Annotated in this window: 46 protein-coding genes and 2 pseudogenes (1 of these 48 cut by a window edge); 28 read left to right on the top strand and 20 right to left on the bottom strand. The window is 69.9% G+C overall.

The window, feature by feature from the left end; all coding sequences use genetic code 11:
* On the bottom strand, positions 1-484 hold the 5' end (the start) of the coding sequence (locus EJ913_RS27455) for a replication protein RepA (protein WP_127003945.1). 491 nt of this gene lie to the left of the window's left edge; the window shows 484 of its 975 coding nt (coding positions 1-484); its start codon is at positions 482-484; its stop codon lies off the left edge, out of view.
* Positions 485-1,532: 1,048 nt separating this feature from the next.
* Between EJ913_RS27455 and EJ913_RS27450 the strand changes: the two genes are divergently transcribed.
* Both EJ913_RS27450 and EJ913_RS27445 read left to right on the top strand, forming a co-directional pair.
* Positions 1,533-2,564, top strand: coding sequence for an AAA family ATPase (locus EJ913_RS27450; RefSeq protein ID WP_127003943.1), 1,032 nt, complete (start codon positions 1,533-1,535; stop codon positions 2,562-2,564).
* Positions 2,551-3,432 carry a ParB/RepB/Spo0J family partition protein gene (locus EJ913_RS27445; protein ID WP_127003941.1) on the top strand — a complete coding sequence of 294 codons (882 nt, stop codon included), beginning with the start codon at positions 2,551-2,553 and terminating at the stop codon, positions 3,430-3,432. Before EJ913_RS27450 ends, EJ913_RS27445 begins: the two co-directional genes overlap by 14 nt.
* 4 nt (positions 3,433-3,436) lie before the next feature.
* Here EJ913_RS27445 and EJ913_RS27440 read toward each other — a convergent pair whose 3' ends face one another.
* The 5 genes from EJ913_RS27440 to EJ913_RS27415 form a co-directional block, all read right to left on the bottom strand.
* A complete protein-coding gene (locus EJ913_RS27440; protein ID WP_127003939.1) occupies positions 3,437-4,030 on the bottom strand; it encodes a mismatch-specific DNA-glycosylase in 594 nt (197 codons plus the stop codon).
* A gap of 83 nt (positions 4,031-4,113) precedes the next feature.
* Positions 4,114-5,802 (bottom strand): FAD-dependent oxidoreductase, encoded by a 1,689-nt coding sequence (locus tag EJ913_RS27435; RefSeq protein WP_127003937.1) that lies wholly within the window; start codon positions 5,800-5,802, stop codon positions 4,114-4,116.
* A 438-nt stretch (positions 5,803-6,240) separates the two neighbouring features.
* Positions 6,241-7,911: an ABC transporter ATP-binding protein gene (locus EJ913_RS27425; protein WP_127003933.1), complete on the bottom strand. Its 1,671-nt coding sequence runs from the start codon at positions 7,909-7,911 to the stop codon at positions 6,241-6,243.
* 28 nt (positions 7,912-7,939) lie between these two features.
* Positions 7,940-9,019 (bottom strand): ABC transporter permease, encoded by a 1,080-nt coding sequence (locus EJ913_RS27420; RefSeq protein ID WP_127003931.1) that lies wholly within the window; start codon positions 9,017-9,019, stop codon positions 7,940-7,942.
* A gap of 148 nt (positions 9,020-9,167) precedes the next feature.
* The gene (locus tag EJ913_RS27415; RefSeq protein ID WP_127003929.1) at positions 9,168-10,562 is read right to left on the bottom strand and encodes a CmpA/NrtA family ABC transporter substrate-binding protein; all 1,395 of its coding nucleotides are present in this window, start codon (positions 10,560-10,562) and stop codon (positions 9,168-9,170) included.
* 791 nt (positions 10,563-11,353) lie between these two features.
* On the opposite strand from EJ913_RS27415, the gene nirB reads away from it, so the two are divergent.
* The 4 genes from nirB (at position 11,354) to cobA (ending at position 17,897) form a co-directional block, all read left to right on the top strand.
* Positions 11,354-13,861, top strand: coding sequence for a nitrite reductase large subunit NirB (gene nirB, locus EJ913_RS27410; RefSeq protein WP_127003927.1), 2,508 nt, complete (start codon positions 11,354-11,356; stop codon positions 13,859-13,861).
* 5 nt (positions 13,862-13,866) lie between these two features.
* Positions 13,867-14,232 (top strand): nitrite reductase small subunit NirD, encoded by a 366-nt coding sequence (gene nirD, locus EJ913_RS27405; protein WP_127003925.1) that lies wholly within the window; start codon positions 13,867-13,869, stop codon positions 14,230-14,232.
* Entirely contained in the window at positions 14,225-16,924 is a 2,700-nt protein-coding gene (locus EJ913_RS27400; RefSeq protein WP_127003923.1) for a nitrate reductase, read from the top strand. Before nirD ends, EJ913_RS27400 begins: the two co-directional genes overlap by 8 nt.
* 94 nt (positions 16,925-17,018) lie before the next feature.
* Positions 17,019-17,897, top strand: coding sequence for a uroporphyrinogen-III C-methyltransferase (gene cobA, locus EJ913_RS27395; RefSeq protein WP_211099051.1), 879 nt, complete (start codon positions 17,019-17,021; stop codon positions 17,895-17,897).
* Here the strand turns inward: cobA and EJ913_RS27390 are convergent.
* Positions 17,796-18,587, bottom strand: coding sequence for a C40 family peptidase (locus EJ913_RS27390; RefSeq protein ID WP_127003921.1), 792 nt, complete (start codon positions 18,585-18,587; stop codon positions 17,796-17,798). The two genes, cobA and EJ913_RS27390, sit on opposite strands and share 102 nt — an antisense overlap.
* Positions 18,588-18,803: 216 nt before the next feature.
* Here EJ913_RS27390 and EJ913_RS27385 point away from each other — a divergent pair, with 216 nt between their 5' ends.
* Entirely contained in the window at positions 18,804-19,883 is a 1,080-nt protein-coding gene (locus EJ913_RS27385) for a saccharopine dehydrogenase family protein (RefSeq protein ID WP_185909965.1), read from the top strand.
* Positions 19,884-19,885: 2 nt separating this feature from the next.
* Here EJ913_RS27385 and EJ913_RS27380 read toward each other — a convergent pair whose 3' ends face one another.
* The 3 genes from EJ913_RS27380 to EJ913_RS27370 form a co-directional block, all read right to left on the bottom strand.
* Positions 19,886-21,142, bottom strand: a complete 1,257-nt coding sequence (locus EJ913_RS27380) for a flavin monoamine oxidase family protein (RefSeq protein WP_127003919.1) — start codon at positions 21,140-21,142, stop codon at positions 19,886-19,888.
* A complete protein-coding gene (locus EJ913_RS27375; protein ID WP_127003917.1) occupies positions 21,139-21,543 on the bottom strand; it encodes a (R)-mandelonitrile lyase in 405 nt (134 codons plus the stop codon). The genes EJ913_RS27380 and EJ913_RS27375 overlap by 4 nt, the downstream gene beginning before the upstream one ends.
* Positions 21,544-21,692: 149 nt before the next feature.
* A complete protein-coding gene (locus EJ913_RS27370) occupies positions 21,693-22,448 on the bottom strand; it encodes a siderophore-interacting protein (protein WP_244939514.1) in 756 nt (251 codons plus the stop codon).
* Between the two features lie 151 nt (positions 22,449-22,599).
* Here EJ913_RS27370 and EJ913_RS27365 point away from each other — a divergent pair, with 151 nt between their 5' ends.
* From EJ913_RS27365 to EJ913_RS27340, 6 genes are all read left to right on the top strand, one after another.
* A complete protein-coding gene (locus EJ913_RS27365) occupies positions 22,600-23,484 on the top strand; it encodes a helix-turn-helix domain-containing protein (RefSeq protein WP_127003915.1) in 885 nt (294 codons plus the stop codon).
* A 179-nt stretch (positions 23,485-23,663) separates the two neighbouring features.
* A complete protein-coding gene (locus EJ913_RS27360) occupies positions 23,664-25,829 on the top strand; it encodes a TonB-dependent siderophore receptor (protein ID WP_342353715.1) in 2,166 nt (721 codons plus the stop codon).
* 184 nt (positions 25,830-26,013) lie between these two features.
* A complete protein-coding gene (locus EJ913_RS27355; RefSeq protein ID WP_127003911.1) occupies positions 26,014-26,808 on the top strand; it encodes an ATP-binding cassette domain-containing protein in 795 nt (264 codons plus the stop codon).
* Between the two features lie 14 nt (positions 26,809-26,822).
* Positions 26,823-27,698, top strand: coding sequence for an iron-siderophore ABC transporter substrate-binding protein (locus EJ913_RS27350; protein ID WP_244939513.1), 876 nt, complete (start codon positions 26,823-26,825; stop codon positions 27,696-27,698).
* Complete coding sequence (gene fhuB, locus EJ913_RS27345) at positions 27,691-29,673, top strand: Fe(3+)-hydroxamate ABC transporter permease FhuB (RefSeq protein ID WP_244939512.1); 1,983 nt, start codon at positions 27,691-27,693, stop codon at positions 29,671-29,673. The genes EJ913_RS27350 and fhuB overlap by 8 nt, the downstream gene beginning before the upstream one ends.
* 42 nt (positions 29,674-29,715) lie before the next feature.
* Positions 29,716-31,392 carry an ABC transporter ATP-binding protein gene (locus tag EJ913_RS27340; RefSeq protein WP_127003907.1) on the top strand — a complete coding sequence of 559 codons (1,677 nt, stop codon included), beginning with the start codon at positions 29,716-29,718 and terminating at the stop codon, positions 31,390-31,392.
* 21 nt (positions 31,393-31,413) lie between these two features.
* Here EJ913_RS27340 and EJ913_RS27335 read toward each other — a convergent pair whose 3' ends face one another.
* The 4 genes from EJ913_RS27335 to EJ913_RS27320 form a co-directional block, all read right to left on the bottom strand.
* Positions 31,414-32,307, bottom strand: a complete 894-nt coding sequence (locus tag EJ913_RS27335) for a LysR family transcriptional regulator (protein ID WP_127003905.1) — start codon at positions 32,305-32,307, stop codon at positions 31,414-31,416.
* Positions 32,308-32,379: 72 nt separating this feature from the next.
* Positions 32,380-33,045, bottom strand: a complete 666-nt coding sequence (locus tag EJ913_RS27330) for a response regulator transcription factor (RefSeq protein WP_127003903.1) — start codon at positions 33,043-33,045, stop codon at positions 32,380-32,382.
* A 62-nt stretch (positions 33,046-33,107) separates the two neighbouring features.
* Entirely contained in the window at positions 33,108-35,528 is a 2,421-nt protein-coding gene (locus tag EJ913_RS27325) for a sensor histidine kinase (protein WP_185909964.1), read from the bottom strand.
* A gap of 459 nt (positions 35,529-35,987) precedes the next feature.
* Positions 35,988-38,042, bottom strand: coding sequence for a YgiQ family radical SAM protein (locus EJ913_RS27320; RefSeq protein WP_127003899.1), 2,055 nt, complete (start codon positions 38,040-38,042; stop codon positions 35,988-35,990).
* 311 nt (positions 38,043-38,353) lie between these two features.
* On the opposite strand from EJ913_RS27320, the gene EJ913_RS33125 reads away from it, so the two are divergent.
* From EJ913_RS33125 to EJ913_RS27290, 6 genes are all read left to right on the top strand, one after another.
* On the top strand, positions 38,354-38,683 hold the full coding sequence (locus EJ913_RS33125) for an acyl carrier protein (RefSeq protein WP_274389710.1): 330 nt from the start codon (positions 38,354-38,356) through the stop codon (positions 38,681-38,683).
* A complete protein-coding gene (locus EJ913_RS27310) occupies positions 38,680-39,840 on the top strand; it encodes an acyl-CoA dehydrogenase family protein (protein WP_127003897.1) in 1,161 nt (386 codons plus the stop codon). Before EJ913_RS33125 ends, EJ913_RS27310 begins: the two co-directional genes overlap by 4 nt.
* Positions 39,837-40,763, top strand: coding sequence for an amino acid--[acyl-carrier-protein] ligase (locus tag EJ913_RS27305; RefSeq protein WP_127003895.1), 927 nt, complete (start codon positions 39,837-39,839; stop codon positions 40,761-40,763). Before EJ913_RS27310 ends, EJ913_RS27305 begins: the two co-directional genes overlap by 4 nt.
* 5 nt (positions 40,764-40,768) lie before the next feature.
* Entirely contained in the window at positions 40,769-41,716 is a 948-nt protein-coding gene (locus EJ913_RS27300; protein ID WP_127003893.1) for a DUF1839 family protein, read from the top strand.
* Positions 41,717-42,007: 291 nt separating this feature from the next.
* Complete coding sequence (locus tag EJ913_RS27295) at positions 42,008-44,338, top strand: glycoside hydrolase family 2 protein (protein WP_244939511.1); 2,331 nt, start codon at positions 42,008-42,010, stop codon at positions 44,336-44,338.
* On the top strand, positions 44,335-46,134 hold the full coding sequence (locus tag EJ913_RS27290; RefSeq protein WP_127003891.1) for an alpha/beta hydrolase: 1,800 nt from the start codon (positions 44,335-44,337) through the stop codon (positions 46,132-46,134). The genes EJ913_RS27295 and EJ913_RS27290 overlap by 4 nt, the downstream gene beginning before the upstream one ends.
* A gap of 49 nt (positions 46,135-46,183) precedes the next feature.
* On the opposite strand, the gene EJ913_RS27285 is transcribed toward EJ913_RS27290, so the two are convergent.
* The 3 genes from EJ913_RS27285 to EJ913_RS27275 are packed head-to-tail and all read right to left on the bottom strand — an operon-like array spanning position 46,184 to position 49,001.
* Positions 46,184-46,519, bottom strand: coding sequence for a hypothetical protein (locus EJ913_RS27285; protein WP_211099050.1), 336 nt, complete (start codon positions 46,517-46,519; stop codon positions 46,184-46,186).
* Positions 46,516-47,754 (bottom strand): M20/M25/M40 family metallo-hydrolase, encoded by a 1,239-nt coding sequence (locus EJ913_RS27280; protein ID WP_127003889.1) that lies wholly within the window; start codon positions 47,752-47,754, stop codon positions 46,516-46,518. The genes EJ913_RS27285 and EJ913_RS27280 overlap by 4 nt, the downstream gene beginning before the upstream one ends.
* A complete protein-coding gene (locus EJ913_RS27275; RefSeq protein ID WP_127003887.1) occupies positions 47,751-49,001 on the bottom strand; it encodes an allantoate amidohydrolase in 1,251 nt (416 codons plus the stop codon). The genes EJ913_RS27280 and EJ913_RS27275 overlap by 4 nt, the downstream gene beginning before the upstream one ends.
* 353 nt (positions 49,002-49,354) lie before the next feature.
* Here EJ913_RS27275 and EJ913_RS27270 point away from each other — a divergent pair, with 353 nt between their 5' ends.
* Positions 49,355-49,615 carry a hypothetical protein gene (locus tag EJ913_RS27270; RefSeq protein ID WP_238519176.1) on the top strand — a complete coding sequence of 87 codons (261 nt, stop codon included), beginning with the start codon at positions 49,355-49,357 and terminating at the stop codon, positions 49,613-49,615.
* Positions 49,616-49,649: 34 nt separating this feature from the next.
* Here the strand turns inward: EJ913_RS27270 and EJ913_RS27265 are convergent, their stop codons facing one another.
* The 3 genes from EJ913_RS27265 to EJ913_RS27255 all read right to left on the bottom strand — a co-directional run bounded on the left by EJ913_RS27265 (position 49,650) and on the right by EJ913_RS27255 (position 52,269).
* A complete protein-coding gene (locus EJ913_RS27265; RefSeq protein ID WP_127003885.1) occupies positions 49,650-49,859 on the bottom strand; it encodes a hypothetical protein in 210 nt (69 codons plus the stop codon).
* Between the two features lie 209 nt (positions 49,860-50,068).
* On the bottom strand, positions 50,069-51,913 hold the full coding sequence (gene uvrC, locus EJ913_RS27260; RefSeq protein ID WP_127003883.1) for an excinuclease ABC subunit UvrC: 1,845 nt from the start codon (positions 51,911-51,913) through the stop codon (positions 50,069-50,071).
* Positions 51,914-52,032: 119 nt separating this feature from the next.
* The gene (locus EJ913_RS27255) at positions 52,033-52,269 is read right to left on the bottom strand and encodes an IMP dehydrogenase (protein WP_244939510.1); all 237 of its coding nucleotides are present in this window, start codon (positions 52,267-52,269) and stop codon (positions 52,033-52,035) included.
* 243 nt (positions 52,270-52,512) lie between these two features.
* On the opposite strand from EJ913_RS27255, the gene EJ913_RS33300 reads away from it, so the two are divergent.
* From EJ913_RS33300 to EJ913_RS31935, 8 genes and pseudogenes are all read left to right on the top strand, one after another.
* Complete coding sequence (locus tag EJ913_RS33300; protein WP_425321128.1) at positions 52,513-52,833, top strand: Arm DNA-binding domain-containing protein; 321 nt, start codon at positions 52,513-52,515, stop codon at positions 52,831-52,833.
* A 3-nt stretch (positions 52,834-52,836) separates the two neighbouring features.
* Positions 52,837-53,616 carry a tyrosine-type recombinase/integrase gene (locus EJ913_RS27245; RefSeq protein WP_185909963.1) on the top strand — a complete coding sequence of 260 codons (780 nt, stop codon included), beginning with the start codon at positions 52,837-52,839 and terminating at the stop codon, positions 53,614-53,616.
* 124 nt (positions 53,617-53,740) lie between these two features.
* Positions 53,741-53,941, top strand: coding sequence for a helix-turn-helix transcriptional regulator (locus EJ913_RS27240; protein ID WP_127003877.1), 201 nt, complete (start codon positions 53,741-53,743; stop codon positions 53,939-53,941).
* A gap of 1 nt (position 53,942) precedes the next feature.
* A complete protein-coding gene (locus EJ913_RS27235; RefSeq protein ID WP_127003875.1) occupies positions 53,943-54,479 on the top strand; it encodes a DUF1441 family protein in 537 nt (178 codons plus the stop codon).
* A gap of 86 nt (positions 54,480-54,565) precedes the next feature.
* Positions 54,566-56,633: pseudogene (locus EJ913_RS27230) on the top strand (phage terminase large subunit family protein).
* Positions 56,634-56,697: 64 nt separating this feature from the next.
* A complete protein-coding gene (gene gpW / locus EJ913_RS27225; RefSeq protein ID WP_127003871.1) occupies positions 56,698-56,943 on the top strand; it encodes a gpW family head-tail joining protein in 246 nt (81 codons plus the stop codon).
* Positions 56,943-57,065: a hypothetical protein gene (locus EJ913_RS33120; protein ID WP_280531399.1), complete on the top strand. Its 123-nt coding sequence runs from the start codon at positions 56,943-56,945 to the stop codon at positions 57,063-57,065. The genes gpW and EJ913_RS33120 overlap by 1 nt, the downstream gene beginning before the upstream one ends.
* A 12-nt stretch (positions 57,066-57,077) precedes the next feature.
* Positions 57,078-57,305: pseudogene (locus tag EJ913_RS31935) on the top strand (phage portal protein); the annotation flags it as partial.
* Between the last annotated feature and the right edge of the window lie 152 nt (positions 57,306-57,457).

The following is a 57,457-nucleotide window of genomic DNA, read 5'->3' as shown; positions in this document are numbered from 1 at the left end:
GCGTGAACTCGCAGCGCGCGATGCGCAGGACCTGCTCGCGCACCGGCTTGTAGTTGCCGCGCTCGCCGCCGGTCGGCGCCAGCCCCAGCCGGCGCAGCCACGCGCTCATGCTCGGCCCCAGATCGACGTGCGGCGTGCGGGTCTTGCGCGCCTCGGTCTGGAGATAGATCATGATCAGCCGCGCCTTGGCGCCGTAGGGAACGCCGACATCCAGCACGGTGCCGTCGCGCAGCGGCAGGATGCCGGGGCGGACGACCAGCTGGTAGCGGCCGTTGTTGCGGACCCAGGGGGCCTGCTCGTCCTTCGGCTTGCGGTGGGGAAGCGAGGCTTGGCAGAAGCCGGCGTGGAGGTAGCCGATGGCGTCGATCTCGTTCGAGATCGCCTCGTGGGCCATGATCACACGCCGCCGCTCCTTCGGGTCCTCGGTCCGCGCCAGAACCGCGTCGAAGCCCTCCAGTGACAGTTGCTCGTGGATCTTGGCCATGGACACCCTCTGCTTTTCCTTCGCGACGCAGCCGGCTTGTGCACCACCGACCCATCCCAGAAAACACAAAATGTGGGGGCTGTGAAGCCGTGTCGATACCATGATTCGCTGAGTTTGCAACGTTCGCCCAAGATTCCGACTCAACTTCAGCGAAGCGTCGGAAGGGGTGCCACCGCCGCGTTTCAAATTCAGCGTCGGTGACTCCAGGCGCTCCCTGGGTTTGGCGGATTCCGTCCACAGCCGCCCCGCCCTTTTCCACGCTGAATTGGAATCGCGGAACGCCAAGCCCTGGAAATTCCTCGCAGAAATTGAATCGCCCGCTTCGCTGACTCTGCAACGGCCACGCCTGGATTCGCGCTGAAGTCGCAACGAAAACCGGGGTTTTCCACGCTGAAGTCGCAACCATGTCCTATATAAGACTCCCTATAAGATTCTCCGGTAGAGTCCGGTCGCGTGCGGAGTGCGCTCGCGCCAACCCTGGAAACCCAGGCTTTCCGCCGTTTTCGTCCACAATCGCGCTGAAGTCGCAACATCGGCCACCCGATTCGGCCTTTGGCTGCGCCGGAGAGCCCCGGATCCGGCCCGTTTCCTCGCTGAATTTGAATCGAGGGATGCATTCCCGACTCATCCGACCGACTCGCGAGTCGACGCTGAATTGGTAACAGAACCGGGTCAAGCCGTTGAGAAGACAGGTGTTTCGCGAATCGGGGCCACCACGCTGAATCAGTAACATTTGGCTTTTCGGACGACTCGGGAAGGATACCCTGAGTCTGAAACAACGGAATTCAAGGGAATCAAGCCCCGAATCGGCGGGGCCTTGGCGGATTCAACGCTGAATTTGAAACGGGGGCCGACGCGGCCTGCTTCGCTGAGTTTGCAACGCACCAGGGCCGTTCCCCTTCATACGACGTCGTATGGGAAAATGGTCTCATACGACGTCGTATGAAGCCCGCCGACGCCCCGGCGTGACGCAACAGAGGCGGTTCGGCTTGACCTCTTGCGTCACATCCGTGCAGTCTGCCGCTCAAACCCACCCCCCGGAGGATTCATGACCGGCGACGAACTGCGCGCCTTGCGTGAGCGGCGCGGCGAAGACCAGCTCGGGTTCGCCGGTTGGCTCAACGCCGCCCTCAACCGCCGTTACGACCGTTCCCGCATCAGCCGCTGGGAAAGCGGCGCGGAGCGAATCCCCCAACAGGTCGCCGGCTTCATCCGCGACCAGACCAAGCCCGCCGACCAGCCGGCCTTGCCGGCGGAGCTGCGGCCGGTGCGCCGCGCCGTCATCGCCGTCGCCAACCAGAAGGGTGGAGTCGGCAAGACGACCAGCGCGGTCAATCTCTCCTACGCTCTGGCGACGCTGGGGCTGTCGGTTCTGCTGATCGACAGCGACCCGCAGGCGAACGCCACCGTCCATCTCGGCATCGATCCGGGCGAGGTCGAGACCGCGCGCAAGGGTCTCTACAATGTGCTGCGCGGCGGCGGGACCTTGGACACCATCCTTCAGCCGGTCTGCGGCGGCATCTTCACCCTGGCGCCGAGCAGCATCGGTCTGGCGGCGGCGGAGACCGAGCTGGTGGCCGAGCCGGACAATTCCCTGGTTCTCAAGGAGAAGCTGGCCGAGGTGCGCGACCGCTACGACGTGGTCGTCATCGATTGCCCGCCCAACCTTGGCCTGCTGACCATCAACGCGCTGGCCGCCTCGGATCTGGTGCTGATCCCGGTGCAGACCGAGGTGTTCGCCGGGCTCGGCGTGCCGCTGCTGATGGAGACCATCGCCAAGATCCGGCGGCGCTCCAACCCGTCGCTCAACATCTTCGGGATCCTGCCGACGATGTATTCGGCGCGGCTGACCCAGGATCAGGCCAGCCTGAAGGAGATCCAGTCGCATTACGAGGGGCGGACGCGGGTGCTGGGGGTGGTGCCGCGCGCCACGCTCTTCGCCCAGGCGTCGGGCGCCGGCCGCCCGGCCATCGAGGCCGACCCGAACTCCACCAGCGTCCAAGCCTACGCCGAACTGGCGCGCGAGGTCGCCGCCCATCTGATCGCCCGCCCTGTGGAGGCCCGCCATGGCGCCGCGTAAGCTCGAACGCACCAGCAGCCGAATCCTGGACAAGGCCGCCCAGCGCGGCGGCGACGCCCTGTTCGGCCTGTCCGCCGATTTCCCCCGGCTGATCGAGCTGGACATCGACCGCGTCCACACCAACCCCGACCAGCCGCGCCGCCATTTCGACGCCGACCAGTTGCAGGAGTTGGCCGCCTCCATCGAGCGGCACGGGCTGAAGCAGCCGGTGCTGGTGCAGGACATCGGCGACGGCGACTACCGTCTGGTCGCCGGCGAGCGTCGCCTGCGCGCCTGCGGGCTGGCCGGGCGGCGCACCATCTTCGCCATCGTCACCGACGGCGACCCGGACGAACTGGCGCTGATCGAGAACATCCAGCGGGTCGATCTCGACGCGCTGGAGCTGGCCCGCGCCTTCTCCCGACTGATCGACCGCCACGAGTACACGCACGAGGCGCTGGGCCACGTCATCGGCCGCAGCCAGGCCGAGATCACCCGCACCCTGTCGCTGCTGCGCCTGCCCTCCCGCATCCTCGAGGAGTTCGAGACGCGCTACCGGGGGGTCTCGAAAAGCATCCTCAGCGAGATCGCCGCCGTGGAGGGCGCCGACGCCCAACTCCGCCTGTGGGATCTCGTGAAGGAGGGCGGCACCGTCAAGGCGCTGCGCGAGGCCAAGCGGGAGCAGACCCCCTCCCCGCGCCCCGACCGCAAGCCCCCCGCCCCGCCGGTGCTGCCGGTGGTTCGGCTGGTCGAGGCGGCGCAGAAGATCGCGCGCGACTTCTCAAGCGTCGACGTGCGGGATCTCCGCGACCATCGCGGTCATCTGAGCGACAAGGAATGGGCGGAGCTGCGACGGCTGCACGCGCTGCTCGACACGCTGCTGTCGTAACGGTTCAGGGGCGAAGGGGGCAGGGACGAAGCCGGGCGATCTCGGCCTTGACGGCCTTGTACCAGCGCAGCTTCTCCTCGAAGGGCAGGCGGGCCAGCCCGCTGGGGGAGGGGACGACGACGTCGCTCACCCCCTCGAACAGCGGCCGGGCCTGCACGCCCCAGGGCGCGTCGGCGCAGCCGGCCGCCGCCAGATAGACGCCCTTGCCGGTGTAGGCCAGCACGGCGGGGCGCACCACCGCGACGATCCGGGCGAGGCGCGGCAGCCCGCCGCGCAACTCCGCCCGGCTCAGTTCGGCGGCGGACGCGGTGGCGCGCGCCACGAGGTTGGTCGATCCCAGCCCGACGTCGGGCAGGCTGCGGTCCTCTTCCGGCCGCATCGGGCGTGGGGTGAGGCCAGCGGCCGCCAGAAGCCGCCAGAACTGGTTGCCACGCCCGGCGTAGTGGTGGCCGAGCGCGCCGGAGCGCAGGCCGGGGTTGAAGCCGACGAACAGGCAATCCAGACCGGGCGCCACGATGTCGGGCAGCGGGCCTTCCGGATCGGGCAGGGTGGGGTCGGCCGGATCCGGGTCGAGCGCGAAGAAGAGGTCACGGGTCATGGGACGATTTCACCGGTTCCCTGGCGCGGCGGCAAGCGTGACGGAAAGGACAACCCGTCTGACGCAGAATCGGCAACGCGGCCTCAGCCCGACGCGGCGACGGCCGAGACCGATGACGACGGCTGCCGGTCACGCAGCAGCCGGACGATGCGGTCGGACAGCCGCAGGGCCAGCGCGACGATGGTCATGGTCGGGTGGTCGGAGCCCATGGTGGGAAACACCGAGCTGCCGCCGACGTAGAGATTGCCGACCCCGTGCAGCCGCCCGTCGGCATCGACCACCCCGTGGCGCGGCGACTCGTGCATTCGCGTCGTGCCCATGTGGTGCCAGCACCAGCCGATGCCGGCCGGCGCCTCGACAACCTCCGGCGTCGGCAGAATCAATCCGCGCCGCAGCAACTCGGCGCGCAGCAGCGCCTGGGTCTCCAGCGCGGCGTCCTGGTCCCGCCCGGTCAGGCGCCAATCGACCAGGGGCAGGTTGCGGCCGAAGGGGTCGCGGGCGTGGTCGAGCGTCACCCGGCTGTCGGGGTTGGGGATCGGCTCCATCACCGTTTCCAGGGCGAAGCCGCGCCGCCACCAGCCGGGGTGGACGGCGCTGTCGAACAGCGCGTGGGCCAATTGCGGCGCCCGGCGCAGCACGCGGGTGGCGGCGTCATGCAGCAGGGCGGCGGGGCTGGCCACCGGCAGGCTGGCGCGCGGCAGGCCGGGCCCCGGCCGCGAACGCGGCAGCAGCAGGCGCATCTCGTTGATCGCCTTGAAGGCGTCCAGCGCCTCGCTGTGGTAGGAGGCGACCAGATAGGTGCGGGAGTTGGGAAGCCCGTGCCGCTCCTGCATCGCCGCCGTCGGTGCCATGGCGAGCGCGATGGCCGGGTGGGACAGCTTCAGCCGCCGCCGGGCCAGACACAGGCTGACGTCGTAGAGGGTGCGGTGGCGGCCCTGGTGGGTCAGCTTCACCGCGCTGCTCTTGAAACGCGGGTGGTCGGCGAAGCAGCGGCCGACCAGATCCTGGCCGTTGCCCAGCCCCGCCGCCTGCACCCGGTTGGACAGCAGCAGCAGCCGGGCGTTTTCGATCCCACCGCAGCACAGCACGACGATCCGCGCGCCCACGGTGAAGGACGGGCCGGCGAGGGTGGAGACGTGGACCCGCTCGACCGCGCTGGCGCTGGCGTTGGTTTCCAACTCGGTGACGTTGGCGTTGAGGAAGCCGGTGATGTTGGCGGCGCGGCCGAGGTCGGCGCGGTAGGCCTCGCCCATGCGGATCGGCGGGCTGAGCTGGGCGACGCGGTTCTCGAAGCCGTCCTCCTCCTCCCCGCCGAGCGGCAGCAGATCCGCCCGCGCCGAGCCGACGCGGGCGCGCCAATAGGCGTTGCCGTACTGGTAGGGGCCGAGGCCCAGCACGCTCTGGGCGCGCTCGTAGAAGGGGGTCAGGCTGTCGCGCGCGATCGGCCAGCCGCTGTGGGGAATCCAGGGTCGGACCGCGAAATCGTTCGGCTCCAGCGGGCGGGAGAAACCGCCCCAGCAGTTGGTGCTGCCGCCGAGGTAGCGGCTGCGCGCCGTGGTCAGCCGCTCATAGGGCAGGCCGACGCTGCGCCCGGCGTAGAGCGCCTGGGAAATCCCGTCGGCCTCCAGCCCGCCGCCTTCCAGAAGGACCACGCTGTGCGCGGTTCCCGCCAACTCCCGCACGATGGTCAGGCCGGCCGCGCCGCCGCCGATGATGCAGACGTCGCAGTCGATGTGGGTGCCGTGCAGGACATGGCGGGCGTCGCGGATCAATGCGCTCTCCGTATCGGGTCATGGGGATCCCACATGACACGAGACGGGCGGCCGGAACCGAGCGCGCATTCGGCTGAAGCCTGGGGCACCGGTGGTAGGGGCGGGGTTTTCAGGGAAAGGAGAGGAGAAATGATACGGAAGGAGGAGTTGGCTTCCGGGAGGGTGGGGTGGACGTGGGAGAGCTTTTGCCCTGCTCCGGTCTTCCCATGCTGGATGGGAAAGTTGATGGGAGTGTCGCACCTGCGGGGGTGAACGGCAAGGGTGGGTTCCGGGCGTATCGCAGCACGACCACTTAAAGCCCCTCTCCCCTTGCGGGAGAGGGGTTGGGGTGAGGGGGCGCAAACCTTTCCGCCTTCGGCGGAACACCCCTCATCCCAACCCTTCTCCCGCAAGGGGAGAAGGGCTTTTTTCACGACACTTTTCCGATTCAGCGTCGGCTCAGGCCGCCTTCTGCGGAGCGCTGTGGTGACCGCCTTCCAGGAAGTTCAGCAGCTCCTCGCGGTATTCGTAATAGCGCGGGTGCTCCAGCAGGGTCTGGCGGGTGCGCGGGCGCGGGAGGTCGACCTCCAGGATGTGGCCGATGCGGGCGTTCGGGCCGTTGGTCATCATCACCACCCGGTCGGCCAGCAGCAGCGCCTCGTCGACGTCGTGGGTCACGCAGACCGCCGTCACGCGGGTGCGCGCCCAGACCTCCATCAGCACCTCCTGCAACTCCCAGCGGGTCAGGCTGTCGAGCATGCCGAAGGGTTCGTCGAGCAGCAGCAGCTTGGGCGACAGGGCGAAGGCGCGGGCGATGCCGACGCGCTGCTTCATGCCGTTCGACAGCTCCGACGCCTTGCGGTCCATGCTGTCGGACAGGCCGACGCGCGACAGGTAGTAGCGCGCGATGTCGGCGCGCTCGGCCTTCTTCGCGTGCGGATAGACGCGCTCGACGCCCAGCATGACGTTCTCGTAGGCGGTCAGCCAGGGGAACAGGCTGGGGGCCTGGAACACCACCGCGCGGTCGGGGCCGGCGCCGTCGATCTCGCGGCCGTCCAGCACGATGCCGCCGCTGGTCACGTCGGCCAACCCGGCGACCATCGACAGCACCGTGGACTTGCCGCAGCCGGAATGCCCGATCAGCGACACGAACTCGCCCTTGCGCATCTTCAGGTCGAAGCCGTCGACGATGGTCAGCGGCCCCTTCGGTGTCGCGAAGGTCTTGGTCAGCCGGGTGAACTCCAGATAGCGGTCATCGGAGAGGCCGGGGCCTTGGGCGGCGAGGTAGGCCTTGGGCGGCGGGGCGGCGGTGATCGGCTGCACGTCGGGCAGGGCGGGGCCGTCGGCGGTTCCGCTCTGGGCGGCGCGGGCGACACCGGCCTCCATCAGCCACGCCGTCACCGTGGCGCGCAGCCGCTTGAAGTCGGGGTCGTGGTTGACCGCCGCGCGGTCGCGCGGGCGCGGCAGATCCACCGTGAAGGCCGGACCCAGCGTGGCGCCCGGCCCCGGCGTCAGCGGGACGATGCGGTCGGCCAGCAGGATCGCCTCGTCCACGTCGTTGGTGATGAGGATGACGGTCTTGCGGTCCTTGCGCCAGATCGCCTCGATCTCGTCCTGGAGCTTGGCGCGGGTCAGCGCGTCGAGCGCCGACAGCGGCTCGTCCAGCAGCAGCATCTCCGGGCTCATGGCGAGCGCGCGGGCAAAGCCGACGCGCTGGCGCATGCCGCCCGACAGTTCCTTCGGCCGCCGGTCGGCGGCGTGGCCGAGGCCGACCGTCTCCACCGCGCGCCGGGTCAGCACGCCGCGCGCGGCGGAATCCTGCTCCTTGTGGACGGAGTCCACGGCCAGCGCCACGTTCTCCTTCACGCTGAGCCAGGGCATCAGGGAATAGCTCTGGAAGACCAGACCGCGCTCCGGGCCGGGGCCGCGCACCGGCTGGCCGCGCATCAGCACCGCGCCGGTGTCGGGTTCGGCCAAGCCGGCGATCAGGTTGATCAGCGTCGTCTTGCCCGAACCGGAGAAGCCGACGATGGCGACGAACTCGCCCTCCGCGATGGACAGGTCGATGTCGCGCAGGACGGGGGTCGCGCCGTAGGACTTGGAAACGCCCTTCAGTTCCAGGATCGCCATGGTCGATGTCTCCGTTGGGGGCGTGTGGTCAGCGGGCGCCGGTGTGGGTGACGGCGGCTTGCAGCGCCATCATCACGCGGTCGAGCAGGAAGCCGATCAGGCCGATGGTGAAGACCGCCACCATGATGCGGGCCAGCGAGTTGGAGGAGCCGTTCTGGAACTCGTCCCAGACGAATTTGCCGAGGCCGGGGTTCTGCGCCAGCATCTCGGCGGCGATCAGCACCATCCAGCCCACGCCCAGCGACAGGCGGAGCCCGGTGAAGATGAAGGGCAGGGCGGACGGCAGCACGAGGCGGCGGACCATCGTCGGCCCCGACAGCCGCAGCACCTTGCCGACGTTCATCAGGTCCTTGTCGATGGAGGACACGCCGACGGCGGTGTTGATCAGCGTCGGCCACAGCGAGCACAGCGTCACCGTGATGGCCGAGGTCAGGAAGGATTTTTCGAAGAGCGGGTTGTCGCTCGACACCGTGGCGCTGACCACCATGGTGACCAGCGGCAGCCAGGCCAGCGGGGAGACCGGCTTGAACAGCTGGATCAGCGGATTCATCGCGGCGTTGACGGTGGATGAGAGGCCGCAGGCCACCCCCAGCGGCACCGCCACCAGCGCGCCGATCAGGAAGCCGGTGAACACCGTCTTCAGGCTGGTCAGGATCTGGTCGAGGTAGGTCGGCTTGCCGGCGTAGGTCCGGGTCTTGACCTCGGCCGCCGGGTCCTTGGCGCGGAGTTCGGCGTTGCGCTTGTCCTGGCGCTCGTAGAAGGCGGCTTCCTTGGCGCGCTCGGCCTTGTGGTCGGCGTAGAGGTTGGTCGCCTGCGTCCACACCTGGGCCGGGCCGGGGATGGCGCCGAGGCTGGTGTTGACCTGCGGGGCGGCCCAGGCCCAGGCGGCCAGGAACAGCAGGATGGCGGTCAGCGGGATGCCCATCTGGCGCCACAGCTCGACGCCCTGCTGGCGCGGGTTCTCCCCGGCGGCCAGACGCAGCAGCGGGGCGAGCCAGCCGAGGCCGACGGCGCCGAGCGTGGTGGCGATGCGGTTGAGGGCGTGGGTGCGCCGCGCCCGGCGCTGGGCGCGGGCAAGCTCGGCGGAGGTGTCGGTCAGGCTGGTCATGGGATGTCTTTCCGTTGGAGCGCCTTGCCCCCTCCCCGACCCTCCCCCGCTTCGCGGGAGAGGGGGCCTTACGGGAGGGCGGCGGCAGTCTCCTCCACCGCCAACGGCGGGGGAGGGTTAGGGAGGGGGCCCGGAAGCGTCGAGTCCCTCAGCCCCCCACCAACTGCCCGCCCTCGACCTTCTGGGGGCCTTTCAGGCCGATGGGCTGCTTGGCCAGATAGTCGTTGGGCTTGCGGCCGTCGTAGGCGATGCCGTCGATGAAACCGTTGTCGACCGGCTTGTAGCCGTCGCTGGCCCAGGGGAAATCCGCCTCCTTGGACTTGCCCTCCTCGACCAGCAGCTTGGCGGCCTTGAGGTAGATCTCCGGCTTGTAGACCTTGCGGGCGGTCTCGTCGTACCAGGCGTCCGGCTTGGCGTCGGCGATCTGGCCCCAGCGGCGCATCTGGGTCAGGTACCACACCGCATCCGAATAGAAGGGGTAGGTCGCGTTGTAGCGGAAGAAAACGTTGAAGTCGGGAACCGACCGCTTGTCGCCCTTCTCGTACTCGAAGGTGCCGGTCATCGAGTTGGCGATGACGGCGGCGTCGGCGCCGACATACTCCGACTTGGCGAGGATCTTCACCGCCTCGGCCCGGTTGGCGTTGTCGTTCTCGTCGAGCCACTGGGCGGCGCGGATCAGCGCCTTGACGATGGCGAGGTGGGTGTTCGGGTTCTTGGCCGCCCAGCCCTCGGTGACGCCGAAGACCTTCTCGGGGTTGTTCCTCCAGATCTCGGTGTCGGTGACCACCGGCACGCCGATGCCCTTGGCGACCGCCTGCTGGTTCCACGGCTCGCCCACCGAATAGCCGAAGATGGTCCCGGCCTCCAGCGTCGCCGGCATCTGCGGCGGCGGGGTGACCGACAGCAGCGCGTCGGCCTGGATCTGGCCGGACACGTCGCTCGGCGCGTAGTAGCCGGGGTTGATGCCGCCGGCCGCCAGCCAGTAGCGCAGCTCGTAATTGTGGGGAGAGACCGGGAAGACCATGCCCATGGTGAAGGGCTTGCCGGCCGCCTTGTACTCGGCGATCACCGGCTTCAGGGCGTCGGCCTTGATCGGGTGCAGCGGCTTGCCGTCGGCGCCCATGGGCACGTTGGCCTTCATCTTCTTCCACACCTCGTTCGACAGCGTGATGCCGTTGCCGTTGAGGTCCATGGAGAAGGCCGTCACCACGTTGGCCTGGGTGCCGAAGCCGATGGTGGCGCCCAGCGGCTGTCCGGCCAGCATGTGGGCGCCGTCCAGCTCGCCCGAGATCACGCGGTCGAGCAGCACCTTCCAGTTGGCCTGCGGCTCCAGCGTGACGGACAGCCCCTCGTCCTCGAAGAAGCCCTTCTCGGCGGCGACCGCCAGCGGGGCCATGTCGGTCAGCTTGATGAAGCCGAGCTTCACCTGCTCCTTTTCGACGTTCAGCGGGGCGGCGAAGGCCGGAGCGCTGAAGGCGGGGATGCTCAGGGAAAGGGCAAGCGCCGCGGCGGCTTTGGCCGGAAGGCTGCGGTATGAGGTCACGTCGGCTGCTCCATCTCAGAAAATCCGGGCCAGCGGCGGTGGATCGCACGGCACGGGCATCGCGGCGGGGGACCGGCCGGGGAGTGGCTGTTTCGTGGGCAGCGGGCCGAAGATGCCGCGGACCTCGAACGCGTCCCCTTGGGTCGCACCTCCGGGCCTTGGAAAAGGCCGGACGATGCCGGTGCCGGCGGCTCTGCCGGAATGGCCCAACGTTGGACGCTTCGAAGGCACGCGCCGTCGTTGGCGCGTTTCCCGGTCGATCCTTCGCAAGGCTCATGCCAAAGGATGGGAAATCGGCGGAAACGGGCTGTAAGGCTTGGTTTTCGGGCTTCGGGTCGGGCGGAAGGTATGGGGCGTCGTTTTGGAGATTCGGTCCAAATGCTGATTTTTGCGGCGCACACAAACCAGCCTGACTGTTTTCTGACCAATACCTATGGGTGACGCCGAAACAGGCACCTAAGTATCGTCGCCCCCATCGCCGGCAGCCCGCGCAAACGCTGGGGTTTCGCCGCGCGGCCGGTCGAACCGGGACTTTGGCATGGGGATTGCGAAGGAAACGGCGAGACATCAGCGGGCCTCGGCAACGGCGCCGGGACCCGCCACCCAGGCCGGATCCGCGCGACGCTGCGCGGGCTCCGGCCAAGGTTCGACGACGAACCGCCCGGACAACGGCGTCCGAACAGGTTGGCCCCCGCTCATCGGGCGGGCAGGCCCTCCCGTTCGGACGCCTTTCTTTTTGGCCCCGCGCCTGACGCATCGTGCAGGCCGGATCAGGAGACGAGGCAGACGCCATGGACATGCATCACCCGCTCTCGACCCCCAGCACCGGGCCGGACGCCGACAGCCGCGTCACGGGCGACCATAAGGAACGTTTGATCGTCGTCGGCAACGGCATGGCCGGGATGCGGACGGTCGAGGAGCTGCTGGCCAAGGCGCCGGGCCGCTACGACATCACCGTCTTCGGGGCCGAGCCGCACCCCAACTACAACCGCATCATGCTGTCGCCGGTGCTGGCCGGCGAGAAGACCTTCGACCAGATCGTGCTGAACAGCCGCGCCTGGTACGAGGAGAACGGCATCACCCTGCTGACCGGCGAGGCGGTGGAGAGCATCGACCGCGCCGCCCGCACCGTCACCTCGATGGGCGGGCGGGTTCTGGGCTACGACCGGCTGCTGCTCGCCACCGGGTCGATGCCCTTCATCATTCCGGTGCCGGGATCGACCCTGCCGGGGGTGGTCGGTTTCCGCGATCTGGCCGACGTGGACGCCATGCTGGCCGCCGCCGCCAAGGGGGGACGCGCCGTGGTGATCGGCGGCGGGCTGCTCGGGCTGGAGGCGGCCAACGGGCTGCGGGTGAAGGGGATGGAGGTCACCGTCATCCACCTGATGCCGACGCTGATGGAGCGCCAGCTCGACCCGTCGGCCGGCACCCTGTTGCAGCGCGAGCTGGAGCGGCGGGGGATCGAGGTGCTGACCGGTGCCGACACCGCCGAAATTCTGGGCGGCACCGGCGTCGAGGCGGTGCGGCTGAAGGACGGGCGCGAGCTTCCCGCCGACCTCGTGGTGATGGCGGTCGGCATCCGCCCCAACATGGCGCTGGGCAAGGCGGCCGGGCTGGACTGCGGGCGCGGCATCCGGGTGGACGACGCGATGCGGACGTCGGATCCGGCGGTCTTTGCGGTCGGCGAATGCGTCGAGCATCGCGGACTGACCTACGGCCTCGTCGCCCCGCTGTTCGAGATGGCCAAGGTGCTGGCCGACGCGCTGGCCGGGGGCGAGGGGGCGGGCTACGCCGGCTCCGTCACCTCGACCAAGCTGAAGGTCACCGGGGTGGACGTGTTCTCGGCCGGCGATTTCTCCGGCGGCGAGGGAACCGAGGACATCGTCTTCCGCGACGCCGCGCGCGGGGTCTACAAGCGGCTGGTCCTGAAGGACGGGCGGCTGCTGGGCGCGGTGCTCTACGGCGACACCAAGGACGGCGGCTGGTACTTCTCGCTGCTCAAGGACGGCACCGAGCTGGGCGCCGAGCGCGACACGATGATCTTCGGGCAGGGCTTCGGGGGAGCCGACGCGGGAAACCCTAAGGCCGCCGTTGCCGCCCTCCCCGACAGCGCGGAGATCTGTGGCTGCAACGGCGTCTGCAAGGGCACCATCGTCCAGGCCATCACCGGGAAGGGCCTGACCAGCCTGGACGAGGTGCGCGCCCACACCAAGGCGTCCGCCTCCTGCGGGACCTGCACCGGCACGGTGGAGACCCTGTTGGCGGTGACGCTGGGCGACGCGTTCAAGGCGGCGCCGACGGTCAAGCCGATGTGCAAATGCACCGCCCACAGCCACGACGCGGTGCGCGCCGCCATCGTCGCCCAGGATCTGCGCACGATGCCGGACGTGTTCCAGGCGCTGGAATGGACGACGCCGAACGGCTGCGCGTCGTGCCGGCCGGCGCTGAACTACTATCTGCTCTGCGCGTGGCCGGGCGAGTATGTCGACGACTACCAGTCGCGCTACATCAACGAGCGCGCCCACGCCAACATCCAGAAGGACGGGACCTATTCGGTCGTGCCGCGCATGTGGGGCGGGCTGACCAGCGCGTCGGAGTTGCGCGCCATCGCCGATGTGGTGGACAAGTTCGCCATCCCCACCGTCAAGGTCACCGGCGGCCAGCGCATCGACCTGTTCGGCGTGAAGAAGGAGGACCTGCCCGCCGTCTGGGCCGACCTGAACGCCGCCGGCATGGTGTCGGGCCACGCCTACGCCAAGGGGCTGCGCACGGTGAAGACCTGCGTCGGGTCGGAGTGGTGCCGCTTCGGCACGCAGGACTCCACCGGGCTGGGCGTGAAGCTGGAGAAGCTGACCTGGGGCACCTGGACCCCGCACAAGGTCAAGCTGGCGGTGTCGGGCTGCCCGCGCAACTGCGCCGAGGCCACCATCAAGGATCTGGGCGTCGTCTGCGTCGACAGCGGCTACGAGCTGCACGTCGGTGGCAACGGCGGCCTGCACGTCCGGGCCTGCGACTTTCTGGTCAAGGTCGCGACGGAGGAGGAGGTGTTCGAATACACCGGCGCCTTCATGCAGCTCTACCGCGAGGAGGCCCGCTATCTGGAGCGCACGGCCCCCTGGGTCGAGCGCGTCGGGCTGGACCACATCAAGGCGGCGCTGGTGGACGACCCGGAGGGACGCCGGGCGCTGAACGCGCGCTTCGTCTTCTCGCAGACCTTCTCGCAGGACGACCCGTGGGCGGAACGCGCCACCAAGGGCGTCGACCGTCATGAATTCTCGCTGCTCGCGGAAGTGGGGTAAGAACCATGGATCAGATCATCGCCTGGACCCCGGTCGGCACGCTGGACGACATCCCGGTGCTGGGATCGCGCGTGGTGCGCACGCCGAACGGCAAGGTCGCCCTGTTCCGCACGGCCGAGGACGAGGTCTTCGCCCTGGAGGACCGCTGCCCGCACAAGAACGGCCCGCTCTCGCAGGGCATCGTCCACGGCCGCCGCGTCACCTGCCCGTTGCACAACTGGGTGATCGATCTGGCGACCGGCGAGGCCGTCGCCCCCGACGAGGGCCGCGCCGGCCACATCCCGGTGCGGGTCGAGGGCCGCGCCATCGCCATCGCGCTCGACCTCGCCACCCATGCCAGCGGCGGCTGCAAGGGCGCCTGCCATGTTTGACGGGCCGGAGCCGGCCTCCGGCGGTCCCGCGCGGGAGGTTCGCACCACCTGCCCCTATTGCGGGGTCGGCTGTGGGGTGGTCGCCACGGTGACGGCGGATGGGGGCGTCTCCGTGCGCGGCGACGCGGAGCACCCGGCCAACCGGGGGCGTCTCTGTTCCAAGGGGTCGGCGCTGGCCGACACGCTGGTGCCGGGCGAGGCGGGCGGGCGGCTGCTGCATCCGGAGATCGGCGGTCGGCGGGTTTCCTGGGACACGGCCCTCGCTGAAGTCGCAACGCGGTTTTCCGACACCATCGCCAAGCACGGGCCGGACTCGGTCGCCTTCTACGTCTCCGGCCAGTTGCTGACCGAGGACTATTACGTCGCCAACAAGCTGATGAAGGGCTTCATCGGCGCGGCCAACATCGACACCAACAGCCGGCTGTGCATGGCCTCCTCGGTGGCCGGGCACAAGCGCGGGCTGGGCGCCGACGCGGTGCCGGGGACCTACGCTGATTTTGAAACGGCCAAGCTCGTGGTTCTGGTCGGCTCCAATCTGGCGTGGTGCCACCCCGTACTGAATCAGCGTCTCCTGGCCGCGAAAGCGGAGCATGGAACACGCATCGTCGTCGTCGATCCGCGCCGCACCGCCTCGGTGGACGGGGCGGACACCCATCTGGCGTTGCAGGCGGGCACGGATTCGGTGCTGTTCAACGGCTTGCTGGTGCATTTGCACGCGCAAGGCCACATGGACGCCGCCTTCGTCGCCGATCACGCTGCCGGATTGGACGAAGCGCTTGCCGCAGCCCGCGCCGACGCCCCCGACATCGCCACCGTGGCCCGGCGTTGCAAACTCAGCGAAGCGGAGGTCGCCGCCTTCTACGCTGAAGTCGCAACGACCGAGCGCGTCGTCACCGTCTACTCCCAGGGCGTCAACCAGTCCTCGCAGGGCACCGACACCGTCAACGCCATCCTGAACACCCATTTCCTGACCGGGCGGATCGGCCGTCCGGGGATGGGGCCGTTCTCCGTCACCGGCCAGCCCAACGCCATGGGCGGGCGCGAGGTCGGCGGGCTGGCGAACCAGCTGGCCGCCCATATGGGCTTTACCAGCGACGAGGTGGACCGCGTCCGCCGCTTCTGGAACGCGCCGCGCGTGGCGGACAAGCCGGGGCTGAAGGCGGTGGATCTGTTCCGCGCCATCGAGGCCGGCACCGTCAAGGCGGTGTGGATCATGGCGACCAACCCGGCCGTCAGCATGCCCGACGCCGGCCGCGTCCGCCGGGCGCTGGCGCGTTGCGAAACCGTCGTGGTGTCGGACTGCATCCACGACACCGACACCGGGCGTCTCGCCCACATCCGCCTGCCGGCGGCCGGCTGGAGTGAGAAGGACGGCACCGTCACCAACTCCGACCGTACGGTGTCGCGCCAGCGCGCCTTCCGCGCTTTCGAGGGCGAGGCCCGGCCGGATTGGTGGATCCTCACCCAGGTGGCGCGGCGGATGGGGTTCGGCGACGCCTTCGGCTATGAGAGCCCGGCCGACGTGTTCCGCGAGCACGCCGCGCTCTCCGCCTTCGAGAACGGCGGCACCCGCGCCTTCGACATCGGCGCGCTGGCGGGGATCGGCCACGCTGAATTTGAAACGCTGGCTCCCTTCCCCTGGCCGTGGCGGGCGGGCGGGCAGCCGGAAGCGCGTCTGTTCACGGAAAAGCGCTTCTTCACCGGCGACGGCCGGGCGCGTTTCGTCCCGGTGACGACGACGCCGATGCCGCGCGCGCTGGCGGACGGCGCGCTGCTGCTGAACAGCGGGCGGCTGCGCGACCAGTGGCACACCATGACCCGCACCGGGCTGGCGCCGCGCCTGTCGGCCCACGCGCCGGAACCGTGCCTGGACCTCCACCCGGCCGACGCCGCCGCGCGGGGCCTGAGCGAGGGCGGCTTGGCGCGGATCGTCACGGTGGCGGGCGAGGCGCTGGCGCGCGTCCACGTGACCGACGCCCAAGGGCTGGGCACCGCCTTCCTGCCGATGCACTGGACCGACCGCTTCACCGAAGCCTGCGTGATCGGCCGTCTGGTGGACGACGAGGCGGTGGATCCGCACTCCGGCCAGCCGGATCTGAAGCGGATGCCGGCCACCATCCACCCCTACCGGCCCGACTGGACCGCCTTCCTGCTGACCCGCCGCCCGGTGGAGCCAGCCCATGGCGGCTACTGGGCGCGGCGCGCGGTGGCGGGCGGTCACCTGATCGAGATGGCCGGCACCGGCTCGGTTCCGTGCGAGGCCGACGCCGACTGGCTGCCCGGCTTCGAGCCCGACGGCGCGGCGATCGAATTCAGCGACACGGCGCGCGGCGGCTGGCGCAAGGCGTGGCTGAGCGATGGCCGGCTGGAGGCGTGCCTGTTCGTGACCGCCGACGGCCGGCTGCCGGGGCGGAGCTGGCTGGCCGGGCTGCTGGCGGCGGACGGCTTGGAGGACGGCGCGCGCGGCGCGCTGCTCGCCGGTCGGGCGCCGGGGGCCAGGGCCGACGAGGGGCGGATCGTCTGTTCCTGTTTCAGCGTGGGCGTGAACCGTTTGATCGCTGCCATCCGCGACGGCGGTCTGACCAGCGTCGCGGAAATCGGCGCGGCGCTGAAGGCCGGGACCAACTGCGGATCCTGCGTTCCCGAACTCAAGGAGGTGCTGCGTCATGCTCATCAGCGCGAAGTGGCGTGAGGGGGTTGGGGGATTCTTGCGGGTGCTGGTGCGGGTGGGAGCGCGTGCCCCCTCCCCATCCCTCCCCCGCTTTGCGGGAGAGGGGGCCGGACCCTTGTCGGCGTTCGGCGGAGTTCCCTCTCCCGCCAAGGGCGGGGGAGGGTTAGGGAGGGGGCAAGGACGTGAGCAGCGCAACGGCTCCGTCACCCTGGTCGGCGCCGGTCCCGGCGATCCCGACCTGCTGACCGTCGCGGCGGTCAAGGCGCTGGCGGCGGCGGACGTGGTCCTCTACGACCACCTCGTCGGCGACGGCATCCTCGACCTCGCCAACCCGAGCGCCGAGCGGATCTGCGTCGGCAAGCGCTCCGGCCGCCATTCGCTGCCGCAGGAGGAGATCAACGCGCTGATCGCGGCGCAGGCGGGGGCGGGCCGGCGGGTGGTGCGGCTGAAGGGCGGCGACCCGATGGTCTTCGGCCGGGCGGGGGAGGAGATCGACCATCTCGACGGGCTCGGCATTCCCGTCCGCGTGATCCCCGGCATCACCGCCGCGCTGGGCTGCGCCGCCTCCGCCGGGCTGTCGCTGACCAAACGGGGCGTGTCGCGCGCCGTCACCTTCGTCACCGCGCATGGCCGCGACGGCGAGCGCTTCGACCCCGACTGGGCGCGGCTGGCCGATCCCAACGGCACGCTGGCGATCTACATGGGCCGCGAGCAGGCCCGCGCGGTCGGGCAGGGGCTGACCGGGGCCGGGCTGTCCCCCGGAACCCCGGTGCTGGCGGTCGAGAACGGCTGCCGCCCCGACGAGCGCCGCTGCTGGACGACGCTCGGCGCCATGGCGGAGGAAGGCGTCGCCGCCGGCAAGGGGCCGACGCTGCTGCTGGTCGGCGAGGCGCTACGAAACAGGGAGTTGGGTCAGCGGCGGGTGGGGACGGCGGACGCCGGTGATGCGCTCGGCGCGGGCGGCGACCTCGGCCAGTGGCTCGACGGTCACTGACATGGTGAAGACGGTGGCGTGCAGCAGCCGCTCGCCGTCCAGCATCAGCCCGACATGGCCGGGGAAGAAGACGACGTCGCCGCGCCGGTAGGCGACGCCCTGGCCGTCGTCGGAAATCCGGGCGCCGAGCCGTTCGTCCTCGCGCTGCTTGCCGCTGCTGTGGTGGGAGACGATCCCCGACGCCGCCATGGCGGTCAGCACCAGACCGGAGCAGTCGATGCCGAAGGCGCTGCGCCCGCCCCAGACATAGGGCGTCTCCAGGAAGCGCAGCGCGGTGGCGACCGGGTCGGGCGCCGGGGCCGCGTCGACCGGCTCGACCCACTTGCCGAACAGCCACAGCCCGTCGCCGACCCCGACCCAGCCGTTCTCCGCCCGCCCGTCCAGCGTCACCAGCGAGCCGAAGCTGAGCGGGGCCAGCGGCGGTGCCTTGTGCGTCGGGGCCGGGTGCAGGTCGGCGCGCAGCGCGCGCACCCGGTGGGTCGGCGTTGCCGCTTCGGCGTGCGGCGTGCCGGGGGGCAGCCAGCCGAGATGGCCGTCGAACTGGTTCTCCGCCCGCAGCCAGCCGTTCCAGTCCTCCAGCACGCGGAAGCGCTCGCCGAGGATCATCTCGCTGGTCTGGGGCACGCCGTCGCGCGGCTCCTCCAGCAGGACGGCGTGCGGGGCGGTGAGCTGGCGGAGCGCGTTGGTCATGGCCGGTGCCGTGGTTGCCGAACAAGTCCCGCAAACTATAGGGCCTTGGCCGGGGCGTTGCGACGGGGAATCCATGTTCCGGCGCTTCGACGGGCGTTCCGTCGTTTCAACGGAAACGGACCCCCGATCCGGCGCTTTGCCCGCTGTCCTCCGGCCGCCCCGCCGACCACCTTTTGTCCTGCGGCGCGACGCCGCCAAGCAAAACGGGGACGGTTGATGGCAACGATGAAGGTTCTGGTTCTGGGCGCCGGCAAGATCGGCTCGATGATCGCCACGCTGCTGACGCAGACCGACGATTTCGCGGTGACGCTGGCCGACCGTGACCCGGCGCTGCTGGCGCGGGCCGAGCGGGCGGGCCTGCGGGTGCGGACCGTCGACGTCGAGGACGCGGAGTCCCTGCGCGCCGCCGTCGCCGGGCACCACGCGGTGTTGAGCGCCTGCCCCTTCACGCTGACGCCGCTGATCGCGTCCACCGCCGTGGCCTGCGGCGCGCATTACCTCGACCTGACCGAGGACGTCGCCGCCACCCGCAAGGTGAAGGAGTTGGCCGAGACCGCGTCCACCGCGCTGATCCCGCAATGCGGGCTGGCGCCGGGGTTCATCTCGGTGGTCGGGCACGACCTCGCCCGGCGCTTCGACGAGCTGCACAATCTGCATCTGCGGGTCGGCGCCCTGCCGCAATACCCGACCAACGCCCTGAAGTACAACCTGACCTGGAGCACCGACGGGCTGATCAACGAATACTGCAACCCGTGCGAGGCCATCGTCGACGGCAAGCCGCGCGAGGTGATGCCGCTGGAGGGCGACGAGCGCTTCGCCCTGGACGGGGTGGATTACGAGGCGTTCAACACCTCGGGCGGGCTGGGCTCGCTGTGCGAGACGCTGGCCGGCAAGGTGCGCAACCTCGACTACAAGACGGTGCGCTACCCCGGCCACCGCGACATCGTGCGGCTGCTGATCCGCGACCTGCGGCTGGGCGAGCGGCGCCACCTGCTCAAGGACGTGCTGGAGACCGCCGTGCCGCTGACCTTGCAGGACGTGGTACTGGTCGTCGCCACCGCGACCGGCCGCCAAGACGGCGAGCTGCGGCAGGAGACCTTCGCGACCAAGATCTACAGCAAGCAGATCGGCGGCCGGACCTGGAGCGCCATCCAGGTCACCACCGCCGCCGGGATTTGCGCGATCCTCGACCTGCTGCGCGAGGGCTCCATCCCGCAGTCCGGCTTCGTCCGGCAGGAGCAGGTGCCGCTCGCCGCCTTCCTCGCCAACCGTTTCGGCCGGCACTACGCCGGCTGAACCTATCGGGCGCGCGGCGTCAGCACCGCCAGCGCCTCCTCAGCGGCGCGCACGCCGCTCTGATAGGCGCCGTGCGCGGCCGAGAAATCGGTGGCGTGCGTCGCCTCGCCCGCGAAGAACAGCCGGTCGTCGAACGGGCGGGCCAGCGCGGGACGGGCGTCGGCCTGGCCGGGCAGCGCGTGGCTGTAGGCGCCGCCGATGGTCGCGGCCCCCGCCCAGTCGGAGGCGAGGAGCGGGCGGAGGCAGCCGCGCACCGCCGGGCCGAACAGCGCGGCGAGCTGGTCGATGGCGCGCGCGAAGGCGGGACCGGGTCCTTCCGCCGCCACCGCCCGCGCCCCGGCCCCGCCCAGGAAGCACTCGATCACCGGCCGACCGAGCGGGCGGATGTAGTAGGAACCGGTCGCCGGATCGCGGGGATCGCCCAGGATGTGGCTTTCGGGCGCGAAGGGGCTGTCGCCGTCGATCGCAAGGAACAGTTTTTCGTTGGCGCCGAGCGGCAGGCGGGTGGCGGCGTCGCGCCACGGGTCGAGCGCCGCCGGCCAGGCGATGGCGTCGCCCGCCAGGACATGGGTCGACACGGTGAGGATCGCGGCGCGGGCGTGCACGGTCCCGTCCGCCGTCCGCAGCGCGACGTGGTGGCCGCCGCGTTGGCTGTCGAGCGTGACCGCCGTGACGGGGGTGGCGAGGCGCAGCGCGGCGCCGGGCGGCAGGCTCGCGGCGACCAGCGCGCCGTAGCCCGCCGGAAGCCGCCAGTTGCATTCGGTCGAGGCGGTGTCGTAGGCGCTGTAGTCCCGCGCGGAGACCCGTTCGAGCTCGTCGCCGCTGAGGTAGCCGCTGACCGCCTGGAGATAGGCGGTCCACGGCCCGTCCGGCTCCAGCGCGTCGGACGCGCGGTCGCTGGCGGGGGGCGCCGTGGCGAGCCGTTCGGTCCAGCGGGCCAAGGCGCGGGCGGCGTCCTCCCGCTCCCTGGCCGGAAAGCCGAGGTCGCGGAACTGGTTGCCCCACGCCGCCGGGCTGCGGTCGATGGCGACTCCGGCGTCTTCGGCGATGCGTGTCCACGGGTTGCGGTCGGCGGAATGCAGCCAGCCGCAGCCGAGATCGAGCGCCATGCCCGAGGTCTCCCGCGTCCAGGCGCGGCCGCCCGGACGGGGCAGGGCTTCGAGCACCAGCGTGGACAGCCCGCTGCCGGCCAGCCGCCGCGCCGCGCCGATCCCGGCGGCGCCGGCACCGACGACGACGATGTCGGGTTCCCGGATCATGCGGAGGCCGGCCAGGCGCTGTATTGCTCGTCGGCGACCTTTTCCATCCAGTCGACCGCCTTGCCGTCCCGCATCTCGGCGATGGCGATGTGGGTCATCGCGCAATCGGGCGCGGCGCCGTGCCAGTGCTTCTCGCCGGGGGCGAACCAGACGATGTCGCCGGGGCGGATCTCCTCGACCGGCCCGCCCTCGCGCTGGATGCGGCCGAGCCCGGCGGTGACCAGCAGCGTCTGGCCGAGCGGGTGGGTGTGCCACGCGGTGCGGGCGCCCGGCTCGAAGGTGACCGTGGCGCCGCTGAGGCCGCCGCTGCCGCTGAACGGCGCGTCGATCCGGACGGTGCCGGTGAAATACTCCTCGGGGCCTTTGCGTGAGGGCTGCGAGCCGCTGCGCGTGATGTCCATCGCCGTTCTCCTCGTTGCCGGCACCGGCGGGCTTGCCGATCACCGGTGGCGCGCAGTGATGTGGGGGCGGGGCGGGCCGATGGTTAGCGGGCGTGCCCCGCATGCCGTCATGTCCGGGGTTCATGAACGCGCCGCGCGGCGCCGGGCGTTCAGTCGTAGTGCTGGAACCCCCCTTGGGCGACGGCGGCCTTCCAATAGGCGACGACCGAGCAGGACTCCGCCGGAAGGCGGAGGGTCTGGCGGACATGGGAGCGGATGCGCTGCGCCGCCCGGTGTTCCGTTCCGGCCCAGACCGCCACCCCGTCCGTGCGGGCCGGGGAGTTCGACGACGTGGCCGCGATGACCGCGTCCGGCAGGCGCGAGGCGTCCGGCGGGGCGCCGGGGCGCCGGTGGAACCACGTGATGGAGGTGGAGGCCCGCGACGGCAGCTCCTGTTCCTCGGCCGCGTCGGGCACCTCGATGAACACCTCGGCCGAGGCGCCGGCCGGCAGGCCGTCGAGCAGCCGGGCGATGGCCGGGACGGCGGTGAGGTCGCCGGCCACCACGTAGCGCGCCGCCGGCCTCATGGGGATGCCGCCCGACACGGTGATGCCCGCCCGCTCGCCGGGCCGCGCGCGGGCCGCCCAGGACGAGGCGACGCCGGCCCGGCCGTGCAGCACGAAGTTCACCTCCAGCGTGCCGGCGGCGGGGTCGAAGCGCCGCACCGAATAGACGCGCAGCGGCGGGGCCGGGGAGCCGTCCTGCGACGGGACGATGAGGCCGATGTGCGGGGCGAGGACGTCGGGCTTGAGCGTGAAGCCGTCCAGCGCGGGGCCGCCGAAGACGACGCGGCGCATGCGGGGCGTCGGGTTTGAGACGGAAACCACCTCCACCCGGCGGAGGTCGTAAGAAGACGTGCTGCCCAAGACGCAGGCTCCCTGCCATCGATGCTCGTTTCGGATCGGCATCCTAGATAGGAATGCGACTTGTTCGCAACAACGCTTTGCCCTATAGGATCGGAGAGCCGACGGAAGGAATCCGGGGGGCAACGCGATCCGGCGGCCGGGAAGTCCGACAATGACGTTCCATCCCAGAATGCAGAGCAGCACGGAGGGGATCACCATCCTGGGCGATCTCCAGTGGCGCGCCTGGAACGGCATGATCGCCGACGTCTGGAACGTCGCCTGCGACGGCGAGGCCCGTGGGGAGTACGTGTCGGAGGCGCCCCGGCTGGTGGTGGTCCTCGACCAGGTCGGCGAGGGCGGCCTCCATGTGATGGCCGCGCCTGGACGCGGCGAATCCCACCGGCTGAACCGGCGCGAGCCGCTGAGCTACGTGCCGGCGGGGCTGCGGGTCTGGTCGCGCACCGAGAACATCCGCCGCCTCACCCATCTCGACCTGCATTTCGACATGTCCGTGCTGGGAAGCCGCTTCATGGAGGGGCTGGATCTCCAGGGGATGGACGTTCCACGGCTGAAATTCTCCGACGACCGGCTGCTGTCGCTGGCCCGCCTGATCGCGGCGGAGTGTCGGACCTCGGGCAATCTGCACGACCTCTACGGCGAGAGCCTGATGGCCGCGCTGTTCGTGGGCCTGTTGCAGGCCGAACCCCAGGCCGACCGCCGGCGGGGGCAGTTGCCGCCACGCCAGCTTCGCCGCGTGATCGACCACATCGAGGAGCATTGCAGCCGGGCGATCCGTTTGCAGGAATTGGCCGAGCTGACCGGCCTGTCCACCACCCATTTCTGCTCCGCCTTCAAGGCCTCGACCGGCGTGCCGCCCCACAAATGGCAGATGCGGGCGCGGATCGACCGGGCCAAGAGCCTGCTCGCCGGGTCGGAGATGACGCTGGCGGCGGCGGCGGCGGCGGCGGGCTTTTCCGATCAGGCGCATCTGACGCGCGTGTTCCGGCAGGTCGTCGGCACGACGCCGGCCGCTTGGCTGCGCAACCACGCCGGCTGAGTTACGACGAAAGTCGCAAGGGCGCGACGAATGTCGAAAGATCGTCCAACGCGTCCAAAGACGGTTCAATCCGGTGTTTTGTGCATATGCTAATCACTCGCAACAACGGATCCACTTTCGGACGGTCTGATCGACCGAAGGCGTTTCGCGGGTGCTGCAGATTGTCGAGGCCGATTGCGATGATGAACACGTCGAAAAAGCGATTGAACCGTTTTCTCCTGAACAGCACGGCGCTGGCCGCCGTTCTGCTGCCCACGCTGGCCCCCACGTTCGCCTCCGCGCAGGACACGGCCGCGCCGGCCGTCCTCGGCCCCGTGACGGTGCAGGGCAGCCGGTCCGCCGATTCGGCGACCAGCCCGGTCAAGGGCTACGTCCCCGGCCGCTCGGCGACGGGCTCGAAGAGCGACACCCCCCTGGAGGAAATCCCGCAATCGGTGTCGGTGATCGGCCGCGAGGAGATCGACGACCGTGGCGCCCAGAAGGTGGACGAGGCGCTGCGCTACACCCCCGGCGTCTTCAGCCAGCCCTTCGGCCCGGACAGCGACACCAACTGGATCTTCATCCGCGGCTTCCAGGCGACGCAGTCGGGCATCTACCAGGACGGCCTGCAGCTCTACAGCTACGGCTTCGGCGGCCAGTTCGCCGACAGCTACACCCTGGAGCGCATCGAGGTCCTGCGCGGCGCCTCCTCCGTGCTGTACGGCGGCAGCAACCCCGGCGGTCTGGTGAACTACGTCACCAAGCGGCCCGGCGACACGCCCGTCCGCGAGATCGAACTCGGCATCGACGAGCACGGCAACGCCCATCTCGGGATCGACGTTGGCGGCGCCATCGACCCGACGCTGAGCTACCGCCTGACCGGCCGCATCGCCGGCGGCGACACCTACACCGACTTCGCCGACGGCTTCCGGGGCACCATCTCGCCCAGCTTCAAGTGGTCGCCGAACGACCGCAACACGCTGACGGTGCTGACCAACTACACCGACATCGACGAGACGCACAACGGCGGCGCCTTCCTGCCCTATTTCGGCACGGTTGAGAACGCCTCCTTCGGCCGCATCGACCGCACCCGCAACTTCACCGAGCCGGGGCTCGACACCTACCGCCGCAAGCAGGCCTCGATCGGCTACGAGTTCGAGCACAGGTTCGACAACGACCTGACCTTCCGCCAGAACGCCCGCTACGGCTGGAGCCGGGTGCACGAGGTCTCGATCTACCCCTACGGCTACAACGCCTTCTCGGCCCTGCCGACCGACCCGAACAACCTGCTGTCGCGCATCAATTTCGAGCACACGACCGAGGTCAACACCTTCCTGATCGACAACCAGCTGGAAGGCAAGGTCCAGACCGGCGGCATCGCGCACACCCTGCTGGGCGGCGTCGATTACAAGTACTTCAACATGAGCCAAGTGCAGGCGTCGGGTTCCGCCACGCCGATCAGCGCCACCAACCCGGTCTACGGGGCGGCGCAAGGGCCGCGCTTCGCCTACATCGACCAGGACCTGACGATGAACCAGCTCGGGTTCTACGTGCAGGACCAGATGCGCTTCGGCCAGGGCTTCCTGGTGACGTTGAACGGCCGCTACGACCGCGCCTCGACCGACGCCGACGGGCTGCCGTCCTACGAGGGCACCAAAGGCAAGCTGAGCGGCCGCGCCGGGCTGGCCTACGAGTTCGCCAACGGCGTGACGCCCTACGTCAGCGCCTCGACCTTCTTCAACCCGGTGCTGGGCACCTCGCCGGTCGTCGGCGTCTTCAAGCCGGAGAGCGGCCACCAGTACGAGGTCGGCGTGAAGTACCGGCCCACCTGGATGGACGCGCTGTTCACGGCGGCCCTGTTCGACCTGACGCGCACCAACGTGGTGACCGGCGCCTTCAACGCCGAGACCCAGCTGGGCGAGGTCAACTCGCGCGGCGTCGAGCTGGAGGCCAAGGCCAACATCACCCCCAGCCTGAAGGCGACGGCCGCCTTCACCGCGCTGGACCTCGACATCAAGAAGGACGCCAACCCGGCCCTGATCGGCAAGACGCCGTACATCGTGCCGCAGATCCAGGGCTCGGCCTTCCTCGACTACACGTTCAAGGACAACGCGCTGGACGGCGTGTCGGTCGGCGGCGGCGTGCGCTACGTCGGCTCGTCCTGGGCCGACAACGAGAACACGCTGAAGGTGCCGGCAGCGACCGTCTTCGACGCGCGCGTCGGCTACAAGTACAGCAACTGGGGCGTGAACGTTTCGGTCACCAACCTGTTCGACAAGGAGTATGTCGCGAGCTGCCAGACGCAGTTCTCCTGCGGCTACGCCGAGGGGCGGACCGCGTTGTTGAACGTCAACATGTCTTGGTAAGCTGACGGGGGGCGGCCACGGCGGCCCCCTCCCTAACCCTCCCCCGCCTTTGGCGGGAGAGGGAACTCCGCCGAACGCTGGCAAGCATCCGACCCCCTCTCCCGCGCAAGCGGGGGAGGGATGGGGAGGGGGCAAGCGGGGCTGGACCCCGCCCTTTCTTTTCCGCCCGAGACCAGGAAACCCGATGAGCAGCCCAGCCCAGCCCCCGGCGCTTTACGAACTCGACGCCGTCGGTTTTTCCGTTGGCGGCCGGTCGATCCTGTCGAACCTGTCGCTCCGGCTGGAGCAGGGGCGCATCTATGGGCTGGTCGGCCCGAACGGCTCGGGCAAGAGCACGCTGATCCGCATGCTGGCCCGCCAGCAACCGGCCAGCGCCGGCCGCATCCGCTTCATGGGCACCGAGATCGCGCGCATCGGCGACCGCGACTTCGCGCGCTCCGTCGCCTACATGCCGCAGTTCACCCCGCCGGCCGAGGGCATGACGGTGCGCGAGCTGGTGGCGCTCGGCCGCTTCCCCTGGCACGGCGCGCTCGGCCGCTTCGGCGCCGACGACGCCGCCAAGGTGGCCGAAGCCATCGCGCAAACCCACCTCGACGCCATGGCCGATCGGCTGGTCGACAGCCTGTCGGGCGGCGAGCGCCAGCGCGTCTGGCTCGCCATGATGATGGCGCAGGACACCCGCTGCCTGCTGCTCGACGAGCCGACCTCGGCGCTCGACATCGCCGCCCAGGTCGACATGCTGGGGCTGGTGCGCCGGCTGAGCCGGGCGCGCGGCATCGGCGCCATCGTCGTGCTGCACGACATCAACATGGCCGCGCGCGTCTGCGACGAGATCCTGGCGATGCGCGGCGGCGCGCTGGTCGCCCAGGGCACGCCCAGGACCATCATGACCGGCGAGACGCTGGGCGCCATCTACCACCTGCCCATGGGCATCCTGCCGCACCCCGCCACCGGCGAACCGATCGGCTACGTCCAATGACGGGACCGATGCGGATGTCCCGGCGCTATGCGCTGGGTTTGGCGGCGGGGCTGACGTTGCTGCCGCGGGCGGGCTCCGCCGCCGGGACCCGTGTCGCGGTCATCGACTGGGCCATGCTGGAAACCGTGCTGGCGATGGGCGTGGTTCCGGTGGCCGCCACCGAGCTGCTCCAGTTCCGCAAGGTCGCGGTCGAGCCGGCGGTGCCGGACCGGGTCATCGATCTGGGCCTGCGCGGGACGCCGAACTACGAGGCGCTGAACCTCGCCGAGCCGGACCTCATCCTCAGCTCCAATTACTACGAAGGCCAGAAGCCCAGCCTGCAACGGGTCGCGGAGACGCTGTCCCTGTCCATCTACACGCCGGGCGTGCCGCCCTATCCCGCCGCCGTCGAGGCCGCGCTGACGCTCGGCCGGCGGCTCGGGCGGGAGGCGGCGGCGCGGGCGCTGGTCGCCCGGACCGAGGAGGAGATCGCCCGTCTCGCTGGCTCCCTGCGCGGCGTCGCCCACCGCCCGGTGCTGGCGATCAACATCGGCGACGCCCGCCACGTCCGCGCCTTCGGCACCGACAGCATGTTCGGCGACGTGCTGCGCCGGCTGGGGATCGCCAACGCCTGGGCGTCGGATTCCAGCTACAGCGCGGCGGCGCCGCTGGGGATCGAGGCCCTGGCCCGGCTGCCCGACGCCGCCGTGATCGTCGTGCCGCCGGTCCCGCCCGACGCGCTGCGGGCGCTGGGCGACAGCGCGCTGTGGCAGGCCCTGCCGATGGTCCGGGACAAGCGCGTGACCGTCATCGAGCCGGTCAACCATTTCGGCGGGCTTCCCGCCGCGCTGCGCTTCGCCCGCCTCGCCGCCACGGCGTTGCTCGGCCAGGAGGGCGCGTCGCATGGTTGAGCGCGCCGCGATGAACCGCATCCTGCTGTGGGGCGGTCTGGCGCTTCTCGCCGCCGGACTGTCGAGCCTTCAGGTCGCCGGACATCTGGTTCCGTCCGCCCCCTCGGCGTCCGTCTCGCCGCTCGACGCCATCATCCTCTCTTACAGCGTGCTGCCGCGGATCGCGGTGGCGCTGGTCGGCGGCGCGGCGCTGGGTCTGTCGGGGCTGCTGCTCCAGCGCGTGCTGCGCAACCCGCTGGCCGAGCCCTCGACGCTCGGCGTGTCGGCCGGCGCCCAGCTCGCCATGACGATGGCGGCGGTCTTTGCCCCGGCGCTGATGGAGAACGCGCGGGAGGGCGTCGCGCTGGCCGGCGGGCTGGCGGTGGTCGCCCTCATCCTGGCCATGACGTGGCGGCGCGGGCTGGAGCCGGTCGCCGTCGTGCTGGCCGGCATGATGGTCGCGCTCACCGCCACGATGGCCAGCGCCGCGCTGATCCTCGCCAACGGCGAATACCTGTTCTCGATCTTCATCTGGGGCGGCGGGTCGCTGTCGCAGCAGAGCTGGGGGCCGACGCTGACCATCGCCCTTCGGCTGGCGATCGGCGTCGCGGCGGCGGCCCTGCTGTCGCGCCCGCTCTCCATCCTGGGGCTGGACGACGCCAGCGCGCGCAGCCTCGGCGTCGCCCTCAACGCGACGCGCTTCGGCGTCATCGGCGTCGCGGTCTGGCTGGCGGCCAGCGTGACGGCGGAGGTCGGGGTGATCGGCTTCGTCGGGCTGGCCGCTCCGGCGCTGGCGCATCTCAGCGGCGCGCGGACCCAAGGCCAGAAGCTGATCGCGGCGCCGTTGATCGGCGCGGTGCTGCTGTGGCTCACCGATGGGCTCGTCCAACTGCTGGCTGGCGTCGATGGGGAGCGGGTGCCGACCGGCGCTGCCACGGCGCTGCTGGGCGGGCCGCTGCTGCTGTGGCTGCTGCCGCGCCTGCGCATGTTCGAATGGCCCTCGCTGAACAGCAAGCCGGCGCCCTCGCGCCGCAGCCGCCGGCCCGGCCGGCTGATCGGCCTGTTCGCCCTGCTCGGCGCCGTCGCCGTGGCGCTGGCCCTGACGGTCGGCACCGGGCCGGACGGCTGGACCGTCTCCACCGGTCCCATGCTCGACAGGCTGCTCGGCTGGCGCGGCCCGCGCGTGGCCGTGGCGGCGGCGGCCGGGGCGATGCTGGCGGCGGCCGGGATGGTGCTGCAACGCGTCACCGCCAACCCGCTGGCCAGCCCGGAGATCCTCGGCGTCGGCACCGGGGCGGGCGTCGGGCTGACCGCGGCGCTGTTCCTCGTCGCCGCCCCCGGAATCGGAATCCAGATCGCCGCCTCGGCCATCGGCGCGGTCGCCGTGCTGGCCGCCATGCTGGCCCTGTCGCTGCGCGCCGGCTTCGGGCCGGAGCGGCTGCTGCTGGCCGGCATCGCCATGAGCGCGCTGTGCAGCGCCGTGCTGACCGCCGTCATCGCCACCGGCACGCCGCAGGCCTTCGCGCTGCTGCGCTGGCTGAGCGGGTCCACCAACGACTCCTCCCCGGCCGACGCCTGGTTCTGCGCCGGCGCGGCGGCGGTGCTGCTGGCCGCCCTGCCGCCGATGACCCGATGGCTGGAGATCCTGCCGCTGGGCGACGTGACGGCGCGGTCGATCGGGCTGCCGGTGCGGCTGTGCCGGATCGTGCTGGTGCTGTTCGCCGGGGTGCTGACGGCGGCGGCGGCGCTGTTCGTGGGACCCTTGAGCTTCGTCGGGCTGATCGCCCCGCACCTCGCCCGTCTCACCGGCCTCGGCCGGGCCAGGGGCCAAGGGATCGCCGCCGTCCTGATCGGGGCTGGCCTTATGGTGGTGTCGGATTGGCTGGCCCGGACCGTCGCCTTCCCGTATCAATTGCCGCTGGGGCTGTTCGCCTCGCTGCTCGCCGGCCCCTACCTGATCTGGTTGTTGAGCCGGTCCGACGCCCGCGCCGGTTAGCCATTCTATTCCCCCTTTTTCCGTACCGGAATGAGAAGAGCCATGCTCAGCCGTTTCTTCGCCTACTACCGCCCGTACAAGGGCCTGCTGATGCTCGACATCGGTTGCGCCGTCCTGTCCGGCCTGCTGGAGCTGGGGTTCCCGATGGCCGTGCGGTCCTTCGTGGACAAGCTGCTGCCGACGCAGGACTGGCCGCTGATCGTGCTGGCCACGGCGGCGCTGCTGGCGGTCTACGCGGCCAACGGCGGGCTGATGGCCGTCGTGACCTATTGGGGGCACAAGCTCGGCGTCAACATCGAGACGGAGATGCGGCGCAAGAGCTTCGACCATCTCCAGAAGCTCTCCTTCAGCTTCTACGACAACAACAAGACCGGCCACCTCGTCGGCCGGGTCACCCGCGACCTGGACGAGATCGGCGAGGTCGCGCATCACGGGCCGGAAGATCTGCTGATCGCGGTGATGACCTTCGTCGGCGCCTTCGCCCTGATGGCGATGGTCCATCTGCCGCTGGCGCTGATCACCGCGATCATCGTTCCGGTGGCGGCCTTCCTGACCAGCCGCTATGGCGGGCGGATGACGAAGAACTGGCAGTCGCTCTACTCCCGCGTCGGCGACTTCAACGTCCGCATCGAGGAGAACGTCGGCGGCATGCGCGTGGTCCAGGCCTTCACCAACGAGGACCACGAGCGCAGGCTGTTCGCCCAGGACAACGACCGCTACCGCAGCACCAAGCTCGCCGCCTACAAGATCATGGCGGCCTCGACGACGCTCAGCTACATGAGCATGCGGCTGATCCTGATCGTCGTCATGCTGGCCGGCGCGCATTTCGTGCTGGTGGGCGAGCTGACCCAGGGCGGCTTCTTCGCCTTCCTGCTGCTGGTCAACGCCTTCTTCCGTCCGATCGAGAAGATCAACGCGGTCATCGAGACCTATCCGCGCGGCATCGCCGGCTTCCGCCGCTACACCGCCCTGCTCGACACCCAGCCGGACATCGAGGACAGCGCACGAGCCGTTCCCGCCCCGGCGCTGAAGGGCGACATCCGCTACAGCGGCGTGTCCTTCGGCTACGACCCGGAGCGTCCGGTCCTCAAGGACATCGACCTCACCATCAAGGCCGGCTCCACCGTCGCCTTCGTCGGTCCGTCGGGGGCGGGCAAGACGACGATCTGCTCGCTGCTGCCGCGCTTCTACGAGGTGGCGGGGGGCCGCATCACCATCGACGGGATCGACATCCGTGACATGACGCTGGCCTCGCTGCGCCGCCAGATCGGCATCGTCCAGCAGGACGTCTTCCTGTTCGGCGGCACCATCCGCGAGAACATCGCCTACGGCCGGCTCGGCGCCTCGGACGCGGAGATCATGGAAGCGGCGCGCCGGGCGCATCTCGACGGGCTGATCGCCTCGCTGCCGGACGGGCTCGACACCGTCATCGGCGAGCGCGGCGTGAAGCTGTCGGGCGGGCAGAAGCAGCGCCTGACCATCGCGCGGATGTTCCTGAAGAACCCGCCGATCCTGATCCTCGACGAGGCGACCTCCGCCCTCGACACCCAGACCGAGCGGGAGATCCAGAAATCCCTGATGGAGCTGGCCGAGGGTCGGACCACCCTGGTCATCGCCCACCGGCTGGCGACCATCCGCAACGCCGACGAGGTCTACGTCGTCGGCACCGGCGACGGCCTCCAGCGCATCACCCACGAGGAACTCGCCAAGCGCGGCTGAGGAACGGCTGGTGGAGTCGCCTCACGCGCGGTAGCGCAGCGCCTCCACCAGCAGCGCGAAGGCGGCCGAGGGCTGGCGCCGGCTGGGATAGTAGAGGTGATAGCCCGGAAAGGGCGGGCACCAGTCCTCCAGCACCCGCACCAGCCGGCCGTCCGCCAGATGGGCGGCGATCTGGTCCTCCATGACGCAGCACAGACCGAAGCCGGCGGTGGCGGCGCGCACGATCATCGGCACGTTGTTGAAGGCGAGCTGCCCCTCGGCCCGCACCCGCACCTCGCGGCCGTCCTTCTCCAGCTCCCAGGCGTAGAGGCCGCCGGAACTCAGCAGGCGCAGGTTGATGCACTGGTGCCCGGCCAGATCCTGCGGCGTGGCGGGAACCGGCCGCGTCCGGAAATAGGCGGGCGCGCCGGCCACCGCCATGCGCAGCTCCGGGCCGATCCGCGTGGCGATCATGTCCTTGGCGAGCGCCTCGCCGAGCCGGACCCCGGCGTCGAACCGCTCCGTCACGATGTCGGTCAGCCCGGAATCGACGCTCAGCTCGACGTGGATGTCGGGGTAGTCGGGAAGCAGCCTTTCGAGCGCGGGCCACAGCACGGTGTTGGCCGCGTGCTCGCCCGTCGTGATGCGGATGGTCCCGGCCGGCTTCTCGCGCAGCTCGCTCAGCGAGGCGAGCTGCGCGCCGATGGTGTCCAGCGCCGGCCGCAGCGTGCCGAGCAGCCGTTCGCCCGCCTCGGTCGGCACGACGCTGCGCGTGGTCCGGGTCAGCAGCCGCACGCCCAGCCGCGTTTCCAGCCGCCGCACCGTGTGGCTCAGCGCCGACTGGGAGGTGCCCAGCTTCGCGGCGGCGCGGGTGAAGCTCTGCTCCTCGGCCACGGTCAGGAAGGCGTTGAGATCGACCAGCTCCTCGCGGCGCATTCAGGAACCCCGGATAGGACGGCAGAACGATCTATAGCAGCTCATCCCCGGAATGCCCCGCCTCTCTCCGTTTCAGAACGCCGTCGGCGCGGCGAAGCTGTAGCCGCGGGCGCGCAGGGTGCGCAGCGGCAGGCTCTCGCCGGTGCTGGTTTCGACCTTCCGGCGCAGGCGGTGCACCAGCAGGTCGATGCTGCGGGAGTCGACCTCCAGGCGGTCGGCCAGGGTCTGGCGGTCGACCACGGCCTCCGGCGCCTCGAAGAGCGGCGCCAGCAGGCGCGTCTCGGCCTCGCTCAAGGTGACGACGGCGCCGCCGGGCGTCACCAGCCGCCACCGCGCGGCTTCGAGGCGCCAGGTCTGGAGGCGCGCCTCGGCGCCCTCGCGCCGGCGCATGACGGATCCGATGGCGGCCTCCAGCTCGCGCATGTCCAGCGGCTTCACCAGATAGAGGTCGGCCCCGGCGTTCAGGCCGAGGATGCGGTCCTCGACCCGGCCCCGCGCGGTGATGACGACGACGCCGGGACGGTTCGCCCCCGACAGCCGCCGGGCGATCGACACGCCGTCCTCCTCCGGCAGGCCGAGGTCGAGCAGGACGATGTCGGGTTGCCGGGCGGCCATCGCCTCGTCCATCTCCCGACCGTTCCCGGCCGCGCGCACGGTCATGCCGCGCGCCTGGAGGTACAGGACGATCTCCTCGCGCAGATCCTCGTGGTCTTCAACGACCAGCACATCCAGAGCCATGACCGTCCGCTCCATCCCTTCTGTCCAAAGCCCCTCAAGTTCCGATTTGCCGCCAAACCGGGTCAGTCCGCCGGGCCGTCATCCGCCGGCGCGCCGTTCTGGCCCAAGGCCGGCGCCGGCTCCAGCGGCAGGCGCAGCGTGAACAGCGCGCCGCCGTCCGGCCGGTTCCGGACCCCGACCGTCCCGCCATGGGCGGCGACGATGCGCCGGGCCAGATAGAGCCCCAGCCCGGCCCCCGGCACGCGGCCCGTGCCGGCGCAACGGTAGTATTTCTCGAAGATGCGCTCCCGTTCGTCCTCCGGCACGCCCTTGCCCTGGTCGGCGACGGTCACCACCGCCTCGCCGCCGTCGCGCAGCAGGACGACATCGACGGCGCCCTGCCGTGGGGAGTATTTCACGGCGTTCTCCACCAGATTGGACAGGGCGATGCCGAGCAGCGGGGCGTCGCCCGTCATGCCGGGCAGGGTCTCGGCCCGGATGCGGACGGCGTGGCCGGGGGAGGCCGCCTGCGCGGCGTCGGCGGTGTCGCGGACCAGACCCGTCAGGTCGAGGGCGCCGGTCCGCAGGACCAGCCCGGCGCCTTCGAAGCGGTCGTCGAGCAGGCAGGCGTCGATCATGCCGTTCATGTAGCGCACCGCCCGCTCCACCCGCGCCAGCCGCGCCTGAACGGTCTCGTCCTCCACCGCCAGCCCCAGGCTCTGCACCGCCACGGCGATGACGGACAGCGGCGTGCGGAACTCGTGGCTGATCATCGCCAGGAACTGGCGCTGCGTCTCGCTGGACGCCCGCTCCAGCCCCAGGGCGGCCTCCGCCACCTCCCGCGCCTTGGTCAGCTCCTGCTCCAGCTGGCGGCGCCGGCTGATGTCGTTGACGGCCAAGAGCCGCGCCGGCAGGCCCTGGTAGTCGATGGCGACCAGCGACGCCAGCACCCAGACCGGGTTTCCGGCGGCGTCGCGCATCGCCATCTCGACGTTCTCGGCGCTGCCGTTCCGTTCCAGCAGGGCGAGCAGGCGGTCGTGGTCGGCCGGATCCTGATGGAGATCCCGGCCGAGGCGGGCGGGCAGGGTGGTGTTTCCGGAAAACAGCGCCCGCGCCCGGTGGTTGGCGTAGAGCGTCGCCGCGCTGTCGGCGTGGAACAGCAGGATGGGAAAGGGCGCCGCCTCCAGGATGCGGCGCAGCTGCGATTCCCGGTCGCGGAGCGCGGCGTTGGCCTTCGCCAGCGCCGTCGTGCGTTGCGTCACCCGCTCCGCCAGCTCGGCCTCGTTGCGGCGCAGGGCCGTCACCATGACCCGCTGGACCCGCGTCCGTTCCGCGCGCAGCACCACCACGGCCATGATGCCGAAGCACAGCATCTCCGCCAGCGGGGCGTAGGTCGGCAGGAAATAGGTCGCCTCGGTCCAGGGCAGGACGCCGGCGTTGCGGAGCGCGGCCATCAGGTTGCCCGCCGCCAGGACCAGCCAGCCGACGACAACCCAGGTGGCCGGCCGGTGCCCGGCCAGCCGGCATTGCAGGGCGGCGGCGATCCCGACCGCCAGGATCATCAGCGTCAGGCCGGAGGGGCGCAGCAGCACGAAGGGGCGGGCGTACCCGTCCAGGAACGGGTAGAGGGCCACGACCACGGCCACGCCCAGAAGGGCGAGCGCCCCCAGCACCGGGATCGCCCAGCGGGCGTGGCGCCGCAACGGCAGGGCGGCCAGCAGAAAGGCGGCGTCGAAGACGCCCGACACGGCCCGCCAGACGAACGGGTTGTCGTTTCCGGGGAAGAGATGCGTTTCCAGCATCATCATGTCCAGGCCGTTCATCGCCATGAAGTGGACGGCGGTGGACAGCACGGCCCCGGCGTAGAACACCAGCGCCAAGCTGGACAGCGCGGTTCCGAGCGCCAGCGCGGTCATCCCCAGCAGGGCGGCGACGGCGGTCAGCGTCGTGTGAAGCTGGATGCGGCCCTGTTCGGCCACCCACAGGGCTTCGGGCCGCCAAAGCTCCAGCGGCAGCACCATGGCCCCGGTGGTGACCGCGCGCATCCACAGCGTGTGCCGTCCGGCCGGAAGATCGAGGACGGCCGTGTTGACGCGGTTGGGAACCGCCATGGCGATGCGGTCGCCCAAGGCGGCGGAGAGCGCGCCGGCCCCGGACCAGGAGTTCCAGACGTCCAACTGGTCGAAGTTGGGCACGTCCAGCGTCAGGAAATAACGCCCGGCCGCCGTTTCCGCGACGTCGAGTTCGACGCGCAGCCACAAGGCGTCGGAGGTGAAGCCCTGGCTGTGGTCCCGCATCCGTGGGGATGCCGCGACGAAGCGGGTGGCGGCCTCCCCGCGCACGTCGGCGATGGTCAGCGCGCGGTCGGGGTCGAGAAAGGTTTCGAAGGAGGTCAGCGGGATCCGGCTCTGCCCGTCGATCGGAACGGGATCGGCCTTGGCGCTTCCCGTGGCGACGGCCAGCAGCGCCGCCAGAAGGATGGCCGGCAGGACGGCCCGCCCCATCCGGACGCGCCGTCCGCCTCCAGGCGGCACCATCGCCCGTCGCCGTTGCTCAGGCCCGCCCGCCGCTTCCGCGCGGTTGTCCCTGCCGGGAAAAGGATGGGTGGGGATGGCGACTTTATCGGCCAAAATTTTACCGGAGAATACAGAACAGAGGATGGAGACGACTGCTCATTCTCTCCTATAGGAAAGATCAGGAAATTCAATGAAAGAAAATGAAAGAAACAGTTGAGATAAGGAGAAACCCCTATTCAGTCTTGGTTGCAATGCTTCCGCAAGAGAAAAGGCATTTTCTAATTTAGGGCGATAAAATAATAACGAGAACTGGAATTTCAGAGAAATTTTTTTTGGAGAGTTCGTCGCCGTCAATGCGCGCGAAAGGACAAAGAAAGAGAAACCCTGGGTGGCGCCACCGGGCCGGCATCCGCCCACGCCGTGCCGCCCATGCCCGGTGTCGCGTGTTCAGTGGCCCCGCTTGGCGGCGGCCGGCGGCGGGATCATGCGGCGGCCCTTGCCGCTCTGCTGGGTCAGGAAGGTCTTGGCCTTCGGACCCTTCTCCTTGGGCTTGGCGGTGGCGCCGACCGGCTGCCACGCCGGGATCAGATGCTCCTCGCCCGGCCCGATCAGGTCGGCGCGGCCCATCGCCTTCAGGGCGTCGCGCAGGATCGGCCAGTTCTCCGGGTCGTGGTAGCGCAGGAAGGCCTTGTGCAGGCGGCGCTGGCGCAGGCCCTTGGCGGTGGCGACCTCTTCCCCGCCGACGCGGCGGACCGGGCGCAACGGGTTGCGCTCGCTGTGGTACATGGCGGTCGCCAGCGACATCGGCGAGGGCAGGAAGGTCTGCACCTGATCGGCCTTGAAGCCGTTCCGCTTCAGCCACAGGGCGAGGTTCATCATGTCCTCGTCCGTGGTGCCGGGATGGGCGGCGATGAAGTAGGGGATCAGGTAGAGCTTCTTCCCCGCCTCCTTGGCCGCCTTCTCGAACATCCGCTTGAATTCGTCGTAGGCGCCCATGCCGGGCTTCATCATCTTGGCGAGCGGGCCGGGCTCGGTGTGCTCCGGGGCGATCTTCAGGTAGCCGCCGACGTGGTGGGTGACGAGTTCCTTCACGTATTCCGGGTTGCGCACCGCGAGGTCGTAGCGCAGGCCGGACGCGATGTGGATCTTCTTCACGCCCGGCACCGCGCGGGCCTTGCGGTAGAGCTGGACCAGCGAGGAATGGTCGGTGTTCAGGTTCTTACAGATGTCGGGAAAGACGCAGGACGGGCGGCGGCAGACCGATTCCGTCTCCTTGTCCTTGCAGGCCAGCCTGTACATGTTGGCGGTCGGCCCGCCCATGTCGGAGATGGTGCCGGTGAAGCCCTTGGTCTTGTCGCGGATCTGCTCGATCTCGCGCAGGATGGAGCCTTCCGAGCGGCTCTGGATGATGCGGCCCTCGTGCTCGGTGATCGAGCAGAAGGAGCAGCCGCCGAAGCAGCCGCGCATGATGTTGACCGAGAAGCGGATCATCTCCCAGGCCGGGATGCGCGCGTCGCCATAGGACGGGTGCGGCGCGCGGGCGTAGGCGAAGTCGAAGACCCCGTCCATCTCCACCGTCTCCAGCGGGATCGGCGGCGGGTTCAGCCAGACCTCGCGCTCGCCGTGGCGCTGGATCAGGGCGCGGGCGTTGCCGGGGTTGCTCTCCTGGTGCAGCACGCGGCTGGCGTGGGCGTAGAGCACCTTGTCGGCCGTCACCTGTTCGAAGGAGGGCAGGCGGATCACCGTGCGGGCGGCGTCGGCCGCGCGGGGCGAGGCGGTGGCCGCCGGCTCGTCGATGGAGCTGCTGTCGACCTCGGTCCAGCCCTCGGGCACGGCGGAGCGCATGATTGCGGTGCCGCGGATGTCGGTCATCTCGCGGACGGATTCCCCGGCCAGCGCGCGCTGGGCGATCTCGATGATGGCGCGCTCGGCGTTGCCGTAGACCAGCAGGTCGGCCTTGCTGTCCATCAGCACCGAGCGGCGGATCTTCTCGCTCCAATGGTCGTACTGGGCGATGCGGCGCAGGGAGGCCTCGATGCCGCCCAGCACCACGGGCACGCCCTTGTACGCCTCGCGGCAGCGCTGGGCGTAGACGGTGACGGCGCGGTCGGGGCGCTTGCCGCCCTCGTCGTTGGGGGTGTAGCTGTCGTTGTGGCGCAGGCGGCGGTCGGCCGTGTAGTGGTTGACCATGCTGTCCATGTTGCCGCTGGTCACGCCCCAGAACAGGCGCGGGCGGCCCAGGACCTTGAACGGCTCGGCGCTGTTCCAGTCGGGCTGGGCGATGATGCCGACCCGCAGGCCCTGCGATTCCAGCAGCCGGCCGATGATCGCCATGCCGAAGCTGGGATGGTCGATGTAGGCGTCGCCGGTCACCACGATCACGTCGCATTCGTCCCAGCCCAGCCGGTCCATCTCCGCGCGCGACATCGGCAGGAACGGCGCGGGCTTGGCGCGGACGCTCCGGTCGGGTCGGTGGGCGAACAGGTTGGGGGCTGAGAGCATGACGCTTTCCGGTGCTGGCGAAAAATTTGGCGGGCGGACGGCAGTCATACCGCGTCCGGGCCGGAAATCCCACTGTCCAAATCACAGCGCAGCGATTGGTTATTGCCGGGCATGGGGCGGAATCGTGCCCTGGCCTGCCTATGCGTCCAGGTCCCAGCCATAAGAGGAACAGGCCATGCCAACGATGTGGGTAACACATCCGGCAAGACGTCGTCATCGCAAGTGTAAGGATGCAGCAATACCGATGCCGACTGGATTGATTCAAAAACCCTGCTTAGTTTTGGGGCATCGGAGTTTTCAAAGGCACGATCATGCAGCGAAATCTTACGCCGATGGACGGCGGGGCGTCGAACGCGGGGGTGGTCGCCTTCGCCGACCCCTCCGACGATGCGCTGATCGAGGACATCCGCGCCGTCCTGGCCGATTGCGGCGGGCTGGCGGTGGAGCCGGCGCGGCTGGCGCCCGAGGACGACCTCTACACCGCCGGGCTGACCTCGCACGGCTGCGTCGGGCTGATGCTGGGGCTGGAGGAACGCTTCGACGTCGAGTTCCCGGAGAAGCTGCTGAACCGCCGCACCTTCGAGAGCATCGCGGCGATCCGCGACGCCGTGCGCGGCCTGCTCGACGGAGCGGCGGCGTGACGGGGCTCTCGACCCAGGCCCGCAGCGTCGGTGCCGGGGTCGCCGCCGTCCACGCCGCAAGCGTGGACCGCGACGCGCGCTTTCCCAGCGAGGCCTTCGCCGCGCTGCGCGGGGAGCGCCTGCTGGGCGCGCTGGTGCCGGTCGAACTGGGCGGGGGCGGGGCCTCGCTGTTCGACGTGGCGTCCGCCTGCCACGCCCTGGCGCGCCATTGCGCGTCGACGGGCATGATCTACGCGATGCACCAGATCCAGGTCGCCTGCCTGGTCAACCACGCGCAAGCCAGCCCGTGGCACCGCGCTCTGCTGGCCCGCATCGCCGACGAACAGCTTCTGCTGGCCTCGGCGACGACGGAGGCCGAGACCGGCGGCGACATCCGCAACAGCGTCTGCGCGGTCCGGGCGGAGGGGGAACGCTTCACGCTGGCGAAGAACGCCTCGGTGATCTCCTACGGCGACGCGGCGGACGTGATCCTGGTGACCGCGCGGCGCACGCCGGACTCGCCGTCCTCCGATCAGGTGCTGGTCGCGGTGACCAAGGCCGATTGCCGGCTGGAGAAGACCACCGGCTGGGACACGCTGGGCATGCGCGGGACCTGCAGCGACGGCTACCGGCTGGAGGCGGCGGGCGAGCTGGCCCAGGTGCTGCCGCTGCCCTTCGCCGACATGTCGGCGCAGACCATGCTGCCGGTGACGCACATCGTGTGGAGCGCCGTCTGGCTGGGCATCGCCGCCGACGCGGTCAGCCGCGCCCGCGCCTACGTCCGCGCCGAGGCCAAGCGCAAGCCCGGCACCACGCCGCCCAGCGCCCTGCGCCTGGCCGAGGCGACGACCAAGCTCCAGCAGATGAAGGCCAGCGTGCTGACGGCGATCCGCCAGTACGAACTCGCCTGCGGCTCGCCGGAGCTGCTGACCACGCTGTCCTTCGCCACCGCGATGGGGACGCTGAAGGTCGCGACCTCCGAGATGGTGCTGGAGGTGGTGGACCGCGCCATCCGCACCTGCGGCCTGTCCGGCTACCGCAACGACACGCCCTACAGCCTGGGGCGCCACCTGCGCGACGCCCAGTCCGCCGCGTTGATGATCGGCAACGACCGCATCATGTCGCACACCGCCAACCAACTTCTCGTCCAGCGTGACGGATCGGGGCCGTTCGAATGAACATGATCGACAGCGTCAGCGCCCAGGAGGCGTATCGCGACGAGCTGGTGGCCGCCGGCCTGCTGATCCCCACCGGGGTCGACGGCCTCTACGGCCGCAGCGGGATGTTCGAGGAGGTGGTCGAGCGCTTCGACGCGCTGGTCACCGTCTGGGGCGGTGCCGACGGGGCGGAGGTGATGCGCTTCCCCCCCGCGCTGAACCGGAAATACTTCGAGGAAAGCGAGTATCTGAAGAGCTTCCCGCATCTGGCCGGCACCATCCACAGCTTCGCGGGCGACGAGCGCGCCCACCGCAGCCTGCTGCGCCGGCTGGAGGAGGGGCAGGACTGGACCGAGGATCAGGTCGCCACCGACGTGGTGATGACGCCGGCCGCCTGCTACCCGGTCTACCCGACCGTGGCGGCGCGGGGGCCGCTGCCCGAGGAGGGGCGGCTGATCGACGTCTTCTCCTACTGCTTCCGGCACGAGCCGTCGATTGACCCGGCGCGCATGCAGCTCTTCCGCATGCGGGAGTACATCCGTGTCGGCACGCCCGAGCAGGTGATGGAGTTCCGCGAGACCTGGCTGCGGCGCGGGCGCGAGATGATGGGCTCGCTCGGCGTGCCGCTCGACATCGACGTGGCGAACGACCCGTTCTTCGGCCGGGCCGGGACCATGCTGTCGAACAACCAGCGCGACCAGAAGCTGAAGTTCGAGCTGCTGATCCCGATCACCAGCGAGGAGAAGCCGACCGCCTGCCTCAGCTTCAACTACCACCAGGACCATTTCGGCCATCTGTGGGACATCAAGACCGCCGATGGCGGGGTCGCGCACACCGCCTGCGTCGGCTTCGGGATGGAGCGGGTGGCGCTGGCGCTGTTCCGGCACCACGGCTTCGACGTGGCGCGCTGGCCGGCCCCGGTGCGCTCGGTCCTGTGGGGGTGAGCGGGATGCCCGCCCTCCGGCCCGATCCGGCCGCTTACACGCCGCACCCGCTGCACGCGGGCGACCGGGTGTGGCCGGAGACCAACTGCTACGTCGACCTGTGGATCGAGGCCCTGCACGCCCGCGGCCTGGAGCCGCTGGCGATGCTGGGCTTCACCGTGGCGCAGGATTTCGAGGGCGACCAGTTCACCTTCTTCAAGCCGCCGCTGGAGGATCTGGAGACGCTCTACGGTCTGCGGGTGCAGGAGCTGGCGATCTACGACAGCGTCGAGGCGCATGTCGTGGAGCAGTTGGAGCGCCGTCCGGAAGGCTTGGTGCTGGTCGAGGTGGACGGCTTCCACCTGCCCGACACGCGGGGAACCTCCTACGGCGTCACCCATGTGAAGACGACGGTGGGGATCGCGGAACTGGACCCGGCGGCGCGGCGGATGGCGTATTTCCACAACGCCGGCTTCTTCGCGCTCGACGGCGCCGATTACGACCGGCTGTTCGCGGCGGCCGGCGGGCCGCTGTTTCCCTATGTCGAGTTCGTCAAGCCGGGCGCGGCACCCCTGACCGGCGGCGCGCTGGTGGCGGCGTCGCTGGAGTTGATGCGTCGGCATCTGGCGCGGCGCCCGGCGGGCAACCCGGTCGCGGCCTACCGGGCGGCGTTTCCCCGGCATCTGGACAGTCTGCTGTCGCGGCCGATGGCGTATTTCCATCTGAACGCCTTCAACGTGCTGCGCCAGCTCGGCGCGAATTTCGAGTTGCTGGGCGCGCATGTCCGCTGGCTGGACGGCCCGGCGGACGCTGTGGAGGCGTGCGCGACCATCGCCGAGGGTGCCAAGGCGCTGCAATTCCAGTTGGCCCGCGCGGTGGCGCGCAAGAAGCCGGTGGACCCCACGGAGACCTTCGACCGGTTGGAGCGCGCCCACGACACGGCGCTCGGCGCGCTGACCCGCCGGTACGGGTGACCGGCGGTGGCGCGGATCCGCTCGGTCACCGGGCAGGCGGTGACCCCCGTCACCGACGGGTGGGAGATGACGGTGGTCGGTCCCGGAGAATGGCCCTCTCCCGTCCCGGGAGAGGGAGGGGACCCGCCGCAGAGCGGTGGGGAGGGTGAGGGGCTGGCGGGCGTGGTGCTTCATCCATGTTCCGGTAGCCCCTCACCCTTCCCACGGCTTCCGCCGTGGGCCCCTTCCCTCTCCCGGGGCGGGAGAGGGAGCCTCATCCCCGCCCCGGTCCCCGGCACCGCCGCGCAGGCGTTGCGGGACGCCGGGCTGTGGTCGTTCGACGCGCCGGCGCCGCTGCACGACCGTGACGTGGTCTACCGCACCCGCCTGAACGGCCACGGGGCGCACAGCTTGCGCTTCCACGGCCTCGCCACGCTGGCCGAGGCTTGGCTCGACGACACACGCATCCTCACCTCGGACAGCATGTTTCTCGCCCACGAGGTCCCGGTCACCTTGGGCGGAGAGGCCACGCTGACCCTCCGCTTCCGCGCCCTGCACCCGGACCTCGCGGCGCGCAAGGGCCGCGCCCGCTGGCGCCCGCGCCTGGCGGAGCCGGCCGGGCTGCGCTTCGTCCGCACCACCCTGCTCGGCCACATGCCCGGCTGGTGCCCGGCGGTCCACGCGGTCGGCCCCTTCCGTCCGGTGGAGCTGGTCGCCGACGCCGGCCCCCTGCGCGTCCGCGCCGCCGATCTGCGCACCGCCTATGACGGGCGCGACGGCCGGCTGACGCTGACCCTGACGGTGGACTCCCGCGACGGCGCCCGCCCGCCCGCCACGGTCGAGGTCGCCGGCCAAACCGCCGCGCTGGCCTGGATCGACGCCGACACCCTGCGCGGCGACCTCACCATCCCCGGCGTCGAGCCCTGGTGGCCGCACACCCACGGCGCTCCGGCCTTGCACGCCGTCGCCGCCCGCATCGGCGACACCCGGATCGACCTCGGCCGCACCGGCTTCCGTTCGCTGGAGGTGGACCGGGGACCGGATGGCCAGGGCTTCGCGCTGGTCGTCAACGGCGAGCGGATCTTCGCGCGCGGCGCCTGCTGGACCCCGCCCGACATCGTCGGGCTGTCCGGCGACCGCGCGGCCTACGAGCCCGGCCTGACCCTGCTGCGCGACGCCGGCGCCAACATGGTCCGCGTCGGCGGCACCATGCTCTACGAGGCCGACGCCTTCTTCGACCTGTGCGACGAGCTGGGGATCCTGGTCTGGCAGGACGCCATGCTGGCCAATTTCGACTACCCCACCGACGCCGCCTTCCTCGACGGCGTGCGGGCGGAGATCGCGCAGCTGCTCGACCGCACCCAGGCGTCGCCGTCGCTGGCGGTGCTGTGCGGCGGCAGCGAGATGGAGCAGCAGGCCGCGATGCTGGGCCTCGCCCGTGCCGCCTGGGCGCAGCCCGTCCTGATGGAAACCCTGCAAGGCGAGCTTGCCGTCCGCCGTCCCGACGCGGTCTTCGTTCCGAACTCCCCCAGCGGCGGGGCGCTGCCGTTCATCGCCGATTCGGGCGTGTCGCATTACTACGGGGTCGGCGCCTACCAGCGCCCGCTCGACGACGCGCGGCGCGCCGGGGTGCGTTTCGCCGCCGAATGCCTCGCCTTCTCGCACGTCCCCGACGGACTGTCCGATGGAGCGCTCGGCGTCCCCGCCGTCCACCACCCCCGCTGGAAGGAGCGGGTGCCGCGCGACACCGGCGCCTCCTGGGATTTCGAGGACGTGCGCGACCATTACCTGGAGACGCTTTACGCCGTCGATCCGCGCCGCCTGCGCTACGAGGATCCTGACCGCTACCTGCGCCTGTCCCGCGCCGTCACCGGCGAGGTGATCGAGAGCGTGTTCGGCGAGTGGCGGCGGGCCGGCTCGACCTGCGCCGGGGGGCTGGTCTGGCTGTGGCGGGACCTGTGGCCGGGGGCCGGCTGGGGCGTCGTGGCGTCGGACGGCACGCCCAAGGCGGCGTGGCACGCCATGAGGCGCGCTTTCCGCCCGGTCCAGGCGGCGCTGACCGACGAGGGCGTCAACGGGTTGGCGGTCCACCTGCTCAACGAGACCGCCGCCGCGATCCCGGCGGTCGTGACCCTGACGGCCTTGCGCGACGGCGCCGTTCCGGTGTTCCGGGCCGAACGCGCCGTCGCCCTGCCGCCGCGCTCCGCCCAGACGATTCCGGCGGCGGCGCTGTCCGACCGCTTCTTCGATCTGACCCACGCCTACCGCTTCGGGCCGGCGGCGCACGACGTGGTGGTACTGACGCTGACCCGTTCGGAGGGGGCGGAGACCGACGCGGAACCAATCGCCCAATCCTTTCATTTCCCTAAGGGGCGCGCCCTGCCGCGCGCCGATCTGGGCCTGACCGTCGAGGTCCGGCACGGGGAGGACGGTTGGGCGCTGACGTTGACCACCCGGCGGTTCGCCTGCTCGGTGCATGTGGAGGACGACGGCTACCGCGCGCAGGACGCGTGGTTCCATCTTCCCCCCGGCGCCGCGCGGACGGTCCGCCTGTTGCCGCGTGCCGGAACGACGAAAGCTCCGGATGGCGAGGTCCACGCGCTGAACGCGTCGGCCCCCATCCGATACAGGGGGAATGCATGACGCCGACGCCGGTGGTGTTCGAGGGGTGTTTCGGGTGGCTGCACCCGGCCGGGGGGCGGCGCGGCGTGGTGCTGTGCGGCCCGCACGGCCACGAGGAGCTGTGCGTCCACCGCGCCTGGAAGGGGTTTGCGGAATCGCTGGCGGCGGCCGGGCTGCCGACGCTGCGCTTCGATTACCACGGGCTGGGCGATTCGGCGGGCGACGATTCCGACCCCGGCCGGGTTCGGGCGTGGCTCGACAGCGTCCACGCGGCGGTGCGCCGCCTGCGCGAGGACACCGGCGTCGCCGAGGTCGCCCTGGTCGGCTACCGGCTGGGCGGGCTGCTCGCCCTGGTCGCGGCGGAGGAAGCGGCGGCGAAGGGGGAGGGCGTCGACGCGCTGGTGCTGGTGACGCCGCCGCCGACCGGCCGCATCGCGGTGCGCGAGATGCAGGCGCTGTCCCGCATCGTCGCCCTGCCGGGACCGGAGGAGGCGCTGCCCGAGCGCGCCGGGCAGTTGAACGTCGTCGGCTTCGCGCTGACGCCGGAGACCGCGCTGGAGCTGACCGCGCTGGACGGCCGGGCGACGGGACACGCGCCTGCGGCGCGCCGGGCCCTGCTGCTCGACAAGGCGGAGTCGCGCGGGATGGCGCAGCTGGCCGCGCGGCTCGGCGGGCTGGGGGCGGCGGTGGAGCGTGGCGTCTTCGCCGGCTCGCCCGAACTGGTCCAGCAGCCGCAGCGGGCCGAGGCCGGGGCGGCCTTCGCGCCGGTGACGGCGTGGCTGACGGCGGGCGGGGTCGGGCAGGGCGCCACCCCGCCGCCCGAACGCCCGGCCGGCCTGATGATGGCGGCGGCGGTGGAGCGGCCGGTGTTCATCGGCGGCGATCCGGCGCTGTTCGGCATCGCCTGCGCGCCGATCCTGGCCGATGGGGGCGGCAACCGGCCGGCGATCCTGTTCCTGAACAGCGGGGCGACGCACCATGTCGGCTCGGGCCGGGCGACGGTGCTGCAGGCGCGGCGGCTGGCGGCGCTGGGCTACACGTCGCTGCGCATCGACGTGGCCGGCATCGGCGACAGCCCGGCGCGGCCCGGCCAGCCGGACAACCTGCTCTACACCCAGACGGTCATGACCGACGTCCGCGCCGCGCTCGACTGGCTGGAGGGCGAGGGGCACGATCGCTGCGTCATCATCGGCCTGTGCGCGGGCGGCGCGCCGGCCTTGCTGGCCGGGTTGGGCGACTCCGGTCAGGGGGATAGCCGGGTGGCGGGGCAGATCCTGCTCAATCCGGGGCGGTTCGAGCTGGGCAAGGGCGTCGCGGTGGTGGAGGTGCTGCGTTCGGTGGCCCACCGCTCGGCGCGCGGCTATCTGCGCGAGGCGCTGCGGCCGGCCAAGCTGCGCGCGATGCTGCGCAACCGCAGCCGCGTGACCGGGCTGGTGAAGCGGCTGGTCACCCGGCTCGGCCGCAAGGCGCTGATCAAGTCCGGCCTGACCGCCGGGGTGCTGAAGGTGTTCCGCCGCCTGTCGGCGCAGGGCCGGCGGGTGCTGCTGGTCTACAGCGTCGGCGACATGACCTACGGCGAGTTCGAGCTGCATCTCGGCCCCGGCGGCCGCTGCCTGCACGGGCTGCCGGGCATCCGGGTGGAGTATCTGGAGCGCGCCGACCACAGCCTGACCGACTGGGCGGCGCGCAAGCGGCTCGACCGGCTGATCGACGGGCATCTGGAGTCGCTGGGGCAGGCGGATCCGGCGCTCGCGGCCGGCGGCGTGCTGGCCGGCTGGAGCTTCAGCCCGCTTCCGCCGGAGGAACAGGTGGGGTGAGGCGGGGGCAACCGCGTCGGCCCCATCCAGTCCTGCCCAAGCAAACCCCTTACCGTGGCCTCTGCGCCTCGCGTCCGCCCGGACGGTGACGGTCCATCACCGTGTCCAGCCCGTCGTTGGTGATCGCCGGGTTGGCCCGTTGCAGGCAGCCCAACAGCACCGCCTTGTTGGCGTGGACGCGCGCCGCCGTCGGGCGGTCGCCGTTCGGGGCCGGGCGCACCTCGTTGAAGCAGGCGACGAACTGCTCCGGCCGGACGCCGAGGTCGCGGCTGATCGCCTCGACCGGGCGCTTCGGGTCGTTGGGCAGGAAGGCCGGGTCGGCGGCGAAGGCCGCGCCCGGCCCGGCCAGCGTGACGAGGAGCGCCATCGCTCCCCAGGCGTTCAACCCAGCAGCTCCGCCAGCGTGCGCGCGACCACCAGCGTCGCCTTGCGCAGATCCTCCAGCACCAGCTTCTCGTCGGCGCGGTGGCCGTTGGCCTCCAGCAGGTCGCGTGGGCCGGCGCCGTAGAGCACGGTGGGGATGCCGGCCTCCGAATAATGCCGCGCGTCGGTGTAGAGCGGGATGCCGGTCTGCGCCACCGGCACGCCCAGCACCGCCTCGGCGTGGCGGGCGAACAGCCCGGCCAGGCGCGGGGCGTCGCCGACCGAGGTGAAGGGGCGGGCCAGAAGGATGCGCCGCACCTCGGCGCGGATGCCCGTGTAGCCCGACGCGGCGCGCTCGATCAGGGCGCGCAGTTCGGCCTCGACCTCGGCGGGGTTCTCTTCCGGGATCATGCGGCGGTCGAGGCGGAAGGTCACGCGGTCGGGCACCACGTTGGTGTTGATGCCGCCCTGGATCAGCCCGACCGTCAGCGACGGGTGGGTGATGCCGGGGACCGTCGACAGGCGCGTCGCCAGCTCCGGCCGGTGGGCGTAGAGCGCCGCCAGCACGCCGTTCGCCGCCTCCAGCGCGTCGAAGCCGGTGTCGGGGCGGGCGGCGTGGGCCGACTTGCCGTTGATCTGGACCTCCAGATGCAGGCAGCCGTTGTGCGCCGTCACCACCGAATAGGCGAAGCTGGCCGACACCGCGTAGTCCGGCTTGGAGATGCCCTGATCGAGCAGCCATTTCGGGCCGATCTCGCCGCCGGCCTCCTCGTCGTAGGTCAGGTGCAGTTCCACCGCGCCCTTGAGGGGGCTGCCGGCCGCCATCAGCGCCTTCAGCGCGAAGGCGTAGGTGGCGAAGTCCGATTTCGACACGGCGACGCCGCGCCCGTACATCACCCCGTCGCGGATCTCGGCGCCGTAGGGATCGGCGCTCCAGCCCTCGCCGGGCGGCACCACGTCGCCGTGGGCGTTCAGCGCCACCACCGGGCCGTCTCCGAAGCGGTGGCGGACGACGAGGTTGGTCGCGCTGACCATGCCGTTGGCGCGGACCAGGTCGTCCGGCACCGGGTGGCGCTCGACCGTGAAGCCCATCGCCTCCAGCAGTTCCGCCGCGCGGGCGGCGTGGGGGGCGCAGTCGCCGGGCGGGTTGTCCGACGGCACCTTGACCAACTCCGCCAGGAAGCGGGTCTCGGCGTCGAAGGAGGCGTCGACGGCGGCGGCCAAGGCGTCTGTGCCGGTGGAAAGGCGGTCGGTCATGGGGCGCGGTCCGATGCGGGCTGGAAATGGTCGACGAAACGGGCGAGCACGCGGGCGCCGGCCTCGGCGTCGGCGGCGGTGATGCTTTCGGCCGGGTTGTGCGAGATGCCACGGTCGCAGCGCACGAACAGCATGGCGATGTCGGTCAGGCCGGCGACCGCCATGGCGTCGTGCCCGGCGCCGCTCGGCAGCTCCGGCGCGTCGAGGCCGAGCGCCGTGGCGGCGGCGGCGAACTGCGCCATCAGCGCCGGGTGGCAGGCGACGGCCGGGCTTTCGTGCAGCGTCTCGAAGGCGATGCCGACGTTGCGCCGGGCGGCGATCTCCGCAAGCCCGGCGCGGACGGCGGCGACGCGCTCCAGCCGCAAGGCGTCGCGGTCGGCGCGCAGGTCGATGGTGAAGCGGACCCGGCCGGGGATGACGTTGGTGGCGCCGGGCGCCGCCTCGATCCGGCCGACCGTGCCGACCAACCGCTCGGCGCCCGAGCAGAGCGTTTCCACGGCGAGGATCATCTCGGCGGCGGCGGCCAGCGCGTCGCGGCGCAGCGTCATCGGCACCGTGCCGGCGTGGCCGGCGAAGCCGTCCACCGTCACCGCCAGCCGCGTGGCCCCGGCGATGGCGCTGACAACCCCGACCGCGCGGTCGAGCGATTCTAGCACCGGTCCCTGCTCGATGTGGAGTTCGGCGTAGGCCAGCACCGTGACGGGATCGTAGGCGGCGGTCGCCCAGGCGGCGGGATCCTTGCCGAAGGCGGCCAGCGCGTCGCCCAGCCGGACGCCGTCGGCGTCGCGCTTGTCCAGCACCGCCGGGTCGAAGGCGCCGGCGATGGCGCGGCTGCCGATCAGGGTGGACTGGAAGCGGGTGCCCTCCTCGTCGCCGAAGCCGATCACTTCGACCGCGAAGGGCAGGCGGCGGCCCTGGGCGTGCAGTTCGGCGACGACGGCGATGCCCGACAGCACCCCCAGCATGCCGTCGTATCTCCCGGCGTCGCGCACGGTGTCGAGGTGCGAGCCGATCAGCAACGCCGGCAGGCCCGGCCGGTCGCCCTCGTAGCGCCCGACGATGTTGCCGACGCCATCCTCGCGCACGGCCATCCCGGCCTCGCGCATCCAGACGGCGACGAGGTCGTTGGCGCGGCGGTGCTCAGGCGTCAGGTACAGGCGCGACAGGCGTCCCGGCTCGGCGCTGATCGCCGCCAGCGCGTCGATGCGCGCCAGAAGGGCCGGGCCGGAAAGCGGGGAATCGGGCATCGGGAGCGGATCCGGCAAGCGTGGGAGAGACCCCGAGGGAACAGGGACTTTGGGCGGAACGATGGACGCCCGGATCATACGCCCATGATCTTCGCCACCCCTAGCCCCCAGACCGCGAAGACAGTTTCAAAGAAACCCGAAGCGTTGGGCAAACATCGCTTCGACTGCGAAGAATGCAGTGCAAGGTGACCTTTGGCAAGTCGAGTATGCCGTTGGAGAGGTTGTGATCAAGTCTCCAACGGAGCTATCGTGTCGAAAAGCACCAATCCGTGCAGTCGGATGACCCCGTTTGATTTGTGCAGTTGCGAAAGGCGCAAGCCTTCAATCCGATCGAAACTCCTGGGGAGGACGCGATGATTCCGTTCGAGAACGCGACGCCGGTGTCGGGGCGCTGGCCGGTGCTGGCCACCCGCGCGCAGATGGCGCAGGCCCGGACCCTGGCCGGGTGGATCGCGCTGCTGGCCGAGGATCGCGGCCTGGACGAGCACGCGGTGGCCGCCGCGACGAAGCTCGACATCGAGGACGTGCGGGCCATCCTGGGCGGCGTCGTGCTGACGACGCCGCTGCCGGTGCTGGATCGTGCCCTGCGCCGGCTGGAGGGGCGGCCGCACTGACGCGGAGCCGCCGCAAGACAGGCGGGCCGGGCGGTCAGGCGACCGCGAGCACGTCCAGATAGATGTTGGCCGGGGCGGTCAGGTGGATGCGGTACAGCATGCCGGCCTGATCGACCAGGATGTCGGACACGGGATTCTTGGCCGACAGATCGGTCACGGCGGCGCGGACGTTGCGCGGCAGCTGGTCGAGGGCGACGTCGCGGTAGGTGCCCTTGTCGGAAAGCTTGATCGTCTTGTTGCCCATGATAGGCGCTCGATTCCAGAGGACTGTGGTGGGGAAAGCCAGCGGGACATTGATCCCGGACGGTTAAGCAAGTCTTAAGCGGACCCGCGCCCCCTCCTTATCGCCGCGCGGGTCAGCCCGGCACCGCGCGCATCCGCTTGGTCGGTCCACAGGACGCGTCGCGAACCGTCGCAAGGTCCCGGCGTCGCCGGCGCGTTTGGTGGTGACATTCAGCCGTGGAAATGCTCGTACAGCATCCGGGCGACGGCGCGGCTGATGCCGGGGGCGGCCTCCAGGTCGGTCAACCCGGCCGAGGCGACGGCGTTGGAGCTGCCGAAATGGTGCAGCAGCGCCTTCTTGCGCGCCGGGCCGATGCCGGGGATGTCGTCGATGCGGCTGCGGGTGATCGCCTTGGTCCGCCGGGCGCGGTGGGTGTCGATGGCGGTGCGGTGGGCCTCGTCGCGCAGCCGTTGCAGGAAATGCAGGATCGGGTCGTTGTGCGGCAGGTCGAACACCGGCTTGCCGGGCTGGAAGAAGCGCTCGCGCCCGGCGTTGCGGTCCGGCCCCTTGGCGATGGCGGCCAGCGGCAGCTCGCCGATGCCCAGCGTCTGCAGCACCTCGTGGACGGCGTTCAACTGCCCCAGCCCGCCGTCGACCAGGATGAGGTCGGGCCACAGCCCGGCCTTGCGGTCGGGGTCGTCCTTGCGCGCCCGCGCGAAGCGGCGGAAGAAGGTCTCGCGCATCATCGCGTAGTCGTCGCCGGCCGCCTCGGGGTCGCGGATGAAGAAGCGGCGGTAGGCGTTGCGCTGGAACCCCTCGGGGCCGGCGACCACCATCGCGCCGACCGGGAAGGCGCCCTGGATGTGCGAGGTGTCGTAGATCTCGATGCGGTTGGGCGGGGCCGGCAGGCCGAACAGCTTGGCCACCCCGTCGAGCAGCACCGCCTGGGTCGAACGCTCGGCCAGACGGCGGCCGTGGGCGTCGCGGGCGTTGGTCAGCGCGTGCTCCACCGTGCGGCGCTTGGGGCCGCGTTTGGGAGTCTCCACGGACACGCGGCGTCCGGCGCGCAGGCTCAGCGCCTCGGCCAGCAGGTCCGGCGCCGCGATGTCGTGGCTCAGCAGCAGCAGCGCCGGGGGCGGCGTGTCCTGGTAGAGCTGGGCGGCGAAGGCGGCGAGGATGTCGGCCTCCTCCTCCTCGCGGTCGTGGCGGGGGAAGAAGGCGCGGGTGCCCTGGTTGCGCCCGCCCCGGAAGAAGAAGGCCTGGACGCAGGCGGTGCCGCCCTCGGCGTGGAGCGCCAGCACGTCGGCCTCGTCGATCACGCCCTCCAGGTTGATGTCCTGGCGGCTCTGCAGCGCGGTCAGGGCGCGGATGCGGTCGCGCCAGCGGGCGGCGTCCTCGTATTCCAGCCGGTCGGAACTGGCCATCATGCGTTCGGCGAACTCGGCCTGCACCTGGGCGCTGCGGCCCGACAGCACGTCGCGCACGCCCTGGACCTGTTCGGCGTACTCCTCCTCGCTGGCGCGGCCGACGCAAGGCGCGGAGCAGCGCTTGATCTGGTGCTGCAGGCAGGGCCGGGTGCGCGAGGCGAACACCCCGTCGTCGCAGGTCCGCAGCAGGAAGGCGCGTTGCAGCGTGGCGATGGTCATGCCGACCAGATGCGGCGCGGCGTAGGGGCCGAAGCGGTCGGTCTCGCGGGCGTTGCGCGCGCTGCCGCCGCGCTGGTGCATCAGCCGGGGAAACTCGTGGCCGCGCCCGATCACCACGTAGGAGAAGGACCGGTCGTCCTTCACCAGCACGTTGAAGGGGGGCAGCAGGCTGCGGATGAGGTTGGCCTCCAGCAGCAGCGCCTCGGCCTCGGTGGGGGTGGTGACGAACTCCATGGCGCGGGTCAGCGCGACCATGCGGCGGGTGCGGTTGGGCAGGCCCTCGGTCCGGGTGTAGCTGGCGACCCGGCGCTTCAGGTGCTTGGCCTTGCCGACGTAGAGGACCGACCCGTCGGCCCCCAGCATGCGGTAGACGCCGGGGGTGTCCGGCAGAAGCGGCAACTGGGCGCGGATGACGTCCGCTCCGTCCATGGGCAGGCCTCGGGTTCAAGTCGGAAACGCGGGGCCTAACCAAGCAGGGGAACGGAGCGGGTACAAGGGATAAGATTCAGGCGGGGATTCGCCCTCTCCCGGGGCGGGAGAGGGCGTCATCACCCCCCGAAGACTTTGTTCAACTGGGCGCTGACGCGGACGAAGGTGGTGCGCTTGGGAACCTCCTTCAGCTTCGTCGCGCCGATGTAGGTCATCATACTGCGCACGCCGCCCATGATCTCCTGCATCGTGCCTTCGATGGGGCCGCGATAGGGGACCTCGACCGTCTTGCCCTCCGACGCGCGGTAGGACGCGACGCCCCCGGCGTATTTGTGCATCGCCGTGTCCGACGACATGCCGTAGAAGGTCGCATTTTAGCGGTTTTCAATAAAATCACGATGTCTCGGTGTGGATCATAAGTATCTGAATCATAAAGGTGAATTTTTTAAACCAGTGCGAGAGGTTTTGATGCGCATCAGTGAAGCACAAGCTTTTGAGGGTAGTATTTGGGGTATCATTCAGCCGTCTGGGAGATAGGCATGTCGATGTTGACGGACAGAGCGGTGAAGAATGCAAAGCCCGCCGATAAGCCGTAAAAATTGAATGACTCAGAAGGAATGTACCTTCTGATTGAAACAAACGGCTCTAAACTATGGCGCCTAAATTACCGCGTCCTCGGGAGATATCGCACCTACGCAATGGGACGATACCCTGAAGTAACTTTACAGAAAGTCCGGGACAAAAAGCTAGAGGCAAGACGGCTGATAGCGGAAGGGATTGATCCTTCCGAGAAAAAGAAGATGTCTGCAAGATCCTCGAAAATGGCCTCGGACAATAAGTTCCGGTCACTTGCTGAGGAGTATATCCGAACGCTGGAGAACAAGGGGTATGTGCCGCAAACCATCGACAAGAACCGTTGAATATTGATCGATATTGTTTGCCAGAAGATCTGCCATCGTCCCATCTCCCAGATACGGCCAAGAGAAGTACTCGAACTCTTACAGGAAATCGAGAAGACGGGGCGCCTTGAAACGGCCCGTCGCGCCAAAACCATCATCGGCGGGGTTTTCCGTCTTGCGGCGCTGACAGATCGTGCGCCAACCGATCCGACTGTAGTCCTGCGCAACGCGACCAAGGCACCGAAGGTGACCCACCGCGCCGCGATCATTCAACCAGATCGGTTTGGTGAACTCCTGCGCGCTATTGACGGCTACGAGTGGGGGCCTTCTATCAAATGCGCACTTCAAGCGCTCGCATTGACCTTCGTCCGCCCAGGTGAACTTCGCCAGTGCATGTGGAAAGACATCGATCTGGAAGACGGAATTTGGCGAATTCCAGCCAGCACGACAAAAATGAAGCGGCCATTGGATGTCCCGATAACGCCGCAGCTCCGAGTCATTCTGCGAGAAATATCACCATACTCCCGAAAAGATAGCTTCGTCTTCCCATCGCCCCAGTCGTTTTACAAGCCTATGGGATCCCACGGCCTGCGCGCTGCCTTGATCCGTCTCGGCTTTGGCGAGGAGATGACCGCACATGGGTTTCGGGCGAGTGCATCATCCATGCTGAACGAGCTCGGCTATCGGCCTGACGTGATCGAGATGCAGCTAGGGCATATAGAAAAGAATGACGTTCGGCGGGAATACAACCGCGCACTCTATTGGGACGAGCGGGTTGCAATGATGAGCGAGTGGGCGAAGTAACTTGATCGTCTGAGACTTGTGTGATCCGTCTTGAATCGCACTTTTAAAGTGACTATACACAAAATACGTGAAATTTGAAGCGGTTTGAGATGCCGTGGCTTCCGACGCTCTCATAAGTGACGACATGCGGTTCCTGCGCATTGACGAGGTGCTTGCCGTCGTCCCTGTCAGCAAGGCCACCCTCTACAGGATGATCAACAGGAAGGAGTTCCCTCCTCCTTGCCGGATCGGCGCGTCGTCCATGTGGCCCGCTTCCGACCTTCGTGAATGGGCCAATGGCGTAAAGCGCAAGCGGTTATTCAACGACGCTGAGGATTTTATCTGATATGCGACGGGACGATGACGATCTGATCGGCGATGTCCCGGCCAACGACATCGGCGAGACGCTGAGCTTCCGCACCGCCGACGTTCACATGATCGGCGGCGGCGTCTCCATACCCTGGTTGATGAAGGCGTTCCGCATGGGTCGCGCGACCGTCGAGAAAAAGCTCGTCGGCTGCGTTCCTGTCGGTCAGGGGAAGCACAACACGCCGCTCTACGACCTTCCCGAAGCGGCCTCCTATCTGGTCAAGCCGCGCGTCGAACTGAACCGGATGCTGAAGGACCTCAAGCCCGAAGACCTTCCGGAGCGTCTGCGCGAGGGGTACTGGAACTCCAAGCTCAAGCAGCAGCGCTTCGAGGAGCGGGCCGGCAACCTGTGGCGGACGGAGCGGGTGCTCGCGACCTTCTCGGAAACGCTCCAGGAGATCCGGACCAAGCTCATGATCGTGCCCGACCGCGTGGATCGGGAGGTCGGCCTGACGCCGGAGCAGGTGGCCGCCCTCGCCTCGGTCATCGACGAGGTCCAGGACGACATCCACTAGTTCATCTTCGGCCTCTCCAAACGGCGGGGCACCCCGAACCAGTTGGGCGAAGACCGCGCCGGGCACGATGAGGACGAGGACATTATATGATGCTGATGTTCAACACCCTGGAGGACATCCTCCTCGCCTGCGCCGAGTCCATTCGCCCGCCCGAGCGGCTGACGGTTGCCGAGGCCGCGGAGAAATACCGGGTGCTGAACAACCCCGGCTCCTATGTCGGACCTTGGCGGAACGAGATCGCCCCTTATCTGGTCGAGATCATGGAGACGATGACCTCGACCGCCCACACCGGCCTGATCTTCGCCGGCCCGGCGCCCTGCGGCAAGTCGGACATCTTCTTCAACTGGCTCACCCACACGGCGGTGTGCGACCCGGCGGACATGCTCCTCGTCCACATGACGCAGGGCACCGCCCGCGACTGGTCCATCGGCGACCTCCGCAAGGCCTTCCGTCACACCAAGGCACTGGGAGGCCGTGTCGTTCCCGGCCGGCAGAATCTCAACGTCCACGACATCCGGTTCCTGTCCGGCATGCGCCTCCTGATCAAGTGGCCGACCATCACCGAGCTTTCCGGCAAGACGGTCCCGCGCGTGTGGTTCATGGATTACGACCGCATGCCGAGCGACGTGGACAAGGAGGGGCCGCCCTTCGACCTCGGGCGCAAGCGGACCCAGACCTTCGGGCGTTACGGCATGACCGTCGCCGAATCCTCCCCCGGCCACGAAATCGAGCATCCCCGCTGGTCGCCCGCCAGCCCGCATGAGGCCCCGCCGACGCAAGGTGTCCTGGCGCTTTACAACCGCGGCGACCGGCGCCGCTTCTACTGGCGCTGCGCCCGCTGCCGACGCCCGTTCGAGGCGGACTTCAAGCACATCACCTACCCGGCCTCGGCCGACCGCCTGGAGGCGGCCGAGCAGGCGACGCTCAACTGCCCCCATTGCAATTTCGGTCACACCCACGAGGCGGGCTCCGGTCAGCCCGGCAAGGCCGAACTGAACCATGGCGGCCAGTGGATCAAAGACGGCATGGTGTGGCGGGAGGACGGGAGCGTTGTCGGCACGCCGATCCGCTCGGACATTGCCTCCTTCTGGCGGAAGGGGGTGGCGGCCTCCTTCGCCTCGTGGAAGGATCTCGTCTTCAAGTACCTGAAGGCGGTCGAGGAGTTCGAGAAGACCGGGGATGTCGGCGCCCTCAAGGCGACGATCAACACCGACCAAGGCCATCCCTTCCTCAACCCCGCTTTGGCGGGGGAGCGCCTGCCGGAAGACCTGAAGAACCGGGCGACCGACCTCGGCGAACAGGTGGTGCCGAACGGCGTCCGCTTCCTCGTCGCCGCCATCGACGTGCAGAAAAACGCCTTCGTCGTCCAGATCCATGGCATCGGCGTCGGGGGCGATGTCACGGTCATCGACCGCTTCACGATCAAGCGGTCCCGCCGCCATGACCCCGACGATGAGAGCCAGATCCTCTGGGTCAACCCCGGCACGCACGCCGAGGATTGGCAAACCCTGGTCGATGAGGTGATCGAGAAAACCTATCCGCTCGACGACAGCAGCGGCCGGCACATGTCGATCAAGGTCGTCGTCTGCGACTCGGGAGGTCGCGAGGGGGTGACGGCCAACGCCTACACCTTCTGGCGCTGGCTGCGAGACGAGCATCCCGCCGATCACCACCGCCGGTTCCAGCTTGTGAAGGGCGTTCCGAACCGCGACGCCCCGCGAGTCCGCATCTCCTATCCCGATTCCGAGCGTAAGGACCGGAAGGCGGGCGCTGGAGATCAACTCGAACCAGATCAAGGATCAGGTCTACGGGATGCTGGGGCGGACGGACCCCAACGGCGGCATGGTCAATTTCCCGGTCTGGCTGGAGGGATGGTTCTACGCCGAACTGACCGCCGAGAACCGCGCGGCGAAGGGGTGGGAAAACCTCAAGCGTCTGCGCAACGAGGCGTGGGATTTGCTCTGCTACACGGTCGCCGTCTGCCTGCACCCGCGCTTCGTCGGAATCGAGAACATCGATTGGCTCGCCCCGCCGTCGTGGGCGCGCGAGTGGGATGAGAACGACCTTGTGTTCATCCCGGTTCAGCAGGAGCGCCCCTTCGTCCAGAAGGCCGCGGACTTCGACTTGTCCAAGCTGGGCGAAGCGCTTTCATAGTCACGTTAAAATTGCTTTATACCATCATTTGTGTTAATCCGGGACGCATGACGGAGGGCAGGGCATGACACCGCAAGACTGCCAGCAATTGCGCGACCGCCTCGGGCGAGCCGAGCAGGCGTATGAAGACCTGCAACTCGGGAAGTCCGTGCGCGTTCTCGTCGATCAGAACGGGGAGCGCGTCGAGTTTACGGCGGCCAACCACAACCGGCTTGCCACCTACATCCAGCAGCTCCGGGGGCAGTTGGCGGCTGAGTGCGGCGTCACCGCGCCGGGCGTCGTCGTCGGTCCTCTGAGGTTCCTGTTCTGATGAGCTTCCTCGCGCGCGACCCGGAGATGCAGCGGTTGCTCGGCCTGGATGGTCGGGTGACGGCCATGGTCGGCGGCGCCTACGAGGCGTCAAGCCGGTTCGACCGCGAGCTTGCCACCTGAAATCCACCCGCCGGGTCGGCCGACGACGATGTCCTCTCCGAGAAAGACACCCTCGACGTTCGGGCGAGGGATCTGGCGCGTAACGACGCCTATGTCCGTTCCGGCGTCGATATCCGCAAGGACAACATCGTCGGCGCGATGTTCGTCCTCAACCCCAAGCCGGCCCATGAGGTGCTTGGCCTGGACGAGACGTGGGCTGAGGAGTTCCAGAACGAGGTCGAGGCCAAGTTCACTCTGTAGACCTTGCCCGCGTGCGACGCCTCCCATAGCCGGCTACAATCGGCAACGGACTGGAGACGAGATGGCGAAGACGGTGCGGGCGCGTTACACGCTTGAGTTCAAGGAAGAGGCGGTTCGTTTGGTGACCGGCGGCCAGCGTGTGGCGGCGGTGG

The organism is Azospirillum doebereinerae (genome assembly GCF_003989665.1).
Taxonomy (GTDB): domain Bacteria; phylum Pseudomonadota; class Alphaproteobacteria; order Azospirillales; family Azospirillaceae; genus Azospirillum; species Azospirillum doebereinerae.
Note: the sequence above shows the minus strand (reverse complement) of the source record. Positions and strands in the feature narration are given on the sequence as shown.

Excerpts from the sequence above, each read along its gene's own strand:
- EJ913_RS27450 (WP_127003943.1), top strand. The coding sequence starts at position 1,533 with ATGACCGGCGACGAACTGCGCGCCTTGCGTGAGCGGCGCGGCGAAGAC.
- EJ913_RS27445 (WP_127003941.1), top strand. The coding sequence starts at position 2,551 with ATGGCGCCGCGTAAGCTCGAACGCACCAGCAGCCGAATCCTGGACAAG.
- EJ913_RS27440 (WP_127003939.1), bottom strand. The coding sequence starts at position 4,030 with ATGACCCGTGACCTCTTCTTCGCGCTCGACCCGGATCCGGCCGACCCC.
- EJ913_RS27425 (WP_127003933.1), bottom strand. The coding sequence starts at position 7,911 with ATGGCGATCCTGGAACTGAAGGGCGTTTCCAAGTCCTACGGCGCGACC.
- EJ913_RS27420 (WP_127003931.1), bottom strand. The coding sequence starts at position 9,019 with ATGACCAGCCTGACCGACACCTCCGCCGAGCTTGCCCGCGCCCAGCGC.
- nirB (WP_127003927.1), top strand. The coding sequence starts at position 11,354 with ATGGACATGCATCACCCGCTCTCGACCCCCAGCACCGGGCCGGACGCC.
- nirD (WP_127003925.1), top strand. The coding sequence starts at position 13,867 with ATGGATCAGATCATCGCCTGGACCCCGGTCGGCACGCTGGACGACATC.
- EJ913_RS27400 (WP_127003923.1), top strand. The coding sequence starts at position 14,225 with ATGTTTGACGGGCCGGAGCCGGCCTCCGGCGGTCCCGCGCGGGAGGTT.
- EJ913_RS27390 (WP_127003921.1), bottom strand. The coding sequence starts at position 18,587 with ATGACCAACGCGCTCCGCCAGCTCACCGCCCCGCACGCCGTCCTGCTG.
- EJ913_RS27385 (WP_185909965.1), top strand. The coding sequence starts at position 18,804 with ATGGCAACGATGAAGGTTCTGGTTCTGGGCGCCGGCAAGATCGGCTCG.
- EJ913_RS27380 (WP_127003919.1), bottom strand. The coding sequence starts at position 21,142 with ATGATCCGGGAACCCGACATCGTCGTCGTCGGTGCCGGCGCCGCCGGG.
- EJ913_RS27375 (WP_127003917.1), bottom strand. The coding sequence starts at position 21,543 with ATGGACATCACGCGCAGCGGCTCGCAGCCCTCACGCAAAGGCCCCGAG.
- EJ913_RS27365 (WP_127003915.1), top strand. The coding sequence starts at position 22,600 with ATGACGTTCCATCCCAGAATGCAGAGCAGCACGGAGGGGATCACCATC.
- EJ913_RS27360 (WP_342353715.1), top strand. The coding sequence starts at position 23,664 with ATGATGAACACGTCGAAAAAGCGATTGAACCGTTTTCTCCTGAACAGC.
- EJ913_RS27355 (WP_127003911.1), top strand. The coding sequence starts at position 26,014 with ATGAGCAGCCCAGCCCAGCCCCCGGCGCTTTACGAACTCGACGCCGTC.
- EJ913_RS27350 (WP_244939513.1), top strand. The coding sequence starts at position 26,823 with ATGTCCCGGCGCTATGCGCTGGGTTTGGCGGCGGGGCTGACGTTGCTG.
- fhuB (WP_244939512.1), top strand. The coding sequence starts at position 27,691 with ATGGTTGAGCGCGCCGCGATGAACCGCATCCTGCTGTGGGGCGGTCTG.
- EJ913_RS27340 (WP_127003907.1), top strand. The coding sequence starts at position 29,716 with ATGCTCAGCCGTTTCTTCGCCTACTACCGCCCGTACAAGGGCCTGCTG.
- EJ913_RS27335 (WP_127003905.1), bottom strand. The coding sequence starts at position 32,307 with ATGCGCCGCGAGGAGCTGGTCGATCTCAACGCCTTCCTGACCGTGGCC.
- EJ913_RS27330 (WP_127003903.1), bottom strand. The coding sequence starts at position 33,045 with ATGGCTCTGGATGTGCTGGTCGTTGAAGACCACGAGGATCTGCGCGAG.
- EJ913_RS27325 (WP_185909964.1), bottom strand. The coding sequence starts at position 35,528 with ATGGGGCGGGCCGTCCTGCCGGCCATCCTTCTGGCGGCGCTGCTGGCC.
- EJ913_RS27320 (WP_127003899.1), bottom strand. The coding sequence starts at position 38,042 with ATGCTCTCAGCCCCCAACCTGTTCGCCCACCGACCCGACCGGAGCGTC.
- EJ913_RS33125 (WP_274389710.1), top strand. The coding sequence starts at position 38,354 with ATGCAGCGAAATCTTACGCCGATGGACGGCGGGGCGTCGAACGCGGGG.
- EJ913_RS27305 (WP_127003895.1), top strand. The coding sequence starts at position 39,837 with ATGAACATGATCGACAGCGTCAGCGCCCAGGAGGCGTATCGCGACGAG.
- EJ913_RS27300 (WP_127003893.1), top strand. The coding sequence starts at position 40,769 with ATGCCCGCCCTCCGGCCCGATCCGGCCGCTTACACGCCGCACCCGCTG.
- EJ913_RS27290 (WP_127003891.1), top strand. The coding sequence starts at position 44,335 with ATGACGCCGACGCCGGTGGTGTTCGAGGGGTGTTTCGGGTGGCTGCAC.
- EJ913_RS27280 (WP_127003889.1), bottom strand. The coding sequence starts at position 47,754 with ATGACCGACCGCCTTTCCACCGGCACAGACGCCTTGGCCGCCGCCGTC.
- EJ913_RS27275 (WP_127003887.1), bottom strand. The coding sequence starts at position 49,001 with ATGCCCGATTCCCCGCTTTCCGGCCCGGCCCTTCTGGCGCGCATCGAC.
- EJ913_RS27270 (WP_238519176.1), top strand. The coding sequence starts at position 49,355 with ATGATTCCGTTCGAGAACGCGACGCCGGTGTCGGGGCGCTGGCCGGTG.
- EJ913_RS27265 (WP_127003885.1), bottom strand. The coding sequence starts at position 49,859 with ATGGGCAACAAGACGATCAAGCTTTCCGACAAGGGCACCTACCGCGAC.
- uvrC (WP_127003883.1), bottom strand. The coding sequence starts at position 51,913 with ATGGACGGAGCGGACGTCATCCGCGCCCAGTTGCCGCTTCTGCCGGAC.
- EJ913_RS27255 (WP_244939510.1), bottom strand. The coding sequence starts at position 52,269 with ATGTCGTCGGACACGGCGATGCACAAATACGCCGGGGGCGTCGCGTCC.
- EJ913_RS27240 (WP_127003877.1), top strand. The coding sequence starts at position 53,741 with ATGCGGTTCCTGCGCATTGACGAGGTGCTTGCCGTCGTCCCTGTCAGC.
- EJ913_RS27235 (WP_127003875.1), top strand. The coding sequence starts at position 53,943 with ATGCGACGGGACGATGACGATCTGATCGGCGATGTCCCGGCCAACGAC.
- gpW (WP_127003871.1), top strand. The coding sequence starts at position 56,698 with ATGACACCGCAAGACTGCCAGCAATTGCGCGACCGCCTCGGGCGAGCC.
- EJ913_RS33120 (WP_280531399.1), top strand. The coding sequence starts at position 56,943 with ATGAGCTTCCTCGCGCGCGACCCGGAGATGCAGCGGTTGCTCGGCCTG.